The sequence below is a fragment of the Staphylococcus sp. FSL K6-0223 genome (genome assembly GCF_038008285.1).
The window spans coordinates 749,730-807,400 of the sequence record NZ_JBBOYX010000002.1 but is presented as its reverse complement, the minus strand read 5'-3'; the positions used below and the strand labels follow the sequence as shown (position 1 = coordinate 807,400).

53 protein-coding genes, 2 tRNA genes, 1 pseudogene and 1 riboswitch (1 of these 57 only partly in view) are annotated in these 57,671 nt (G+C 32.1%); of the genes and pseudogenes, 30 read left to right on the top strand and 26 right to left on the bottom strand.

Features of this window, described 5'->3' with window-relative positions; genetic code table 11:
- A protein-coding gene (locus tag MHI13_RS14790) for a bifunctional metallophosphatase/5'-nucleotidase (protein WP_064210334.1) crosses the window boundary here: on the top strand, nucleotides 1-1,390 show its 3' portion. It extends 119 nt beyond the left edge of the window; 1,390 of the gene's 1,509 nt are visible here — the last part of the coding sequence; its start codon lies off the left edge, out of view; it ends in the stop codon at nucleotides 1,388-1,390.
- A gap of 96 nt (nucleotides 1,391-1,486) precedes the next feature.
- Here MHI13_RS14790 and MHI13_RS14785 read toward each other — a convergent pair whose 3' ends face one another.
- Together MHI13_RS14785 and MHI13_RS14780 are read right to left on the bottom strand one after the other, a co-directional pair.
- The gene (locus MHI13_RS14785) at nucleotides 1,487-2,089 is read right to left on the bottom strand and encodes a CPBP family glutamic-type intramembrane protease (protein WP_064210333.1); all 603 of its coding nucleotides are present in this window, start codon (nucleotides 2,087-2,089) and stop codon (nucleotides 1,487-1,489) included.
- Between the two features lie 5 nt (nucleotides 2,090-2,094).
- A complete protein-coding gene (locus MHI13_RS14780) occupies nucleotides 2,095-2,280 on the bottom strand; it encodes a YkvS family protein (protein ID WP_002433441.1) in 186 nt (61 codons plus the stop codon).
- A gap of 204 nt (nucleotides 2,281-2,484) precedes the next feature.
- Here MHI13_RS14780 and MHI13_RS14775 point away from each other — a divergent pair, with 204 nt between their 5' ends.
- The gene (locus MHI13_RS14775; RefSeq protein ID WP_064210332.1) at nucleotides 2,485-3,471 is read left to right on the top strand and encodes a lipoate--protein ligase; all 987 of its coding nucleotides are present in this window, start codon (nucleotides 2,485-2,487) and stop codon (nucleotides 3,469-3,471) included.
- An 80-nt stretch (nucleotides 3,472-3,551) separates the two neighbouring features.
- On the opposite strand, the gene MHI13_RS14770 is transcribed toward MHI13_RS14775, so the two are convergent.
- Nucleotides 3,552-3,770, bottom strand: a complete 219-nt coding sequence (locus MHI13_RS14770; RefSeq protein ID WP_030065132.1) for an IDEAL domain-containing protein — start codon at nucleotides 3,768-3,770, stop codon at nucleotides 3,552-3,554.
- A 219-nt stretch (nucleotides 3,771-3,989) separates the two neighbouring features.
- On the opposite strand from MHI13_RS14770, the gene MHI13_RS14765 reads away from it, so the two are divergent.
- From MHI13_RS14765 to MHI13_RS14740, 5 genes are all read left to right on the top strand, one after another.
- Entirely contained in the window at nucleotides 3,990-4,565 is a 576-nt protein-coding gene (locus MHI13_RS14765) for a competence protein ComK (RefSeq protein ID WP_002433165.1), read from the top strand.
- Nucleotides 4,566-4,749: 184 nt separating this feature from the next.
- Nucleotides 4,750-4,824 (top strand) — tRNA-Asn (locus MHI13_RS14760).
- Between the two features lie 3 nt (nucleotides 4,825-4,827).
- Nucleotides 4,828-4,916: transfer RNA gene (locus tag MHI13_RS14755), tRNA-Ser, on the top strand.
- Between the two features lie 632 nt (nucleotides 4,917-5,548).
- Nucleotides 5,549-5,737, top strand: coding sequence for a hypothetical protein (locus MHI13_RS14745; RefSeq protein ID WP_241497407.1), 189 nt, complete (start codon nucleotides 5,549-5,551; stop codon nucleotides 5,735-5,737).
- A 519-nt stretch (nucleotides 5,738-6,256) separates the two neighbouring features.
- Complete coding sequence (locus tag MHI13_RS14740) at nucleotides 6,257-6,427, top strand: hypothetical protein (protein ID WP_241497408.1); 171 nt, start codon at nucleotides 6,257-6,259, stop codon at nucleotides 6,425-6,427.
- Nucleotides 6,428-6,584: 157 nt separating this feature from the next.
- Here MHI13_RS14740 and MHI13_RS14735 read toward each other — a convergent pair whose 3' ends face one another.
- Both MHI13_RS14735 and MHI13_RS14730 read right to left on the bottom strand, forming a co-directional pair.
- Nucleotides 6,585-7,256 (bottom strand): Ltp family lipoprotein, encoded by a 672-nt coding sequence (locus MHI13_RS14735; protein ID WP_064210279.1) that lies wholly within the window; start codon nucleotides 7,254-7,256, stop codon nucleotides 6,585-6,587.
- 12 nt (nucleotides 7,257-7,268) lie between these two features.
- Complete coding sequence (locus tag MHI13_RS14730) at nucleotides 7,269-7,643, bottom strand: hypothetical protein (RefSeq protein WP_064210278.1); 375 nt, start codon at nucleotides 7,641-7,643, stop codon at nucleotides 7,269-7,271.
- Between the two features lie 1,072 nt (nucleotides 7,644-8,715).
- Here MHI13_RS14730 and MHI13_RS14725 point away from each other — a divergent pair.
- The 3 genes from MHI13_RS14725 (at nucleotide 8,716) to MHI13_RS14715 (ending at nucleotide 13,165) form a co-directional block, all read left to right on the top strand.
- A complete protein-coding gene (locus tag MHI13_RS14725) occupies nucleotides 8,716-8,850 on the top strand; it encodes a gallidermin family lantibiotic (RefSeq protein ID WP_002469996.1) in 135 nt (44 codons plus the stop codon).
- Nucleotides 8,851-8,946: 96 nt separating this feature from the next.
- Nucleotides 8,947-11,928, top strand: coding sequence for a lantibiotic dehydratase (locus tag MHI13_RS14720; protein ID WP_064210277.1), 2,982 nt, complete (start codon nucleotides 8,947-8,949; stop codon nucleotides 11,926-11,928).
- Nucleotides 11,921-13,165, top strand: coding sequence for a lanthionine synthetase C family protein (locus MHI13_RS14715; protein ID WP_064210276.1), 1,245 nt, complete (start codon nucleotides 11,921-11,923; stop codon nucleotides 13,163-13,165). The genes MHI13_RS14720 and MHI13_RS14715 overlap by 8 nt, the downstream gene beginning before the upstream one ends.
- Nucleotides 13,166-13,301: 136 nt before the next feature.
- Here MHI13_RS14715 and MHI13_RS14710 read toward each other — a convergent pair whose 3' ends face one another.
- Nucleotides 13,302-13,916: a winged helix-turn-helix domain-containing protein gene (locus tag MHI13_RS14710; protein ID WP_047796102.1), complete on the bottom strand. Its 615-nt coding sequence runs from the start codon at nucleotides 13,914-13,916 to the stop codon at nucleotides 13,302-13,304.
- Nucleotides 13,917-14,386: 470 nt separating this feature from the next.
- Entirely contained in the window at nucleotides 14,387-14,515 is a 129-nt protein-coding gene (locus tag MHI13_RS14705) for an SAR1012 family small protein (RefSeq protein ID WP_002435341.1), read from the bottom strand.
- Nucleotides 14,516-14,711: 196 nt separating this feature from the next.
- Here MHI13_RS14705 and MHI13_RS14700 point away from each other — a divergent pair, with 196 nt between their 5' ends.
- Nucleotides 14,712-15,263 carry a GNAT family N-acetyltransferase gene (locus MHI13_RS14700; RefSeq protein WP_064210275.1) on the top strand — a complete coding sequence of 184 codons (552 nt, stop codon included), beginning with the start codon at nucleotides 14,712-14,714 and terminating at the stop codon, nucleotides 15,261-15,263.
- Nucleotides 15,264-15,318: 55 nt separating this feature from the next.
- On the opposite strand, the gene MHI13_RS14695 is transcribed toward MHI13_RS14700, so the two are convergent.
- Nucleotides 15,319-16,257 (bottom strand): 1,4-dihydroxy-2-naphthoate polyprenyltransferase, encoded by a 939-nt coding sequence (locus MHI13_RS14695; protein WP_023350491.1) that lies wholly within the window; start codon nucleotides 16,255-16,257, stop codon nucleotides 15,319-15,321.
- Nucleotides 16,258-16,435: 178 nt separating this feature from the next.
- On the opposite strand from MHI13_RS14695, the gene MHI13_RS14690 reads away from it, so the two are divergent.
- Genes MHI13_RS14690 through menB form a run of 4 tightly spaced genes read left to right on the top strand, consistent with a single transcriptional unit; the run spans nucleotide 16,436 to nucleotide 21,058 of the window.
- A complete protein-coding gene (locus MHI13_RS14690) occupies nucleotides 16,436-17,797 on the top strand; it encodes an isochorismate synthase (RefSeq protein ID WP_030065153.1) in 1,362 nt (453 codons plus the stop codon).
- Nucleotides 17,784-19,457, top strand: coding sequence for a 2-succinyl-5-enolpyruvyl-6-hydroxy-3-cyclohexene-1-carboxylic-acid synthase (gene menD, locus MHI13_RS14685; protein ID WP_064210274.1), 1,674 nt, complete (start codon nucleotides 17,784-17,786; stop codon nucleotides 19,455-19,457). Before MHI13_RS14690 ends, menD begins: the two co-directional genes overlap by 14 nt.
- Nucleotides 19,444-20,247 carry a 2-succinyl-6-hydroxy-2,4-cyclohexadiene-1-carboxylate synthase gene (gene menH, locus MHI13_RS14680; protein ID WP_064210273.1) on the top strand — a complete coding sequence of 268 codons (804 nt, stop codon included), beginning with the start codon at nucleotides 19,444-19,446 and terminating at the stop codon, nucleotides 20,245-20,247. Before menD ends, menH begins: the two co-directional genes overlap by 14 nt.
- Nucleotides 20,240-21,058: a 1,4-dihydroxy-2-naphthoyl-CoA synthase gene (gene menB, locus MHI13_RS14675; RefSeq protein ID WP_002435362.1), complete on the top strand. Its 819-nt coding sequence runs from the start codon at nucleotides 20,240-20,242 to the stop codon at nucleotides 21,056-21,058. The genes menH and menB overlap by 8 nt, the downstream gene beginning before the upstream one ends.
- A 111-nt stretch (nucleotides 21,059-21,169) precedes the next feature.
- Here the strand turns inward: menB and MHI13_RS14670 are convergent, their stop codons facing one another.
- Complete coding sequence (locus MHI13_RS14670; RefSeq protein ID WP_064210272.1) at nucleotides 21,170-22,342, bottom strand: aminotransferase class I/II-fold pyridoxal phosphate-dependent enzyme; 1,173 nt, start codon at nucleotides 22,340-22,342, stop codon at nucleotides 21,170-21,172.
- Between the two features lie 148 nt (nucleotides 22,343-22,490).
- Complete coding sequence (locus MHI13_RS14665) at nucleotides 22,491-23,498, bottom strand: acyltransferase family protein (protein ID WP_064210271.1); 1,008 nt, start codon at nucleotides 23,496-23,498, stop codon at nucleotides 22,491-22,493.
- Between the two features lie 155 nt (nucleotides 23,499-23,653).
- On the opposite strand from MHI13_RS14665, the gene MHI13_RS14660 reads away from it, so the two are divergent.
- Complete coding sequence (locus tag MHI13_RS14660; protein ID WP_002435477.1) at nucleotides 23,654-24,073, top strand: MarR family transcriptional regulator; 420 nt, start codon at nucleotides 23,654-23,656, stop codon at nucleotides 24,071-24,073.
- Between the two features lie 216 nt (nucleotides 24,074-24,289).
- Here the strand turns inward: MHI13_RS14660 and MHI13_RS14655 are convergent, their stop codons facing one another.
- The 5 genes and pseudogenes from MHI13_RS14655 to MHI13_RS14640 form a co-directional block, all read right to left on the bottom strand.
- Complete coding sequence (locus MHI13_RS14655; protein ID WP_422785082.1) at nucleotides 24,290-28,150, bottom strand: glucosaminidase domain-containing protein; 3,861 nt, start codon at nucleotides 28,148-28,150, stop codon at nucleotides 24,290-24,292.
- 245 nt (nucleotides 28,151-28,395) lie between these two features.
- Nucleotides 28,396-28,684: pseudogene (locus MHI13_RS23495) on the bottom strand (hypothetical protein); the annotation flags it as partial.
- Nucleotides 28,685-28,929: 245 nt separating this feature from the next.
- Complete coding sequence (locus tag MHI13_RS14650; RefSeq protein WP_064210269.1) at nucleotides 28,930-29,355, bottom strand: GNAT family N-acetyltransferase; 426 nt, start codon at nucleotides 29,353-29,355, stop codon at nucleotides 28,930-28,932.
- 200 nt (nucleotides 29,356-29,555) lie between these two features.
- Nucleotides 29,556-30,026 (bottom strand): DUF2538 family protein, encoded by a 471-nt coding sequence (locus MHI13_RS14645; RefSeq protein WP_002435360.1) that lies wholly within the window; start codon nucleotides 30,024-30,026, stop codon nucleotides 29,556-29,558.
- A 56-nt stretch (nucleotides 30,027-30,082) separates the two neighbouring features.
- On the bottom strand, nucleotides 30,083-31,348 hold the full coding sequence (locus MHI13_RS14640) for an LCP family protein (RefSeq protein ID WP_064210268.1): 1,266 nt from the start codon (nucleotides 31,346-31,348) through the stop codon (nucleotides 30,083-30,085).
- 442 nt (nucleotides 31,349-31,790) lie between these two features.
- Between MHI13_RS14640 and MHI13_RS14635 the strand changes: the two genes are divergently transcribed.
- Both MHI13_RS14635 and MHI13_RS14630 read left to right on the top strand, forming a co-directional pair.
- Nucleotides 31,791-33,443 (top strand): phospho-sugar mutase, encoded by a 1,653-nt coding sequence (locus MHI13_RS14635; RefSeq protein WP_064210267.1) that lies wholly within the window; start codon nucleotides 31,791-31,793, stop codon nucleotides 33,441-33,443.
- A gap of 31 nt (nucleotides 33,444-33,474) precedes the next feature.
- Nucleotides 33,475-34,698, top strand: coding sequence for a serine hydrolase domain-containing protein (locus MHI13_RS14630; protein ID WP_064210266.1), 1,224 nt, complete (start codon nucleotides 33,475-33,477; stop codon nucleotides 34,696-34,698).
- Between the two features lie 142 nt (nucleotides 34,699-34,840).
- Here the strand turns inward: MHI13_RS14630 and rihC are convergent, their stop codons facing one another.
- The 6 genes from rihC to MHI13_RS14600 all read right to left on the bottom strand — a co-directional run bounded on the left by rihC (nucleotide 34,841) and on the right by MHI13_RS14600 (nucleotide 40,516).
- Nucleotides 34,841-35,749: a ribonucleoside hydrolase RihC gene (gene rihC / locus MHI13_RS14625; RefSeq protein WP_064210265.1), complete on the bottom strand. Its 909-nt coding sequence runs from the start codon at nucleotides 35,747-35,749 to the stop codon at nucleotides 34,841-34,843.
- A 150-nt stretch (nucleotides 35,750-35,899) separates the two neighbouring features.
- Nucleotides 35,900-36,190 (bottom strand): cytochrome aa3 quinol oxidase subunit IV, encoded by a 291-nt coding sequence (gene qoxD / locus MHI13_RS14620; protein ID WP_002435478.1) that lies wholly within the window; start codon nucleotides 36,188-36,190, stop codon nucleotides 35,900-35,902.
- A complete protein-coding gene (gene qoxC / locus MHI13_RS14615) occupies nucleotides 36,187-36,792 on the bottom strand; it encodes a cytochrome aa3 quinol oxidase subunit III (protein ID WP_002435471.1) in 606 nt (201 codons plus the stop codon). Before qoxC ends, qoxD begins: the two co-directional genes overlap by 4 nt.
- Entirely contained in the window at nucleotides 36,782-38,770 is a 1,989-nt protein-coding gene (qoxB, locus tag MHI13_RS14610; RefSeq protein ID WP_002435303.1) for a cytochrome aa3 quinol oxidase subunit I, read from the bottom strand. The genes qoxC and qoxB overlap by 11 nt, the downstream gene beginning before the upstream one ends.
- Nucleotides 38,770-39,894, bottom strand: coding sequence for a cytochrome aa3 quinol oxidase subunit II (gene qoxA, locus MHI13_RS14605; protein WP_064210264.1), 1,125 nt, complete (start codon nucleotides 39,892-39,894; stop codon nucleotides 38,770-38,772). Before qoxA ends, qoxB begins: the two co-directional genes overlap by 1 nt.
- Before the next feature lie 304 nt (nucleotides 39,895-40,198).
- On the bottom strand, nucleotides 40,199-40,516 hold the full coding sequence (locus MHI13_RS14600; protein WP_002435347.1) for a DUF5011 domain-containing protein: 318 nt from the start codon (nucleotides 40,514-40,516) through the stop codon (nucleotides 40,199-40,201).
- 261 nt (nucleotides 40,517-40,777) lie between these two features.
- Between MHI13_RS14600 and MHI13_RS14595 the strand changes: the two genes are divergently transcribed.
- Nucleotides 40,778-41,923, top strand: coding sequence for a globin domain-containing protein (locus MHI13_RS14595; RefSeq protein ID WP_064210263.1), 1,146 nt, complete (start codon nucleotides 40,778-40,780; stop codon nucleotides 41,921-41,923).
- Between the two features lie 90 nt (nucleotides 41,924-42,013).
- On the opposite strand, the gene folD is transcribed toward MHI13_RS14595, so the two are convergent.
- Nucleotides 42,014-42,871, bottom strand: a complete 858-nt coding sequence (folD, locus tag MHI13_RS14590) for a bifunctional methylenetetrahydrofolate dehydrogenase/methenyltetrahydrofolate cyclohydrolase FolD (protein WP_064210262.1) — start codon at nucleotides 42,869-42,871, stop codon at nucleotides 42,014-42,016.
- Between the two features lie 203 nt (nucleotides 42,872-43,074).
- Here folD and purE point away from each other — a divergent pair, with 203 nt between their 5' ends.
- Genes purE through purD form a run of 11 tightly spaced genes read left to right on the top strand, consistent with a single transcriptional unit; the run spans nucleotide 43,075 to nucleotide 54,304 of the window.
- A complete protein-coding gene (gene purE / locus MHI13_RS14585) occupies nucleotides 43,075-43,557 on the top strand; it encodes a 5-(carboxyamino)imidazole ribonucleotide mutase (protein WP_037548660.1) in 483 nt (160 codons plus the stop codon).
- A complete protein-coding gene (purK, locus tag MHI13_RS14580; protein WP_064210261.1) occupies nucleotides 43,544-44,671 on the top strand; it encodes a 5-(carboxyamino)imidazole ribonucleotide synthase in 1,128 nt (375 codons plus the stop codon). The genes purE and purK overlap by 14 nt, the downstream gene beginning before the upstream one ends.
- Nucleotides 44,672-45,376, top strand: coding sequence for a phosphoribosylaminoimidazolesuccinocarboxamide synthase (purC, locus tag MHI13_RS14575; RefSeq protein ID WP_058121802.1), 705 nt, complete (start codon nucleotides 44,672-44,674; stop codon nucleotides 45,374-45,376).
- Entirely contained in the window at nucleotides 45,376-45,636 is a 261-nt protein-coding gene (gene purS / locus MHI13_RS14570; RefSeq protein ID WP_002435433.1) for a phosphoribosylformylglycinamidine synthase subunit PurS, read from the top strand. The genes purC and purS overlap by 1 nt, the downstream gene beginning before the upstream one ends.
- 1 nt (nucleotide 45,637) lies before the next feature.
- A complete protein-coding gene (gene purQ, locus MHI13_RS14565; RefSeq protein WP_064210260.1) occupies nucleotides 45,638-46,309 on the top strand; it encodes a phosphoribosylformylglycinamidine synthase subunit PurQ in 672 nt (223 codons plus the stop codon).
- The gene (gene purL, locus MHI13_RS14560; protein ID WP_064210259.1) at nucleotides 46,302-48,491 is read left to right on the top strand and encodes a phosphoribosylformylglycinamidine synthase subunit PurL; all 2,190 of its coding nucleotides are present in this window, start codon (nucleotides 46,302-46,304) and stop codon (nucleotides 48,489-48,491) included. Before purQ ends, purL begins: the two co-directional genes overlap by 8 nt.
- Complete coding sequence (gene purF / locus MHI13_RS14555; RefSeq protein WP_064210258.1) at nucleotides 48,470-49,954, top strand: amidophosphoribosyltransferase; 1,485 nt, start codon at nucleotides 48,470-48,472, stop codon at nucleotides 49,952-49,954. Before purL ends, purF begins: the two co-directional genes overlap by 22 nt.
- The gene (gene purM / locus MHI13_RS14550) at nucleotides 49,947-50,981 is read left to right on the top strand and encodes a phosphoribosylformylglycinamidine cyclo-ligase (protein WP_037548668.1); all 1,035 of its coding nucleotides are present in this window, start codon (nucleotides 49,947-49,949) and stop codon (nucleotides 50,979-50,981) included. Before purF ends, purM begins: the two co-directional genes overlap by 8 nt.
- Nucleotides 50,978-51,544, top strand: a complete 567-nt coding sequence (gene purN / locus MHI13_RS14545) for a phosphoribosylglycinamide formyltransferase (RefSeq protein ID WP_023350476.1) — start codon at nucleotides 50,978-50,980, stop codon at nucleotides 51,542-51,544. Before purM ends, purN begins: the two co-directional genes overlap by 4 nt.
- A 15-nt stretch (nucleotides 51,545-51,559) precedes the next feature.
- On the top strand, nucleotides 51,560-53,038 hold the full coding sequence (gene purH, locus MHI13_RS14540) for a bifunctional phosphoribosylaminoimidazolecarboxamide formyltransferase/IMP cyclohydrolase (protein WP_047796119.1): 1,479 nt from the start codon (nucleotides 51,560-51,562) through the stop codon (nucleotides 53,036-53,038).
- Between the two features lie 27 nt (nucleotides 53,039-53,065).
- Nucleotides 53,066-54,304 carry a phosphoribosylamine--glycine ligase gene (gene purD / locus MHI13_RS14535; protein ID WP_064210257.1) on the top strand — a complete coding sequence of 413 codons (1,239 nt, stop codon included), beginning with the start codon at nucleotides 53,066-53,068 and terminating at the stop codon, nucleotides 54,302-54,304.
- 88 nt (nucleotides 54,305-54,392) lie between these two features.
- On the opposite strand, the gene MHI13_RS14530 is transcribed toward purD, so the two are convergent.
- The 4 genes from MHI13_RS14530 to graF form a co-directional block, all read right to left on the bottom strand.
- Nucleotides 54,393-55,199, bottom strand: coding sequence for an energy-coupling factor transporter transmembrane component T family protein (locus MHI13_RS14530; RefSeq protein ID WP_002435305.1), 807 nt, complete (start codon nucleotides 55,197-55,199; stop codon nucleotides 54,393-54,395).
- Entirely contained in the window at nucleotides 55,192-56,595 is a 1,404-nt protein-coding gene (locus MHI13_RS14525) for an ABC transporter ATP-binding protein (protein ID WP_064210256.1), read from the bottom strand. Before MHI13_RS14525 ends, MHI13_RS14530 begins: the two co-directional genes overlap by 8 nt.
- Nucleotides 56,596-56,608: 13 nt before the next feature.
- The gene (locus MHI13_RS14520; RefSeq protein WP_002435415.1) at nucleotides 56,609-57,184 is read right to left on the bottom strand and encodes an ECF transporter S component; all 576 of its coding nucleotides are present in this window, start codon (nucleotides 57,182-57,184) and stop codon (nucleotides 56,609-56,611) included.
- A gap of 87 nt (nucleotides 57,185-57,271) precedes the next feature.
- Nucleotides 57,272-57,373, bottom strand: a riboswitch (TPP riboswitch).
- 147 nt (nucleotides 57,374-57,520) lie between these two features.
- Nucleotides 57,521-57,655 (bottom strand): glycopeptide resistance-associated protein GraF, encoded by a 135-nt coding sequence (gene graF, locus MHI13_RS14515; RefSeq protein ID WP_002435469.1) that lies wholly within the window; start codon nucleotides 57,653-57,655, stop codon nucleotides 57,521-57,523.
- Between the last annotated feature and the right edge of the window lie 16 nt (nucleotides 57,656-57,671).

Sequence of the window (57,671 nt, the reverse complement as noted above, 5' to 3'; positions counted from 1 at the left end):
TCGTAAACAAAATAAGCATGTTATTTTACTTGATAGTGGAGGTAGCTTAGCAGGGTCATTAGCAGCATTTTATTATGCGGTAGTAGCTCCTTATAAGCGTCACCCTATGATTAAATTAATGAATGCTATGCAATACGATGCTAGTGGGATAAGCCCTAATGAATTTAAATTTGGTTTGTCATTCTTAACGCGTTCAGTTGCGTTAGCCCGTTTTCCTTGGTTATCAGCAAATATAGAGTACACAGTGACGCGTGAGCCATATTTTTCAACACCATATACAATTAAAAACTATGATGATTTAAAGATAGCTATTGTCGGATTAACAGCTGATGGTTTAATGAAAAATGAATATGCTGAAATGGAAGATGATGTCAGTATTGAAAAGACGCTTCTCTCAGCTAAGCGTTGGATTAGATATATTCATGAAGTTGAGGAGCCAGATTTTCTTATAGTTATTTATCATGGTGGTCTTAATAAAATAAGTAATAAGAGTAAACGAAACGAAAGAAATGCGAACGAAGCTGAAAAAATTATGGAAGAATTGGGTGTTATAGACTTAATTATTACAGCTCATCAACATCAAACTATTGTTGGTAAAGATCATGAAACAGTTTATGTACAAGCAGGTCAAAATGCTGAAGAGTTAGTACATTTATCAATTCATTTTAAAAAGCGAACGAGTTCATATGAAATAGAGAATATCAAATCAAAAGTGATAGATTTAAATGACTATAATGAAGATCAAGATTTACTAAATGAGACGCATTATGATCGTAAAGCTGTCGAGTACTGGGCAGATGAAATTATATCTAATAACAAATTTAATCTAACTATTGATAGTATTGAAGACATTATTTGTCAGCCACATCCATTTGCTCAATTACTTCATGATGGTATCAAAGCTGCGTATGATTATAAAATCTCATGTGTGCACCTACCTACAAACGGAGAGGAAGGACTAGGTGGAGTTATTCGCAATAGGGATTTATATGAGGCATATCCACATCCAGACAAACCTGTTGATCTAACGGTAAGAGGGAAAAACATAAAAGATATTCTAGAGTATAGCTATTCCCATATAGAATTCGAACAAGGAAAATTAAGTTTAACAATTATTGATGAAACGTTGTTTACATTCTGGCAAGGTATTAATTATACAGTCGATATGAAACAACAACCATACCACAGAGTCAAAATAGATAATATAGATGAGAATCAAATGTATCGAATCACCATGACAGATTATTGTTATAGAAATTACAAAGATTACTTGAAAGATGCGATTGTTCATGAAACTCATGATGAAACAATGGGGGGACTGATTAGAAATAATCTGAAAAATGCAGATTACAATGTTAAAGTAATGAATAATTTTAAAGTTAATCTCTAATTTGTCTCTCAATATATAACAACGTTATGATTAATAAAATTACTTCAACAAAAAAAGCATTTCTTAACCCGCAAGAGAAGGGTTAAGAAATGCTTTTTATCCATGAAATATTAATAACAATATTATAGCAACAATTTGTGCTATTGAAGTAGTTGCTATTCGTCTAGTATATTCATAACTTAATGATAAAATGATTTGAGTTACAAAGATAAAGAATACAATCCACCAATTATCAAGGTAGATAAATAGTGAACTTGAACAGATTGCAACTATTAATATGCTTACCCATTTAGGTAAGTTGAAACGAATTAATTCTTTTTGTAAAACAGTTCTCATATATAACTCATGACACGGAATTACGAATATTAACGTAATGAGCATTTGCCATTTGAAATAAACGCCTGTTCTTGATAATTCTTTGATTAATGATGCGTACGATAATTCTGATGAAATAAGTGATAAAATGAGTTGTACGATTATAAGTACAATACTTGTAATTATACCAATTCCAATTGAAGTTAATAATCGTTTAGATGCAATGTCTCTTTGATAAAAAACATAACTTATTCCTGCTATTAGCATAATGCCAGTGTATAAGTACCAGTACTCTTGGTGTTCACCCCACATCACAAATAAAATTGCGTGAAAGACGATGAAGCTTATAATAAACCAAATTAAAGCTTTAGAAACATTTTTCATTATAATTAACCTTCTTGTTCAACGATTTTATATCGCTTATGATTAATGACAGTTTTCTCAGGTAAATCTAATTCATTAAAGTTTTCCATAATTGTTAAGTCTACAATAACAGAATTGTCATTAATTTTCTCTACACGGCCTCTTAAACCGTCATAAAATTCTACAATATTACCTACTTCTGCAACAGTCATAATGACTCCTCCCTTAAATCATAGCTAGATAATATTGTACTAAAATTTACATAACAAATAAACTAATATCCTTAAAAAACTAAGATTGTTATATATAAATATGAAAAGTAAGACATAAATGAGTAAATAATTGGAATTTTTAATATAAATCATTCATAACTAGGGTAAGGGCATATAGAAAGATACTTTAAGGAGAGGAATGTTATGAAGTTTATTAGTAATAATAATATTACTGATCCCACGCTCAATTTAGCAATGGAGGAGTACGTTCTTAAAAATCTTCCAGCTGAAGAAAGTTACTTTTTATTTTATATTAACAGACCTTCAATCATTGTAGGCAAGAATCAGAATACAATTGAGGAAGTTAATAAAGAATATATTGATAAGAACAGTATTGATGTTGTGCGTCGTATATCTGGAGGTGGTGCGGTGTATCACGATACAGGTAATTTGAACTTTAGCTTTATTACTGATGATGATGGCAATAGTTTTCACAACTTTAAAAAGTTTACAATGCCGATTGTGCAAGCTTTACAATCTTTAGGAGTTAATGCTGAAATGACGGGCCGTAATGATATCCAAGTTGGTGAAGTTAAAATTTCAGGGAATGCAATGGTAAAGGTTAAAAATAGAATGTTTAGTCACGGCACTCTGATGTTAAATTGTGAACTTGATGAAGTTCAAAATGCGTTAAAAGTTAATCCTGCTAAAATTAAATCTAAAGGCGTTAAATCTGTAAGAAAACGTGTGGCTAACATTGATGAATTTTTAGAAGAACCACTAAATATTAATGAATTTAAGCAAATTATTCTAAAGACTATTTTTGGGGAAAATGAAGTAGAAGAATATGTATTAACTGATGACGATTGGACTAAAATCAAACAGTTAAGCAACGAAAAATACCGTACTTGGGAATGGAATTATGGTAAAAATCCTAAATATAATTTTGAGCGTGAAGAAAAATTTGAAAAGGGATTTATACAAATTAAATTTGATGTTAAAAAAGGACGTATTGAACATGCGAAAATATTTGGAGACTTCTTTGGAGAAGGCGATGTAACCGAACTTGAATATGCACTTGAAGGTTGTTTACATGACTTCGAGCATATTGAGGAAGCATTATCCAATTATGATCTATACCATTATTTTGGTGATATTGATAAATATGAAATTATAAGATTAATGTCTTAAATAAAATAAAAAAGGTCTATTCTCTAAACTTAAATTAAAGTAGGGAATAGACCTTTTATAATGAGTGACTCGAATCTAATTTATTCACTGAGAAAAGCCTCCAATTTTTTATATTCATCTGTGTACTGTTTGAAATCTTTCTCATTCTTATTAACAAGTGCTTCGTCGATAAGAGTCTCAAGTTTTTTCTTCCTAGCTTCTCTTAATGCTTCATCAATTACAAGTTCTACACCTAAATCATTAACTGTTGTTACAAAGTCTTCAAGTGTAGTGTATTTTACATTTGTATTATGATTCATGAAAATCACTACCTTTCCTATTTATTGATATATGAGTATTATACAGTTTTTAATTTTTGAAATCAATGAATATTCTGACATTTTAAAAGAAATATGTGTAAAAAGAAAATAAAAGTAGAACTTGACTTAATTTAAGGCTCGTATAAAATAAAATTAAGTTATTATTATTAAAAGAAAATAGTAACAATAATTTATTTTTTTGTGAAGTGAGGTAATCGAATGACTAATTTTAGTGAATCAATCTATGTTATTAGAAAAGGTGACATGTTAATTCGACCAAGGTATGATGAATATCAGCAAACTTCAGGTGCAGAAATTATAAGATTTGATAAATCACGAAAGGAGAGTCCATTTAAAGTTCAAAGAATTATCGAGAGGTCCTGCAAATTCTATGGTAATAGCTACCTTAGTAAAAAATCTGAAACTAATAGAATTACAGGTATCTCTAGTAAACCACCTATTTTACTTACCCCTTTATTTCCAACTTATTTTTTTCCAACACATTCTGATCGACAAGACGAAAACATCTGGATAAACATGCATTATATCGACAGCATCAAAGAACTTAAAAATCGTAAAAGTAAAGTGATATTTGCTAATGGTGAATCATTTATATTAAACGTTTCATATCATAGCTTATGGCATCAATATACAAATGCGATTATTTATTATTATATGGTAGATAAACATGCACGTATGAAATCAAATAATCCAGAACAACCCATTGATTATAATCAATCATCGTTAAATATATTTGAAGCTCTCTCAAGGTATTCTCTTTTAGATGATAAGTAGACACCATTTTAATATTTTTAACTACACAAATTAAGATTAAAATTGTTTGTTTAATTTTAAAATATGCGGGGCGTTAATATTAAATTAGTGTAAATGTTCCGTATATTTTTTTAAGATTTCTCTTGAAAAACTGAACAGGATTGATATAATAATATTTGTGCTTGATAGAGATAAATTAAATTAATCCGCAGTAGCTCAGTGGTAGAGCTATCGGCTGTTAACCGATCGGTCGTAGGTTCGAATCCTACCTGCGGAGCCATATGGAAACGTACTCAAGTTGGCTGAAGAGGCGCCCCTGCTAAGGGTGTAGGTCGCGAGAGCGGCGCGAGGGTTCGAATCCCTCCGTTTCCGTACAGACGCTTATAATGGTATAAATCCATTATAAGCGTTATTTTTTTGCCTTCTTATAAATCCTTTTGTATCAATGGTTTGAATGTGTTTTGTTAAATTTATACTTCTTAATAGTTTTTATCCGTTTAAAAATTTTTAGTCAAATTGTGACTATGAGTATGATAATTAAGCTTTATTTTAGTCACAACATTTTCTGATTTAGTCACAAGAAAATCTCATTTAAATATTTAACTACTTCTTTATCTTCTTTGTTCTCAAATTCTTTAATTAAATTTGAATATATCTTGAGTGTTGTATGTATATTAGCATGACCAAATCTTTTTGAAATATATTGGATTGAAACGCCTTTAGTTAATAGGTAACCACAATGTGTAATCTCATTAAAGATAAATTATTAATAAGGCTTTAGTGAGGGATGAGTAATACTGAAAGTGAAAATTTGTCCAAGGTTAGACAATTAATCTTGAATCAAAATGATCTAACCACTGAAGAAAAAGAAACATTATTAAACGAATTAGAAAACATGTATGAACTAAAAAAATGTCAAATTATGAGTTGATGCAGAGTAATGTAAATTTGTTAAAAATTTCCAAGGATTAATTTCAAATCGCTCAGGTAAAGAAATTAATATTGTGTCTGAACAACCCCAAAGTGAAGATTGTAAAGATTGGAACGATGTATTAGTTGAAAACCATTTTAATAATAAAGAAAGACTTCAAACTAAAGCCTATTCAAATGTAATTGTTTCTGAGAAAAATGAATATACAGAATCATCTAAGCCTAAAAAGAATAAAAAAGATTTACAAACAATGGAATTATAAATTTATTTATAATACAAAAATGTTATAATATTTTTATAGGTCGACGACAATGCGTGGAACTTATAAAACAAAATACATTGAATACAGTAGCCAGCCTACTATGAGGCTAGGCGATAATTGAATATCATAGTATAAGGAGCCATGCCATAAAAGGTCACGGCTCTTTTAATTTTATTTGAACAAAATCGAGGCACACCATGAAGTTTTACATCCTAAACAATAATTTTTATAATAAAAAATTTAAAGAAATTTTGAACTTAAAAGATTACGAAATTATTAGAAAAAATGAAGGTTCAAGACCTTATTTTTATTCAATTGATATTAATAATAAAATCATTTTACTCCCTTTAAGGTCTAATTCTTCTAAAATTATTAAGGAAAATGAAAAACATTTACAAAAAAAATTAATAACTATATATTGAGATATATAAAAGATAAGGCGTTATTGATAGATACCAAAACCACAGATAGAAGTTCTCTTAAATACTTTCATAAAAATTGAATCTTGATGAAAAAATTATGAATAAAAGAAAATCTATTTTAATAAATGAACTAGAAAAAAATGGGGAGAGTAAGTTTTTTAAAAAACTAGCTAATACTGTTGAAAACACTGAGAAAATCACAAAACTATATAACTATAAATCTCTTTTGGAAATTGATGGTCGTTTAGACCCGAAAAGCAATTTTTAGTTTTGCAACCTCTTTTACGGTATCTCTTATTTTGACATCTAAAATCATAAGACCATAATCCGTTAACTTTTTATATAATCATTTTTAATTGTTCCTCTCTCGTTGTTTATTTTTCATGTTGTTAAAAATAGGGCGGATATTTAACCGCCCTCAATACTTAATTATCTAAATGATCAATAGCATATTTTGCTTCAGAGTCGGTAAACTTCTCACCATATTCGGATACTAATATATCGTAAATTGCATCATCAGACATGTGCATATCTTTAGCATAAGATTTTGCTTTTTCTAGTGCGTTTTTTTCATAATTGGCATCAAGATGATCTATAGCAAATTGTGCATCTTCTTTATTAAACTTTTCTCCATATTCCGATGTTAATTGATCATATATTCCTTGTTTTGACATATGCAAATCTTTAGAATATGTTTTTGCTTTTTCTAGTGCAGCTTTTTCTAAACGTGTACCTTCAACAGATGTGGCATCGTTTTCTTTATTTGTTGTATTGTCATCCTTTTGATACTTATCGTTTATTTCTTTATCTGTACTACTATCATCATAATTTATGTTTTCTGTATTATTGGCTGTATCTTCTGTTTCATTATCTGTCTTTACGGTAGGTTGTTTTTCATAATTATTTGTTTTGAGGTTACCAACATAAGTTATACTAGATAACGCTATAACTACTATTGCCACTGTTATGATTGATTTTGTAATAGAAGGCCATTTACTATATCGCCACATTACAAATAAACCAAGTGGGAAAATAAATATTAAAGTTAAAACAATAAACCATTCTTGTTTATACCATGATGTTGATTCTTGTTGCATTAAAATATCCTCCTATGTATCTATTTGATGAGTTGTTAAAATTTTGATTTGTAATATATTGAGAAAAGGTAAATTAGAATATTTAATAGAGTAGAAATAAAGGTTTAGAAAAATAAAAGTAGTAGGAAGTTTAAAAAACTTACTAAGTTTAAGAAGGGTAGTGCAGTTGTGTGTAGTAACTGCATGTTCTATTTGATTTAAAGGGATTAATGAAGTTAATTCATTGCTTTTTAAATAATAAGAATCAGATGTTTCTCTAATGTTAGCAGATGATGATAAGCGTTCATTAATGTATAAATCATTACCCGAGATTAAACATTCTAATTTATTAGGCATCTCTATATATTTAACATTAATATCATCAATCAGCTCCTTATATTGATGCATAATTCTCACTCCTTATTTAGTTTTAGAAATTGTATATCTGTTATTTGTTTTTAAACATCAACTCCTATTAAAAGTTTAAATTATGCATAATTTTTATATAAAAAAGAGAACGCACTTATACTAATGGTTAATTTATTAGTAAGTTAGCGTTCTCTTTATTTATCGCTATTTCATTTGCTTTTTAATCTATGAAATTTTATCGCTTTAAAAACATCATATAGTCAATTATATATGTAGCAATAAATTCATGAGTAGCATTTTATAGTTGATCACTAATGTTAATTCTTATTTTAAAACCTACTTAAAGCCTATAAGCATATTATATATAATATTAAACAAAAGTTCGATAATAAAATTCTAAAATATTGAATTAAAGTATTGCGTAAAATTTGTTTAATAGTGAATTGAAATATAATTCAAAGTGTACGAATAATACTTAAAATAAAGTAGATTTAAACAAGTTTTGGTTTTGAGTTTTAGTATAGAGGGGTAGAGTTGCTAATAGTAATTAAAAATATATAATAGTAAACAATTCAAACTAGTTAAGCTTGCTAATTAATTCAATCTGTTAGCTGGATTGTTTACAAGGCATAAAAATGCTTTTATTTTTGTATATAAAGAAGATAAAGCTAATTTGTATAATAAATTTATTCTTATTAAGAAGTCATCATTATTTATTAATTATATTTGTTTTTGTTAAATGTCACTGTTTTATTAGTGACTACTATGAGGTTAAAGAATATGGTATTTCCTAAAAAAGTGTGTATTTTTTATAAAAATTATAGTATTCGTTTACTATAAGACTAGGAAGTATAATTGAATAACTTAGATTTAAGTGGAGCTATGACTATACAGTCATGGCTTTTTAATATGTAAATTTTACTTTAGAGTGTAAGTATATGTGATAACACTGTATTCTCATTATTTAATAAAGTTAGTACTAATTTAAACTATTATATTATTACACATATGTAATAATAATGATAAAATATAGAAATATTTTTAAACTCGTATTAATATGTAATTGAAAAGAATTTAAATATTCTTTTAAAAAAATTAAGGAGTGATTCGAATGAAAGTTGTTAAAGAAAAGAAAGAACTTTTTGATCTTGACGTTAAAGTAAATGCGAGAGACATGAATAATTCAGAATCAGGTCCACCTAATACAAGTTTAATATGGTGTACGGATGGATGCGCTAAACGGTAAAAACTTGTAATTCTCTAGTAAAAAGTGTTGATTTAAGTGCAATGTTTGAGCAGAGTTCCTTATAAAGGGCTCTGCTTTATTTTTAGAGGTGAATAAATGAAAAGTATTTTTAATACGTCTAGCTATTACATTATTAGAGCTCCTTTACTTCCTGTTTCTATTTATAATACTTATTTAAAAAATGATGAAATAGATTATTCCTCTTTTTTTCAAAACAAAATTATTGAAGAAACCATTTTGACTACGACATATCATTTATATCAAAGCTTAACTAATATCTCATTTGATAGTGAGAAGAAGAAAGCGCGTAATGCTAAAGAGAGCTTTTTAAAATATCTTATTAGAATGAGTACGAGGGGCACGCCATATGGATTGTTAAGTGGCGTATCATTGGGACAACTTGCTGAAAAAACAAATATACAAATACAAGAAGATGTTAATTACTATTATAAAAGCGTAAAAATAGATGGGTCTTGGTTAAGCAAATTAATTCATTTTTTAGAAAGTAATTATGATTATTATCAAGATAGTTATGTTATTTGGAATGAAAGAAATTACATTACCGACCAGCGTATATATTTGGATAATCAAACATGTCTCATTCAGGAAAATAATAAAGAACTAGTCTCAATCAAAAATAATGATTTGCTTAAATTCATTAAACAAAGCTTGCAAGAGGATTTAACATTTAAAGATCTAATAAAATTAATTTCAGAAAAATTTTTAATTAATGACGAGCAGGAAATAAAAAGTTTTATACAAAATCTATTAGACAAAGAAATAATATTTACTAGCTTAAGAACTGCTTTAAAAAAAGAAAACCCGTTAGATTATTTATTATGCTTTTATAGAGACTTTGATAATGATTTTATTAGATCACTTCAACTTATACATTTTGAAATGATGAAGTACCAAATTATGGAAATTGGAAAAGGTAAGAAAACCTTTTTAAGAATTCGAGAGTTGATGAGTAATTTATTTAAAGCTAAAGAGTATATTCAAATTGATACTAAAATTCAAACTAAAAATAATTATTTAAGTAAGAAAATTGCTAGAAATATTAGTGAAGCTGCATATCTACTATGGTTACTTTCTCCAGATGATTTGGGTATTAGCACTAATCATGATTTTCATTATAGTTTTTTAGAAAAATATGGTTTAGAACAAATTGTAAATTTAAAGGAATTACTTTCTGATATCAATGGTATGGGTTATTGCGCTAAAGAAGATAAATCTATAAAAAATAATAGTCCTTTTTTGAAAGAAAAATATTATTACGCACTTTCTCATAATGAAGAGATAGAAATCACTGAAAATGATTTCTTAGACTTAGAAAAGAAAGACACTATTCCTATCGAGAGAGCGCCTTTATCTTCAGAAATATATAGTGAGTTTTATTATGGAAATATTATAAATGGATATGATGAATTTTTGGTGATTAGTCCTATTGTATCTTCTTTCAATGCTGGCGCGACGATGGGGCGATTTTCTCAGGAAATTGATAGAGACATACGTAAGCAATTAGATAACGAAATATATGAACAATATATTGAATATAGTAATGAAAATAGCACTGAAGTTATTCATATAAATGAAATTCCTATATATGCCAGAAATTTAAATATTAATCATTCTGGTACTACAAAATTTAAAGAACTTGACCTAGATATGCCATGTAGTTCAATTACATTAGACGATTTATATGTTGGAAGTACTTTTGATAAATTATATTTATTTTCTAAAACTTTAAATTCAAGAATCTTATTTATTACTCATTCTATGTTGAATTATGTTTTATGTTCTAATTTATATAGGTTTCTCAGAGAGGTGTCCTTAGGTAATACAAAATTTATCCAACCTATTAAAGACGATGGAATTGAAGGATTTAATTATTGTCCTAGAATTAGATATAAAAATGTAATTTTAAAGCCCGCAACATGGAAATTAAATAATGATATGTTTTCTAGTAGTGAAAAAGAAAATTGGATTGAACAATTTCATAAGATCCAACAATTTTATAATATCCCTAATGATGTCAATATGGCTTTTGGCGATAATAGGTTAACGATTAATTTGTCTAATGATGCGCATATATCTATATTAAAAAAAGAAATTGAAAAGCAAGGTAGAGTTTGTCTTTTAGAGGATTTTATATCTAAGTCTAACAATGATAGAGTGATAGAAATTGTGACGCCAATATATAGAAAAGCTAAATCTAATGAAAAAAGAATAACGATTCCTAAAAACATTTATAAGCGATTGGAAACTAAAAGGGAATGGCTTTCAATACATTTGTATATTGATGAAAGCTATCAAAATGAATTTTTAATTCAATATATATTACCGTGTTTAAGAGAACTTTTTGATAATAGTCACTTAGAAAGTTTCTTTTTCATTAAATATAGAGAAAATGATCATTTCATTAAGCTTCGTTTATTAAGTAAATCAAATGATTCAATACATTTATATCATGAGATAATGCAACTTAAACAAAAGTGGCTTAAAGAATCTGAATTATCTACTTATGCTATTGTAGAATATCAACCTGAAATCAACAGATATGGTGGTATTGAAACAATTGAGATCATTGAGGATTATTTTATGTATGATAGTTGGTTGGCAATTCATATCATTGATCAAACATTTAATTATCCTAAGGAATTTATTGTAGCAATAACTATTATTTTTTTAATAAATGAATTAGATATAAGCCAAGAAGAAATTGATGAAATTAGACATAACAATGTTGAAAATTTATATCGTAATAATGAGATAAGAGAATATAAAAATGAGATGTTTAAACTTACTAACCCTAGAGATAATTATTGCTATTTACATGAAAAGCTACCCAAACTTCATCAAATTTTATATAACAATTATAAAGAAATTGAAAAATTAAAAGTCGCTTTAAGTAAAGGTTTATCTACTCCTAGAGCACATATTATTGGCAGTTTGATTCATATGAGATGTAATAGAGTATTTGGCGTTAATCGAGATAAAGAGAAATTTGTACTTTCTATTTTTAATGAAATAGAGAAGACAAAGAAATACTGGTGTGGTGATATTATCAATGAATAAAGTCGAAGCAATGATGAAAAAAGAAGTTGAATTTTTATCACACTATGAAAATGCTACAGCAATAATTGAGAATAAGAGTGATTGTTGGAGTTCTTATACATTGTCCCATGGTTATCCTGGAGTGATATTGTTTTTAAATGAATTTCAAAATTTATACCACGTTAACTTTGATGAATTAATACATAAATATGTGTTGAGGATAGGCAAAGAATTAGAAAGAGGAATAGAAGGTTATTCTTTGTTTAGTGGTATATCAGGTATAGCATTTTCAATTGATGTGGTATCTGATGGTCATTTACATTATCGAAATATTTTGCAGACACTAGATGATTATTTAATCGAGTTTATCAATAGAAAAATGACGTGTATAAATACAGAAGCTAATCCTAGAGAATATGATGTGGTAAGAGGTTTAGCGGGTATTGGTAGGTATTTGTTAAACAGAGTAGATGCAAATCCCAAGGTTATTTCTAGTTTGTTAGAAATAATGAATCATTTTAAAGATATACATTATTCAAAAAGACACTGGATTGTTTCTAAGGATAATCAATTTTTAAATTTAGATAAAGAAAGGTTTTCTTTAGGAAATATAAATTTAGGTTTAGCACATGGCATATTAGGTCCATTCTCGTTGTTAGCGCTTAGTAAAATAAAAGGAGTGGAAATTGATAATCATTCAAGTTTACTTTCGGATATTACGGAATATTTATTTAAGACTGAATTTCAATATAATCAAAGTTGGCTTGATCGCTATGATTTAGCAGAAAAGTATTATCCTTCATACTCTATCAGAAATGGCTGGTGTTACGGGGATACTGGGATAATGAATACAATTTGGCTATTAGGTTTAGCTTTAAATAATGAAGATCTCATTGAGAAAGCTAAAAATTTAATAATTAAAATTATTAGATTGAATAATGATAATTTATTGAGTCCAACGTTTTGTCATGGTCTATCTTCTCATTTAACTATTCTAAATAATGTAAATAGATACTTTAATATACAAGAAGTTAATAGTTATCTAGAATTAATCCAGGAAAAGATATTGTCACATTATTCTTCTGAAAATCAGTTTATGTTTTATGATATCGAATTAGAAAATAATCAAACACGTTATAAAAATAAGGTGGGGTTATTAGAAGGACAGATAGGTATTCTTTTATCATTATTAGATTATCAAGCCACTCATAGTAATTATTTAGAAAAAAGTTGGAAAAATATGTTTTTAATTAGCTAATAATTTCGTCTCGTTAGAGCGTTAACCAATAGTAAACAATTAAGATTTTAATCGTAGTATAATATTAAATCCTCAAAGTAATAGAATTTATAATACTTTGAGGATTGTTTCGTGTTTGTACTGACTATGAATTTAATTATCTATCTTTGATAACTAATTTGTAGCCTGTAGATCTTTTATTTATAATTTCCAAATTATCGCAATTTTGAAGATGGTATCTTAATCTGTGAATGTAAACATTTATAGTATTAGAATCTACATATTCTAAGGTATCCCAAACTTGAATTTTTAGATCTTTGCTGGAGACGTATTGGTTCACATTTTGGTATAGATAATTTAGAATTTGCAATTCAATGTGGGAGAGTGCATATTTTTTGTCCTTAAAAATAAATAATTGCTTTTCAAAATCGATGAGCAGCTGAGGTCGAAGGTAGTGTAAGTGCTTTTTTATTTCGTTAATAATGAGACACTCTATGAAATAATGGTCTTCGTCATTGAGGATGACATATAAAGCTACACCTTTTTCATAAAAGTAATACTTTCGGTCTTTGTTATTATTTTTAGTGATTACTATGATAGGTATTGAACTCACTTTATTTTCTATCATCTGATTATATTCGTTACTAGTTTCCCAAATGATAAGCAAATCGGGTTTGGACTTCTTTGAATTAATAACAATGCAGTCATTAATGTCTAGTATTTTTTCTTTTTCTATTTCATTTATAGAAGGTAAAATTTGGATATTAAACACTTATAACTACTCACTCCTTTAATATATTGTAAAATATTTAATATGACTCTATAGCACTTACTTTCTCTATCTTTTTCTTTTAGCATATATTTCACCTCAATCATTTAAAGTAATTTTAATCATTCTTGCTATAAAAAGGAGATAAAACATTATATTTAGAAAATTCTGATTATTAATCATAATGACTACTTTTTAGAATTATTAATTTGATTTTATGGATTATTTTACCTTAGTTTTTTATCTGAATTTCACATTATATATTGTAAGGGTTTTCACTACAATATTCCATAAAATTTTAAATAAAGATTTCGACATTTTTATTACATTACTATAATGAATATCTTTTAATTATTAATAGAAGTTTTTATTTAATAAAAAGTCGAACTAACCGTACGTGATTAGTTCGACATATTTAAAATATAGTGTTTCTCAAACAAATGTAATGTTCCCATTAATAAACTTCTTAGTATTTATTTTTCTTTATTCTCATTGTCATTGCCATTGTTAGATTTTCCTGATTTTCCAGATATGAGGTTTCTAATGGCTTTAACAATATAGCCTGTGATTAAAATTCTAAAAACTCTTCTAATGATATCCATAATTATTCTCCCTTTATGATTGATTTATTATACGTATTTACCCTTGATTATAGCTTATTAAAAGTAATTTTAAGAATTTTTAAACATCCAACATTGAATTTACTCATCAACTTGATGCCCAGTTAGTAATAATTTTATTAAATCACAGAGATTATATATAATAATATTGCAACCTATTTAAAAAGGGGAATGAATGATGATTAGAAGAGCGCGTCCAAGTGATAATAGGCAAATTGCTAAATTATGCTATATCATATGGCAAGATATGGAGTTAGAGCTGACTCAAACGTTTACTAAAAAACGTGTAATTGAGGCGATAGAATTAAGCATTGTAAATGTTAAATATCGTACGTATTATGAGCATATTTGGGTATATGAAAAAGAAGGTGTCGTGGCTGGTTGTATTATAGCTTATCCAGGTGAAAAGGAGCTAGATTTAGAGCGACAATGGTTGAATTTACCGCTTGAAGAGGATATTCGTGAACTAGGTACACCATTACCTCAACAAGAAGCTTACAATGATGAATTCTATATTGAAGCGGTGGCTACTTTTCCTGAATACAGAGGTCAAGGCATCGCTACGCAATTGTTAAAACATTTAATTGAGACTGATAAAAATGCGAAATGGAGTTTGAATTGTGATTATGAGAATGAGGGCGCTTTAAAACTCTATACTAAATTAGGATTTAAACAAAATGGAGATATTGATTTGTATGGGCATCAGTATCATCATATGACATTAAATTAAAAACTCGACATTGAAATGTAATTTCATTGCCGAGTTCATTTTCAAAAGTATTAAATTAAAGCCCACCTAAAAGTGCGCTAATATATATTCCTAATGCATATAAAAGACCAAATATTGTGTTGGTCTTACCTGTAGCTGCCATAGCTGGCATCATAGTAGCTGGTGTATCGTTCTTATTAAAACGTCTTACAGCTTTAATTGGCATAGGGAATGATAATAACACTAATAAGTAAAATAGTGATCCTGGTGCTTTGAATAATGCTGTGAAAATAACGAATACATAAGCAACTATATACATGGCTGCCATGAAAATCACAGAGGCACGTTTACCTAGTAAAATAGGTAAAGTTTTTCTGCCACTTTCTTTATCTTTAACACGGTCACGGATATTGTTTGCCATATTAATAAGTCCAATTGTAATAACGATTGGAATACTAATCCAGAAAGCATAACCTTGAACATTTCCTGTTTGAATAAAGAATGATAACACTATAATAATCATTCCCATGAATAAGCCGGAAAATAGTTCGCCAAATGGTGTCCATGAGATTGGAATAGGTCCACCAGTGTAAAGATAACCAATTGCCATACAAACGATGCCGACTGGAATAATCCAGAATGAACTTTGTATAGCTAAAAAGATACCTAATAATGCTGCGATAATATAAAATGCAATCGCTATGTTCATGACAAGTTTTGGACTCATACCATTACGCACGATAGCGCCACCAATACCTACAGAGTTATGATCATCAAGACCTTTTTTGAAATCATAATATTCATTAAACATGTTTGTTGCAGCTTGTATTAATAAACATGCAAGAAGCATGGCTAGGAATAAACTGAATTTCAAATGGTCTTCACTACCTAGTAGATAAAGCTTTGCAGTAGCTGTTCCGACTAAAACTGGGATGACTGCTGCGGTTAAAGTATGAGGTCTCATCAATTGCCAGTATTTCTTAACAGTTGAATATTGTTGATATTGATCTGCCATAATATGCATAACCTCTTATTTATATAGTTTTAACATAAACATTTTAAAGGAATCGTAGATAAAGGTCAATTGACGTGAAAAATTGCATGTTTAGTTTAAGCAAGAATGATAACACATGAATTCAAAAATGATACAATATACTAATGAGTAAAATTCGAAGGAGAAAGAAGTGAAAAGAATGGCTGTGAATGTTAAAGAAGAAGACATTGTCGATAAATTGTATGCGAGCACCAAGGACTGGGTGTCTGTTGAAACTGAATTAAATAGAACAATTGATCCAAGTACTTTATTTTATTTAACAGAACAGGATGCTGGCGATCGCTTTTATATGCGCTTAAATGACAATCATTCTTCATATTTTGGATATCATGCAGTTCAAAGGTTTAAAAATAACTTTGAAAATAAGCAGTCTATCTTTAAGGAATGGGAAAATTTAAAAAATGAGATCGAATTAATACATCCTAATACAAGTCAACATCACCTAAGATTATGTGGTGGATTTCAATTTTCAAGTCATAAATCAGACGATGAGTGGCGAGAGTACGGGTTAAATCACTTTGTATTACCTAAAGTATTGATATCTATTGAAGGGGACCGCACATTCATCACTTATACTACTGAACGCCAAGATTTTAATATTGAAACTTTTAAAGAAGTAGTTTCATATTTTGAAAATACAGAAGTTAATGAAACAGAAGATAGTCTTGGAGATGTTACACGTGTGGAAGACATCTACAAAGACGATTGGCGAGAACTCGTTGAAGAAGCGATAGAAACAATTGATGAAACTAAAAAAATTGTACTCGCGCGTAGACGTTTAATAAAATTTAATAAAGATATTAATATTCCTTACGTTTTAAATCAAGCTTTAAAAAATGAAAAGAATAGCTATATGTTCTTATTAGAATCTAATCAATCTATATTCTTTTCACAAACGCCTGAACAACTCATTAAAGTTCAGGATGGTGTACTATCGACAAAGGCTGTCGCGGGAACAATTAAACGTTCTCACAACGAAGTAGAAGACGAAGCGAATATTAAAGCTTTCTTAAAAGATAAGAAAAACTTAGGTGAACATCAATTTGTAGTGGAAAGTATCTTGAATGATATTAAGCCTTTCGTACAAGATGTAGAGTACAATGAAACACCTAATATTTTAAAAAACGATCATTTATATCATTTATATACAGAGATCAAAGGGCATTTAAACGAAAAATCATACATTGGTTTAATTGATTGCTTACATCCTACACCAGCTCTAGGTGGTTATCCAAAGGATGAGGCATTAGAATTTATTGAGAATAAAGAATTTGGAACTCGAGGACTTTATGGTTCTCCAGTAGGTTTCATTGACGTTTATGATGATTGCGAATTTATTGTTGCGATTCGTTCGATGTTAATCAAAGGAGACCAAGCTACATTATTCGCAGGTTGCGGTATAGTTAAGAATTCTGATCCTGATAGCGAAGTCGCTGAAACAGCAGTCAAATTTTCACCAATGATGAATGCATTAGGAGTAGATAATTATGACAAATCATAGCGATGCATTGACGCAACAAGTTTTCACGTTCGCATCTGAATTATATGCATATGGCGTACGTGAAGTGGTAATTAGTCCAGGATCACGATCAACGCCGCTAGCCCTTGCATTAGAGGCACATCCGAAAATTAAAACCTGGATACATCCTGATGAACGAAGCGCAGCATTCTTCGCATTAGGACTTATTAAAGGAAGTAAAAAACCAGTTGCGATATTGTGTACATCAGGAACAGCAGCAGCGAACTATACACCAGCAATCGCTGAAAGCCAAATTAGTAGATTGCCTTTAATCGTATTGACGAGCGATAGACCACATGAATTACGTAGTGTAGGCGCACCTCAAGCGATTAATCAAGTGAATATGTTTAGTAATTATGTCAATTTCCAATTTGATTTACCTATCGCAGATGGTAGTGAGCAATTGCTAGATACGATACATTATCAGATGCAAATTGCGAGCCAATATCTATATGGGCCGCATCGTGGTCCGATTCATTTCAACATGCCATTTAGAGAGCCATTGACACCTGATATGGATCGTGTTGATTTACTCACATCTGAGAATAAAACATTACCGCATTACCAGAAGAGTATTGCTGTTCATGATATTAGTGCAACATTACAGAAGAAAAAAGGCCTTATTATCGTAGGTGACTTGCAACATCAAGAGGTCGACCAAATTCTGACGTATTCTACAATTTATGACTTGCCTATTTTGGCTGATCCACTAAGCCAATTACGTAAATATAATCATCCTAATGTGATTACCACGTATGATTTACTTTATCGTGCAGGTTTAGATTTAGATGTAGATTTTGTTATTCGAGTGGGCAAGCCCGTCATTTCTAAAAAGTTAAATCAATGGCTTAAACGCACACCAGCTTATCAAATATTAGTACAAAATAACGACAAAATTGATGTCTTTCCAACACCACCGGATATTTCTTATGAAATTTCAGCGAACGATTTCTTTAGATCTTTAATAGAGGAAGAGAATGTTCAACGTAAAGATTGGCTAGAATTGTGGCAATCATTAGAAAGACAATCCCGCATTGAAATTAAAGATTACTTGAACCATGCATCTGACGAAGCTGCTTATGTGGGCGAACTTATTCATAAATTATCAAATGAAGATGCGCTTTTCGTTGGAAATAGCATGCCTATTCGAGATGTTGATAATTTAATGTTTGAAACCGAAGCGGAAGTTTTTGCTAATCGTGGTGCAAACGGTATAGATGGAGTGGTATCAACTGCGATAGGTATGGCAGTTCATAAAAATGTGACACTTTTAATTGGAGATTTATCTTTTTATCATGATATGAATGGTTTATTAATGGCGAAGTTAAATGATATTCATATTAATATTGTGCTTGTGAATAATGATGGTGGTGGCATCTTTTCTTATTTACCTCAAAAAGATTCAGCTAGTGAATATTTCGAAAGACTATTCGGTACACCAACAGGTTTAGATTTCGAGCACACTGCATTATTATATGATTTTACTTTTGAACGCTTTGAAAACTTAACAGACTTTAAATATATGGAATTATCAGCGATGGGTTCTCATATATATGAAGTTTTAACGAGTCGAGAGGATAATTTGCAACAACATCAAATTTTATATAAGAAGTTGAGTGATATCGTTAATGTTACATTATAATTTTTTTAAATCTCAAAATGATAGCAAACAATTGCTTGTGATGTTGCATGGCTTTATTAGTGATTCGACAACGTATGACAGTCATATTGAGCAACTTCGTCAACATGTAAATGTATTAACCATTGATTTACCCGGACATGGTGAGGATACTTCGGACATGAGTGATACTTGGGATTTCCCGTATATTGCTCATGCGCTTGATGAGGTACTGAGTCAATATAGCATGTATGACGTGTACCTTCTTGGTTATTCTATGGGCGGCCGCGTAGCGCTATACTATGCTTTAAATGGCAGTGTAGCGCTGCGTGGGTTGCTCTTAGAAAGTACTTCAGCGGGGATTCAATCGGAAGCGGATAAAGTGGAACGTGTTCAAGTGGATGCGGCTCGTGCGAAGGTGCTTGAAATTGCTGGATTGGAAATCTTCGTGAATGATTGGGAGAAGTTGCCGCTTTTCCGGTCGCAGTATGAATTGGATGCTGAGGTACGGAAGGCTATTAGGGCGAATCGAATGAGCCAGAATCCTGTGAGGTTGGCTAAAGCGCTTCGGGATTATGGTACGGGCAATATGCCGAATCTTTGGCCACAAGTGTCGTCGCTTCGTGTTCGTACGTTAATTTTGACAGGTGAAAAAGATGAAAAGTTTGTTCAAATAGGACAGAAATTAAAAGAAGAGATACCTAATAGTCGAACTGTACAAGTTTCAGATGTTGGGCATACAATTCATGTGGAAGATAGTACGGAATTTGATACAATAATATTAGGTTTTTTAAAGGAGGAGCAAAATGACTAGACAGTGGGAAACACTTAGAGAATATGATGAAATAAAATATGAATTTTTCGAAGGGATTGCTAAGGTAACGATTAATCGTCCTGAAGTACGTAATGCGTTTACACCTAAAACAGTAGCTGAAATGATTGATGCATTTTCACGTGCGCGTGATGATCAAAATATTTCAGTTATTATCTTAACTGGTGAAGGCGACAAAGCGTTCTGTTCAGGCGGAGATCAAAAGAAACGTGGTCACGGTGGTTACGTAGGTGACGATGAGATTCCTCGTTTAAATGTGCTAGATTTACAACGTTTAATTCGCGTTATTCCAAAACCTGTTATCGCAATGGTTAGAGGCTATGCCATTGGTGGCGGTAACGTATTAAATGTAGTTTGTGATTTAACAATCGCTGCAGACAATGCAATCTTTGGTCAAACTGGACCTAAAGTAGGTTCATTCGATGCTGGTTATGGTTCTGGTTACTTAGCACGTATCGTTGGTCATAAAAAAGCGAGAGAAATTTGGTACTTATGTCGTCAATACAATGCTCAAGAAGCTCTAGATATGGGCTTAGTTAATACGGTAGTACCTTTAGATAAAGTTGAAGACGAAACAGTTCAATGGTGTAAAGACATGATGAAACATTCTCCAACTGCTTTACGTTTCTTAAAAGCAGCAATGAATGCCGATACAGATGGCTTAGCTGGTTTACAACAAATGGCTGGAGACGCAACACTACTTTACTACACAACTGATGAAGCGAAAGAAGGACGCGATGCTTTCAAGGAAAAACGTGATCCTGACTTCGACCAATTCCCTAAATTCCCATAAGCGTTTAGTGAGAATATAGATAAATCCACTTGATTGATTGATGTCGATCAAGTGGATTTTTATATTCATAGTTATCTTTTTTAGTTGAGAAATGATTACCCTACAAGTATTTTATTTCATCTTATCAGGATAATTTTGGTTTAAATAGTTCTCTAGACGACGCATTCCTTCTTTGAGCATATCCATCTCATAAGCATATGAAATTCTAATATATCCTTTACCCATATCTGTGAACGATGAGCCAGGAACCATTGCGACATGTGCTTGTTCAAGTACATCTACGCAAAAATCGAAATCATTTTCGGTGAATTTCTTTATACTTGGAAAAATATAAAATGCGCCTTCCGGTTGAGCTGTTAATTCAAAACCAAGTGATTCAAGTTTATTTTTTAAATAATCACGACGTTTAATGTAAGCATCGTTCATATATTGTGGTGCCTCTAATCCTTCATTTAAAGCAGCGATACAAGCAATTTGAGCGGGAACATTGGCACAAATACAATTATATGCGTGCATAAACGTTAACTTTTCAATTAAGTATTCTGGACCAATGAGGAAACCTATACGAATACCTGTAGCTGAATGCGATTTACTTAGGCCTCCAATGAGTAACAATTGATCTCGAATTTCTTCGAATTCCGCGAAGGATGTATGAGCGCCTTTAAATGTATTTTCAGCGTAGATTTCATCGCTAATAATAAAAAGGTTTTTATCTACAAGTGTATTTACTATGGCTTTTACCTCTGAGCGTTCAAGTATAACGCCTGTAGGGTTAGTAGGGTAGTTAAGTAGAATAGCTTTGGTATTCTCTGTGATATGTTTATTAATGAGTTCCGGTGTCACTTTAAATTCTGATTGTGTGGTATCCATGTAAATAGGAATGCCACCCAATGTTTCAATAAGTGGTATATATCCTGCGTATACTGGCCCTGGAATTAAAATTTCATCGCCGGGTTCAATAATACTTCTCAATGATGTATCTAGCGCTTCACTAGCTCCATTAGTAATAATAATTTCTTCTTCACTATATTCGAACCCATATTTATTCTTGAAATAGTTACTTATTGCTTGTCGTGTTTCAGGTAGGCCTTTATTGTGCGAATAACTTGTCTTATCTTCTCTAATTGCACTGATGTAAGCTTCTTTAACAACGTCAGGCATTGGAAAATCTGGTTGTCCAATAGTTAAGTTCACACAATCATCAATGTGTTTCATTCTGTTTGAAAATTGACGTATACTTGGCGCTCTTAAAAATTTTGAATTTGTATTTAATGATAACTTCATTTTCGAAAAACACCTCTAAAAAAATACCAAAATGTAGTATTTGAATTGTTAAAATAGTCTCATAATTCTTTCAAATTATTACTATCATAACATATTTTAAGTACTACATTTCGGTATAAAAATACATCTATGAATTATAATGAAATTGTTAGTCTTTGAAATCCGCTGGTTTGCGCAAGTTGATGACTGGATTAGTCCATTTACACACAAATCTTGATGATAATACGAACACGATAATCAGTGAAGTAACGATTAAGAATAAATATGTGAATATCGAAACTGTATCTTTAAATGGATAAATAGCAAAGCCTCTTAATATACCAATGACAATACCATGTAACAAATATACAAACATCGTTCTACGTCCAATATATGTGTAGAAACGCTTCTTCTGTGATGTCAGATTTAAGAATGCACTCATAGTTATTAGAATAATGATGTAGTGTATTAATCGTTTAAATGGACTATACATATCACCACCATGGTTTTCAAGTGATATATAAGGTGAACTGCCAAGTAACCAATCGCCATTAATAGGGTGCAGAACATACCCTATAAAGAAACCAATAAGTATAATGATTGATAAGGGTACCCATTTTTTATTTCTTAATTTCATTGTTTGTTCTTTAGTGACTAAATGTCCTATATAGAAGATAGGAAAGAAGACGATTGTTCTAGAAATACTCATATAACTATCTATATTACCCGAAAATCCTGCAAGCACAGAAACTAATATAGCAACAGATAAAACAATATATGGATTGTATCTACGCACGATAACTAATACAACATGGAAGAAGAATAGCGTGAGTAAGAACCATAGGGCAAAGACCGGGTTAAATGGATCTAACTGTATAGCGTCTTCCTTGCCAGTTAAGTAATAATATATTGAAAAGAATGCGAAAAAAATGATATAAGGTACTAGTAATTTTTTAGCGATCTTCTCTAGGTAGTGTGGTTTATCAAGATTTTTCGCAAAATATCCCGAAATAAATAAGAATGTAGGCATATGAAAACTATAAATGAGTAGGTATAATGCTGATAAAAATTTATCTTCGGAAGTATAAGGTTGTAAAAGATGTCCAAAGACAACTAGAAATATTAAAAATGCACGGGCATTATCGAAAAAATAATCCCTATCTTTGATAGCTGTCATAAAGCGTCTCCTTTTTCTCTCTGAATAGACTTATTATAATTTAGTATACTTTTAGGTAGATATGCAACGAATTTGTGCAAAGTGTATAATAGTATTGTATATTTTATAAATAAAGCATATAATATTAACAACCTTAAATAGTGGAGTAGAACAACATGTATAAACAACTTGAAAAACTTATCACACTCACAAATAATGATTTAAATTTAGTAAACAGACGTTTCGGTCAACGTACAGATATAACCGCTGAACAGTTAGAATTATTACGTATTTTATATAATTATGATCGCTTATCACAGTATGATTTAACTATGAAGATCAGCCGAGAGCAATCTATCGTCTCAAGATGGATTAAAAAGCTAGTGCTCAAAGGTTATATTACAAGCCAACAGTCTCATGAAGACTTACGTTGTAAAGAGTTAATATTGACTGATGAGGCTCGCGCACTTATTCAACAAATTAATACAGCAAGATGTGAATTAATCGAAGCGAGATGCCAATGTTTAACACCTAAAGAAATAGAAAGTCTTAATCAATTATTAGATAAACTGAACAGTAGACATATTTATATTTAGTTTAGTAATTATTTTAATTTTTGCTTTAAAGTGCAATATACATCTAAACAAATATTTGACTAAAAAGGTAAGTAACTTATAAGTAATATTTTATTACTGATATAAGTTGCTTATTTTTTTAGTCATAACGAAACGTAAGTTCAAAATGAGTTGAAAATGGAAAAAGGGCACCTCTAAGTTATTTTACTTAAGAGATGCCCTAATTTGAATTACTGATTATTTATTGTATTGTGGGATTTCAAAGTATTTACCAACTTCACCCATTTTATCGTAGAAACCTTTGATAACTTGAGCGTTTAAATTAGCCCAGTTAATATCTGTAGCGTATTGATGTGTACCTGGATGTGCAGGATTCCAACGCATTTTATAAAGCGTATTTTGTCCTGCTTTGACATAAGATTGGCCGATAAATTTAGCTCCGCCAACAATAGCTTTGGAAACTGAATCCCAACCAGCTTCTTTAGCATATTTAATGCCTTCTATTAAAGGATTATCATCATATGCGCCTATACCAAATACATTGTGATATTTTTTAGTTGATTTATCAGTGAATTTACCGTTAACAATGTCTCCACCTTTAGCTAAAACAGAAGTACCATTACCAGTTTCTATTAAAGCGTGAGATATTAAATAAATCTCATTAATACCATACTTTTTAGCAGCTTGGCTAAATGACGCGCCTTGTCCTTCTAGAACACCTTTACCTTCTAGCAATTTATTAAGTGCTGAAACTGGTAAATATTGTGGTTGGTCTAAAAGTAAGAATTGATATTTATACTCATCGTCTTTAGCTAATCTAATCGGATCCATAGCGTTTTTAATTTCATCATAATTAGCATCTTCCCATTTTCCTGCTGTTCTTTGAACTTGAGGGTTATAGTATGAATTATTTTGAATATTTGCTGCTTTTGTTAAAGTCATACCAGTTTTAACGTATCTGATTGACTCTTTAGACAAGTCAGTTGATTTAATCCATACATATTTACCATTTGTTAATTGACCATAATACCAAGTTACACCGTCGACTTTCATTTGTTTCGATACAAAGAATGGTTGATTGTAATAAGAGTTGAGTGAATAATGGGCGTTATTTGCAACATCATTATAGTAGTAACCCTTATTATTATTTACAACAAACGTGTAATGATATGGAGTAGCTTGAGCATCAGTACTATTTTGAGTTAAGTCTTTAGCTGCTATCCAACCCGTTCTGTTATCAACCGTTCCATATAAGAATAATTCTTTTCCAACATATACCGATTTAGAAGCTTTAAACGCTTTATTAGAAATCATTTTTGATGAAAGAAGTTGTTGGTTCTTCGTGCCCCAAGCAATAGAATATAATCCGTTGTTTTCTGAATTAACTTTATATTTACCAGTAGATTTTGTTTGTTTACCTAAGTTTTGGCTTGTAACATCTTTAATGTTTACCCAACCTAATGGTGTATTTTGAGTACTGTCTTGAAGTAAAACATAAGTGTTGTTACCTTCAGTACGTTGTTTGCTAATAACAAAGGTACGGTTAGCATATTTAGCGCCGCTTTTAGCTGTTTTATCATAAACAGATGTTCTGATACCTGAATTATTAGCTTTAATCTGTGCTACTTTATTTATAGTTTGAGTTGTTGCACTTTGAGTTGCTTTAGATGTTGATTGAGTTGAAGCAGCTCTATTCGCAGTTGTGACTTTACTGCTCGTTGCAACTTTAGATTGAGTTGGTGCAGTTAAATAATATTTACTTACCCAACCAGATTTACCATTGACCGTTCCATATAAATAAGTAGCTTTGTCGATTTGTTGTTGTTTCGTAGCTTTGAATGTTTGGTTGCCAGAACCTGAAACTTTACTAGCTTCTTGATTAAATGTACCCCAAGGTACCGTATATAATTTAACGCCAGGTTTAATAGTATAAGTTGCGTTCACTTTAACAGGTGATTTCGCTGTGTTATACACTACATCACTTTGTTTAACCCAACCATATTTTTTACCAGTGTTATAGTCTTCAACTAGGTAGAATTTATCATTACCTAAAGTAGCTGATTTTGTAACAGCTAAAGTACGTTGTACTTGGTCTGTTTTTTTACCTTTACTATCATAAACAGTTGTATAAACGCCATTATTTTTAGATTTAATTTGAGCAACACCGCTATTTGCAGATACAGTTAATTTATTATTACTAGTTGATGAAGAACTTGAACCACTTGATGGTTTAGTTGAATTGCTACTTGATGATGGAGTAGTTAAATAATACTTACTAATCCAACCAGATTTACCATTTACTGTACCGTATAAATAAATAGCTTTATCAATTTGTTGTTGTTTTGTAGCTTTAAATGTTTGGTTACCAGAACCTGAAACTTTACTAGCTACTTGGCTTGGTGTACCCCATGGTACAGTGTAAAGTGTTGAACCTGCTTTCACATTGAAAGTTTGGTTTACTTTAACAGGTGATTTCGCTGTGTTGTAAACGACATCGCTTTGTTTAACCCAACCATACTTTTTACCGCTATTATAATCTTCAACAAGATAAAATTTATTATTACCTAAAGTTGCAGATTTAGTTACAGATAAAGTTTTTTGAGCTTGATCAGTAGAATGTCCTTTAGAATCGTAGACTGTAGTATATAATCCACTGTTGCTAGGTTTGATTTGAGCAACACCGCTATTTGCAGATACAGTTAATTTATCGCTACTTGATGAACTTGAACCACCTGATGGTTTAGTTGAACTTGAAGAAGTAGTACCCCAAGGTGCAACTTGTCCAGTTTTAATTAAGTATTTTTCATTAATTAGATCATAAAGTTCAGCATAACTGTAATTATGATTACTGAAATATTGATGAGGGTCTGCATGGTCTGTACCACCTAACCATCGGCTAATTGCATAGTGAGTCCATACTGTACCTTGACCATCATTCTCAGCGCTATCTGGTTTTAAACCATAATAAACAAGTTGAGTTGCAGCATAGTCTGCGTAGTTATTCATAGAGCGCGCAAATGAAGCGTAATCATGTGTATGAACAATTTCAACATTAATAAAACGCTCGTTACCAGCTGGACCTGCGCCCCAAGATAAATAATCAGTTGGCGCAGTTTCAACAATTCTATTGCCGTCAACAAATGCATGTACAAATGCTGATTCATAATTATTCTTCATAAAATTAATTTCGCCATCAATTGTAGAGTTCTCATTTGCAGTGTCATGTACTACGATTCCCTCAGGACGACCTACACCATATCTATAACCATATTTAGGGAAATATGAAGTATAGTTTTCTTCAATTTGAGGTGCTTTAAAATTGTTCTTACGAATATAATCATTGATTGAAGAATTAACTTGAGGTGTGTATTTAGGTAAAGAAGAAGTGGCTTTAGATGTCGTTTTCTTATTTACTGAATACATCATTCTAGGTTTAGCTACTGAACTAAATGTAGTCACTTTTTTATCATTATTAGAAGTAGCTTTTTCATTAGTTGATTTGTTTGAACTAGTAGTAGCGGTACTGTTAGTTGATTTCACACTAGTTGTTGTAGCTTTATTAGTTGATTCATTATTTTTAGATTTATTAGATTCAGCTTTAGGCTCTGAACTATTGTCCTCTTTAGCTTGAGCAGTTAATGACGCGATTTGAGGCTGCTTATCATTATTAGTTCGAGTTGTATGAGAATCTGCTTCATTAGATGTTGAAGCTTGAACATTAGATGCATCTGTATCTTCAGTCTCATCATCTTCGTCATAGTCAAAATTATACCCTGATTGATTAGTGCTACTTACTTTAGCGCTTGATTGATTAGTTTCTTCATCAGTTGGTTGTTGACTATTAGAATTTTTAGTTGTTTGATGATTAGAATGACTTGAATTAGAAATAGAAGTCTCACTATTTTCCTGTTCATTAGTTTTGTTTAATGATGATTGAGTAGTATCTAACTCTTTATTGTCATTACTTTGTGTTTGAGATGCATATTGCTCGTTTGTAGATGGGTTGTCTACTTGTTGACTCTCATTTGATTTTGAATCTTCAGTATTTGATGGGTGAGCTACTTCTTCAGATTGTGAAGTAACTTCATTTTTGTCCAAGCTAGATTCATGATTTTGTTGTTCAGGTTGTGAAACATCTTCATTATTATCTGATTTTAAATCTTCTTTAGTAGAAGGACTAGTTGCATCTTGTTCATGTTGTTCAGATTGTGAAGCTTCCTTATCATCATCTTGTGTGCTAGCATCTTCTTTATTTGAAGTTGTTACGCTAGCATCTTGAGTTTGTTGGTCAGTTTGAGCTGAATTGTTCGATTGATCTTGAGAAGTTTTACTTGAAGAACCGTTTAATTCATCTAGTGAGGCATCGTATGTATTTGAAGTGGTATCATCATTTGATTGAACTTTCGTAGGATCTTGATAAGTTTGAGTTCCTGAAACATTTTGTGCTGGTTGAGAGACTTTCTCTTTAACTTGTTCAGCTTGTTTAAGAGTAGCTTGGTCATCCAATACGTTTTTATTGTTTGTTTGATCTTGAGTGTTTTCTGCGGCGAGTGCGTGGTGAGCAGTGAAGGCAGTTCCAAATAACATTAATGCAACCATTGACGGTAATTTGTAATTGAATTTCTTCGTCATATTTTTATTTACTCCTCATAATATATTTTATTTTGTACCAATTATAATATTAGTTGTAATATCTGTATTACTTTTAACAGTTTTGTAATCAAACTTTAACCTATGACTAACTGATAATTATTTTAGTATTTATACAGTTAAAGCATTAATTACGCGTTTTCTATTTATTTTCATTAGTGTAAAATGCATATTAAATATTACATTTTTAAGTTTGTGCAAAGTTGAAAATTGAATATAAAAAGTTGTTATATTGCTTTATTCATTCTGATGTGTTCAATATTTTCTTCAATAAAAGTATTCCCGAATGCTTTATAACCGATTTTTTCGTAAAAAGTTTGCGCATGTGTTTGTGCATGCATAGTTAATTCGTCAAAGTTTAAATCATTAGCTAATTCTTCAATAGAGTTCATTAATAGTTTACCGTAACCCAATCCTCTATGTTCTTTAATGATAGCTACACGTTCCACTTTTCCTAACTTTTCTTTAATAGGTCTAATTCTAGCGGTAGCAAATGGATCACCATCTTTTGTATAACCAATTATGTGATATGATATTTCTTCATAATTATCTATTTCATTCTCCTCAGGGACATGTTGTTCTTTGACGAAAACTTTTTTTCTTATCATAAAACAATCATTCAACATTTCTTCATTAATAACTTTCTTAAACATTTAAAACCTCCAGTATCTCTAATAATTCCCAAAATCATGTAATTAAATCACAAATTGAACAGATTTTTATTAAAATTTTCATTCTAGTAGAGATGGTACATCTATGAATCGAAAAATTATTTATAAAAAAACCGCTAACATAGTTAAAAGCAATGTTAGCGGAAAGTTAGAGTTATATTAAAACACTCTGAATGTTTCATTTATAGAGCTTCTTTTCGTACAATGGCGCAATATTGCCAAAAAATTCTTAATTGCGCTATATTCCAGTTATTCATGCCCATCGTAAAGCCAGATGGTTTAAACAAGTTAACGTCTGTCACTTCAAGTGCAGCAGCGATTAGGTATTGTAAAGGTACGCTAATACTTTTCATAGTTTCAGTTATACCATTTTCATCATAAACCCATGTGAAAGGTAAGTCAGATTCGAATACATCTACTTTATTGAAAATCTCAGGAAGGGCGACAATATAACAAGCGCCGTCGACGACTGGATTATCGAAACTGTTTTTATAGTAAACAAGTAATGCTTCGTAGTTTTCTCTATGCTCATGATTGACATAGAAGAATTCATTACGAAATAGGGCCATGTCTTTACTATGAACAATTTGTTGTTCCAACATATTAAACATGCCATTAATATTAGCGACCTTTTCATATGTTTTGCGACTCATTGTATAAGCTCCTCTCCTAATTAAATAACTGCGATGTAAACATGATTAATAAATAGTTATTGAACATTCATATTAGCATCATCATTTAATGTGTTATTTTGCTCATTATTTTGTTGATATTGATTTTGGTAATTGTTGTCATCAGTTGTTTGATTATTATTACCTGTATCTTCTTGACCATCATTTTGATCGTTATTGTTGAATGTTGCTTCGTTATTTGAGTTATCATTCATTGTATCGTTGTTATTATTGTCATCATCGTTTGTTGTGTCTTTTTGATTTTGACGTAATAAACTATCACTTAACTCTGTTAATGGGACGAGTGAACCATAATGTTTGATAACTCTATGATCTAAAAAGTCGTCTTTATCTGTTATTTTAGATAAGCCTAAATCAGAGCGCAAGATATTTGAATATTTCATTATACTTTTAACACTTGGATTATAGTAATAAATACCATCTAAATAATCGTCTTTACCTTCAAGTTGGGATGTTTTTATATCTGTGTTGCCTGTAAGATACATCTTAGCTAATGATTGAATTTCCTTTTTAGTAAGATTATGTTTAGCATTTTTACCGACGATTTCAACTACATTATCTAATTTATCAATTGAATCTAAACTTTGGGCTTTTTGGAAAAGAATTTTTATTAAGTCCATTTGTCTTTGACCACGTTTTAAATCTGAATCATGATGTCTTGTTCGAGCTACAGCTAAAGCTTGGTCACCATTTAATTTTTGATAGCCTTTTTTAATTTTTATTCTGCCGGTATCGTCACTATTTGGTTCATTTAAATTATAAGGCACATCATAATAAATACCGCCTAATTCATCAACAGCTTCAACAAATGCTTTCATATTAATTCGAACATAGTAATCTACTGGTACATTCATTGTCGCTTCAACAGAGTCCATAGCAGCTATAGGACCACCGTAAGCATGAGCGTGAGTGATTTTATCATAATAGCCTACTTTTGGTATATAACTAATTGTATCGCGTGGAATACTTAACATTCTAATTTGATGTTTCTTTTGATTAAATGTTGATAAAATCATTGCATCTGATCTAGAGTGTTCAATACTTTGTCCGTTCTTTTCTCTGCCTTCATTATCATCTATTCCTAAAAATAAAATAGAAATAGGTTGCTTTTCAGGATTTACTTTTGAATCTCTTAAAGTGGATTGACGTTGCGCATTATGTTGATCTTGAGACTTTTCAAAAGCAGATTCTGAACTTTTATATAATTGAGTAGCAAATATGATTGGAACGACGACAAGAACGAATGTTAATAATATTAAAAAATACTTTAAAAATTTGTTCATCGTAAGTGCTCCTATTTTATTATTAAAATTTATATTTATGTGCTGAAATTTGTATATAGTTATGAGATACGTTTTTACTTTTGTATTTATGCACTATAGCCTTAAATTGTATTACTTTATAAGCAAAATTACAACTCATATCTTCACATTAATTTTACAATCTTAAAACTAAATTTACATTAATTTTTTTCTATAAGTTTGGAAATAAATTTCTGTTAAACCCTTTATGGTACTAAAGTACTATAGAATTATTTTTAAATAAGCGTATTATCTAATTAAAGTGATTTATCTATGTCAGTAAGTTATAATAATGCATAGCTAATCAAATATATAAAATTTGTTAAAACAATTATCAAATACAATTTCAATTATCAAATTTTCACCATAGATTCGACGTGCTACTTTCCTTTACATTGATTGTTTATAAGAAAGGAGATTACTAATGAAACAAGAATGGATAAAACGTTTGGATGAAAGTTTAATTCAATCGTTTTATGAGCAACAGAACGAAAGAGAAATAGAAGAAGGGTTAACAACACAGTTATCTTTTGGGACTGCTGGAATTAGAGGGAAGTTTGGCATTGGTCCTGGTAGAATGAACGCTTTCACGGTAAGAAAAGTAGCTTTAGGCTTAGCAAAATTTATAAAAGCAAATTCTAATGAAGCAACTATTGTTGTCTTTTACGATTCTAGATTACTTTCAGAAGCTTTCTCTAAAGAATTATCTACAATATTAGCTGATAACGGAGTTAAAGTTATCACTGCAGAAAGCTATAAATCTACACCTGAACTCTCTCATGCTATAAGATATTACGGGGCAGATGGTGGGGTAATGATAACAGCAAGCCACAATCCCAAAAATTATAATGGTATTAAAGTTTATAATGAATATGGTGGGCAACTATTACCTAATGACTCTGAAATTTTAAGTAGTTATATAGACGAAATTGAAAATCCATTAGATATAGAAATCGGTAGCTTTGATAAGTTAGTAACTAAAGATCAAATTAATTTTGCAAGCAAAGATGTTAGAAATAATTACATAAATGAAGTTATTAGGGCTACGGGAAACATTGAAAAAAAGAATGCTAAAACAGTACTAACTAGTCTACATGGAACAAGTTTGCCTATAGTTTCTGACATTTTGGACAAACTCAATTATGATAATTATGTTATTGCTCAATCACAATCTATTCCAGACGGAACATTTCCTACACTAAATAGTCCTAACCCTGAGGACGAATCCGCATTTGAAGTAGGGAAGAAGCTAGCTGAAGAAAGTGATGCACAACTCATTATTGCTACTGATCCTGACGCAGATAGATTAGGGATAGTAGAACGTTTAGATAATGGAGAATATAAATTTTTCAATGGTAATGAATTAGGACTTATATTAATGAAATTAAGGTATCAAGACCTAATTGATGCTTCATATGAAGATTTATATATTGTTAAGTCCATAGTAACTAGTGAACTAAGTGAAAAATTGGCGGATGTTTTAAATGTTAATGTTTATAATGTGCTTACAGGATTTAAGTATATTTCGGAAATTTTAAATGATAAGAGCCATACTAATGAAAAACTATTGTTAGCATTTGAAGAAAGTAATGGCTATATGGTTGAACCATTTGTAAGAGATAAAGATGCTCTTCAAATCGTACCTTTAATCATCAAATTTAAAAATCTACTTTACGAAAATAATATTACTTTAAAAGATACACTTGATGATATATATCGTACAGTCGGTCATTATCAAAATGTTAATTTAAGTCCTGTATTTGAAGGTGCGGATGGACAGCGTAAAATAGAAACAATTATAAATTCATTTAGAAATAAAGAAATACATCAAGTGTGTGGGTTAGATGTAAAAGCAATTGAGGATTATCAATTAGGAACAATTAAGTATATAGAAAGTGGGAAAGAAAAAGCCACTTACTTACCTAATGCAAACTTAATACGTCTAATATTTGATGAAGGTTTTATAGCTATTAGGCCATCGGGTACAGAGCCTAAAATTAAGATATATTTTTCACTAAACGTAAATAACATTGATAGTTTAATTAAAGAATTCCAAGAGACTTATATTGAATATTAAAGACATGAATGTGTGAGGCTAACAAGAAAAAATGAAACTTAATAAATTTAAAATAATCTTTTTTATAATCGTACTAGTTACACTGATTGTATTAGTTGGAGTATTAGGATTTAAATGGAGTAAACATCATGAAGTAGAAACGCAAGTATTAAAGAATCAAAGCGATAACACTAATTATATTGAAAAAAGAGATAAGTCAGTTAAAGCGCCTGAGAAGTTAAAAACAATAGTTGATAAAAAAGAACCAATGTATGGCCAAATTGATAAGTATTTAAAAGAAACACATTTCAATGGTACAGTAGCTATATTTGATAATGGTAAATTGAAAATGAATAAAGGATATGGTTATAAAGACATTGAAAAAGGTAAGAAAAATACTGCTAATACAATGTATCTTATTGGTTCTTCTCAAAAATTCACAACGGGATTAATGCTTAAACAATTAGAGCTAGAACATAAGGTGGATTTAAATGCACCTGTAACGAAATATTTACCTTGGTTTAAAACAGATAAAGAAATAACAATTAAAGATTTAATGTTACATAAAAGTGGATTATACAAATACGAAGCTTCAACAAACATTAAAAACTTAGATCAAGCAGTATTATCTATTCAGAAACGTGGAATTGATGATAAAGTTTATCATAAACATAGTTATAATGATGCAAACTATTTAGTCCTAGCTAAAGTGATTGAGAAGGTAACAGGGAAACCATACGTACAAAATTATTACGAACGTCTTGGTAATAAATTTCATCTAAAGCATTCTGCTTTTTACGATGAGAAGCCATTACAAAATGAAATGGCTAAAGGTTATAAATTTAAGAATGATTCATTTTCGTTCTTACGTCCTAATGTACTAGATCAATATTTTGGTGCAGGGAACCTATATATGGCACCTTACGATATGGGTAAACTTATTAATAAGTTACAACAAGATAAATTATTTAGCTCTAATGTGACAAATCCAATGTTACATGAATTAGGTACTGAAGAGTATCCTGAAGAATATCGATATGGCTTCTATGTTACGCCATATCTTAATAGAGTGAATGGCGTGTTCTTCGGTCAAACATTTACTGTATACTTTAATGACCGTTATGTTGCTATATTAGGTACTAATATTAAAAATACTAACGGCTTCGTGCCTAATGAAGATAAAATGAGACATATTTTCTATAATATTCTTAATCAAAAGAAACCTTATAATACACCAGGTGTTAAAGTTCAAGATAAACAGCATACAATTCATTAGATATTCACCTTAAAGGATGATTAGAATAAAAACCACGCATATTCAATAAAGATATTTTTAGCCAATATATTAAATCAGACTGAGAAATTAAATATTATCTCAGTCTGATTTTTTTAATATATAGTTCAATATAAATACCTTACTATTTACAATAGCTCAGTGCGTTAAGGAATAAATCTTCGTAATCTTTATCTACAGGTGAGAGTACAACTGTACAATTAGGATATTGAGATTCGAAATCTACAACAGTTGCTCCTTTAGTGTGATGACCAGCTAATTCTATTTGAACATCTGCTTCTTTGACATTAAATGCTTGAGGTTGCAATAAATATAAAATAGTAAACACATCATAAATTTTAACGCCATATTCGAAGTCTTCGCTTCGATAGTGTTGAAATAAATCATGTAACATTTGTCCTGTTTCATTTTGATTTTTAAAGCTTTTAACGTAATCATGCGTAAATATGGCTTCTCTAGCTAAGTCTAATCCTATCATTGTCAGAGGCAATCCAGAGTTAAATACCACTTGCGCAGCTTCAGGATCACAATAAATATTAAATTCTGCTAAAGGCGTGACGTTTCCTCTTCCTGTACTACCACCCATAAGAACAATTTCTTTAATGTAATCAGTTACTTCAGGATATGTAGAAAGGAGTATTGCTATATTAGTCAATGGACCAATTGCAATGATAGTCATAGGATTCTCGCTCTTTAAAATTGTTTCTTTCATAGCTTCAACAGCGTGGGTAGATGCCAAATCCTTTTGCGCAATTGGGGGAAAGTCATAGCCATCCATACCAGATTCTCCATGAACTGGTGCAGCGTCGACAATTTCGTTTAATAAGGGTTTTGATGCACCTCTATGAACAGGCACATCACTATTAAAGAAATGTTTAAGCTTTAAAGCATTTGCGGTAGTCTTCTCAATACCTACATTCCCATTCACAGTAGTAATCATTTTTACATCAAATTCTGGATGACATAAACCCAAACTGATTGCTGCAGCATCATCTATACCAGGATCAGTATCAATAATTATTGGGGTTACCATTATATTAATTCGCCTCCTAAAAATGAACTTCCCATTAAGCGTATCATTGTATCATCATAATTTCGACAATAAAAAAAGCAAGCTAACATATATATGCTAGCTTGCGTGTTGATTAACTAAGCCATGAGCTTGATAATCTTTACCTCAGTTTTATAAGTGGTGAGAGTGACCACCTTGCATTACCCAATACGTACCAATAACGATAGCTAGGGTAATGATGATTGCGAAGATAACTTTGAATGATTGAACTCGACCATCTTTACCTTCAGTTAAGTGCATGAACATTAATAATTGAACTGCAGCTTGGATAAAAGCAAAACCAAAGATAATTGTTACCTTAGCATGGAATGTCATTGATGTGTATAGTGTTACGAAAACTGCTAAAAGCGTTAAAACGATTGAAGCAATGAAACCGACAGTATGTTTTACGATTGTATTCATCCGCTATACACCATCCCTATCATATATACGGCAGTGAAGATGAAGATCCAAACAACATCTAAGAAGTGCCAGTATAAACTTACTATAAATAATTTAGGAGCATTGTATGAATCTAAACCGCGAGTTCCGATTTGGATTAATAAACAAATGATCCAAACAATACCTACTGATACGTGACATCCGTGCGTACCTAATAGGATGAAGAAACTAGACCAGAAGGAACCGATAGTAGGATTTACTCCTTCTTGTGCATAGTGTGCGAATTCGTAAATTTCAAAACCTACGAATACAAGCCCTAATAATACAGTGATAATCATCCAAATCATCATTAAGTTCTGTTTCTCTTTACGCATGTAGTAAATTGCAATACCACAAGTGTAAGAACTTAATAATAATGAGAATGTCATAATTAGTACAAGAGGCAATTCAAATAACTCTGTAGTCATTTTGTGAGCGTAATCGCCACCGTGTTGCAAAGTTAATAACGTTGCGAATAGGGTACCGAATAACGCGAATTCAGCTGTAAGGAAAATCCAGAAGCCAAGTTTATTTAATTCGCCTTCATGACTACGTGAATCGATTGTATTAGTATCATGACTCATGACTTACAGCCTCCCTTTCTTTAATACGAGCTTCTCTTAAACGTTTTTCAGTTTCTGCAACTTCAGAAGCATGGATGTGGTAACCATGATCAATTTGGAAACTTCTCCAAATCATAGTTCCAAAGATACCTGCTAAGCAGATAATTGCAGGAACGAGTGTTTCAAAGATTAAGAAGAAACCACCGATTGTAAAGAAGATACCCATCCAGAAACCTACTGGAGTATCGTTAGGCATATGAATATCTTTGTAATTATGGTTGTCTAAGTAATGACGACCATGTTCTTTCATATCAACAAAAGTATCGTAGTCATTCCAATCTGGAGTGATTGCAAAGTTGTATTTAGGTGGAATAGCTGAAGCTGTTGACCACTCTAAAGTACGACCAAGTCCATCCCAGTTATCACCAGTTGCTTCACGTGGTGCTTTGATATGAGCATAGACGATACTTGCAACTAAGAATAGGAAACCAATTCCCATTAATAATGCACCGATAGTTGAGATGAAGTTTAATAACCACCAACCATCAGAAGGCATGTAAGTGTATAAACGACGTGGCATACCATCTAATCCGAGTACGAATTGAGGTAAGAAACAAACGTTAAATCCGATCATGAATAACCAGAAGCACCATTTGTTTAATGTTTCGTTTAATTTGTAACCCATCATTTTTGGATACCAGAAGATTAAACCAGCTAAGCAGGCAAATACTACACCAGTAACCAATGTATAGTGGAAGTGGGCTACTAAGAAATAAGTGTTGTGATATTGATAGTCAGCAGATGCCATCGCTAACATTACACCTGTAACCCCACCTAATAGGAAGTTAGGTATGAATGCTAGTGAGAATAACATAGGTGACTCGAATGTAATTCTACCTTTATACAATGTTAGTAACCAGTTAAATAATTTAACTCCGGTAGGCACACCGATTAACATTGTTGAAATTGAGAAGAATGAGTTGATTAACGCACCATTACCCATTGTGAAGAAATGGTGAACCCAAACTAAGAAACTTAAGAACGCGATACCTGCAGTCGCCCAAACCATGCTTTGGTGACCGAATAGGCGTTTACGTGCGAAAGTTGGGATAATTTCTGAATAAATACCGAATGCTGGCAAGATAACGATGTATACCTCAGGGTGCCCCCATACCCAGAAGAAGTTTGCCCATAACATCGGCATACCGCCATCTGCTACTGTAAAGAAGTGTGTACCGAACACTCTATCTGTAGTCATTAATGCTAACGCAACTGTTAAAACAGGGAAAGCTAAAATGACGATAAGCGTAGTAATAAATGTTGTTACAGTAAACATTGGCATTTGCATGAACTTCATTGTAGGAGTTTTACATCTAAGTATTGTTACAAAGAAGTTAATACCAGTCATTAATGTACCAAGACCAGAAATTTGTATTGCAACTAAATAGTAGTTGACTCCTGGTCCAGGACTAAATTCACCAGCAAGTGGTGCATAGTTAGTCCAACCTGCAGCTGGAGATCCACCTACGATAAATGATAGGTTGAATAAAATCATACCAGCAAAGAATAGCCAGAAACTAACGTTGTTCATTACAGGGAAGGCAACATCACGTGCACCGATTTGTAATGGAACGACGATATTCCATAAACCAAAGATGAAAGGCATCGCCATGAAAATAATCATGATTACACCGTGCGTACTGAAAATTTCATCATAGTGGTTTGCTTCCAAGAATTTATTATCTGGAATAGTTAATTGAGTACGAATTAATAACGCGTCAATACCACCACGTACGAACATTAATACGGCACAGATTAAATACATTACACCGATTTTTTTATGGTCTACGGATGTGAACCATTCTTTGTATAGATATTTCCATAATTTAAAATAGCTAATTACTGCGATAAGTCCGATAACTAAGAATGGGGCAGCAATTTGCGCCATGATAATCATCCAGTTACCTTTAACGAGTAATTCATCCCATGGAAAATTCATTAATGTCCACCTCCATGATCATCATGTTCTTTTTTTTGAAGTTTAGACGCATTTTCGTCTTTTGCTCCTTTAGAAATTTTTTCCATTTCTTTAGAGTTATGGTCCTCTTCTTTTTTGAACTCACTGTCATATTTTTCATTGTTGCCGAGAATAATAGGTTTCATACCATGACGTTCATAGTTCGCGTTTGTCACTTTGACCTTACGAGCTGGTTTAACAGGTTTATCTTTTACATCTTTATAAAGATCTTTTTCTTCAGTGAAGTTAGGATCTTTCTGAACGAAATTATAACGTTTATAAGCGTAGAAGATATATTCTGGATCAGCTGCTGGGTCAACAAACGCCATATGAGTACCATTGAATGTTAATTCTTTATTAGGTGTGCTTGGTAAGATTTGTTTATCAAATGTATCTTGATTTAATGTTTTCTTACCTTTAGCTTCTTTAACCCATTTATCGAAATCATTTTGGCTTACAGAGTGAACTTTAAATGTTTGACGAGCAAATCCGTCACCATTGAAGTTAGAGTTACGACCTCTGAAGGTACCTAATTGATCTGCTGTTAAAGTCCAATTCATTGTCATACCAGTCATAGCATATTTCTGACCACCTAATTGTGGAATCCAGAAACTTGTCATAGTATCCATAGCTTGAAGCTTGAATACGACTGGACGATCTTTAGGAATTGTTAATGTATTAACAGTCTCGATGTGTTGATCTGGGTAAGCAAAGAACCATTTGTAACCAGCGCTTACTGCGTAAACCACAAGTGGGTCTTTGTCTTTTTGAGGTGGTTTCTCATAATCATATAATGTTTTAACTGTTGGTACAGCTAAAGCAATAACGATTAGGATAGGTACCACAAACCAAATTGTTTCTATTAAAGAATTGTGGTGCATCTTGCCTGATACTTCATTCTTATTATAACTGTACTTATAAATAAAGAATGCAAACATGGCAAGCACAACGACAACAATAACAAGCATGAAGATGATTGAGTAGATGATCAAGAACTTCTGACTACTTGCTACTGGCCCTTTTGCATTAAAAACTTCTATATTTGAACAGCCACTAAGTAAAATTAGTGTGCCAAATAATAGAAGCAAAGACTTAAATTTTGACACTTTTTTTGACCTCCTAATACTACAAATGTAGGGCTTACCACTAATTTTAGTTTATTACACAATATTTACAAGTACCTGTAAAAAAAAATTTGTTGTTATATGTAAAGAATAAGCATTGATATAAGGTATGACGGGGATTTTAAGATTTGTTAAAATTATGTGTACATTTTGTGAAATTAGACAAATTTAACAAAATTGCATGTAATACAACTTATGTATTGAGAAGTGTTATCAATTGAAGGGTTGAGGGGGATTTTGCAAATAAAAAAGTTGAGAAAATTCTCAACTTTAAATAGGAAAGATTCTATTTTACTTCAATATATCTCGTAGATGTTTTTTCTGCTCCATCAGAGTCAGTTACTATATATTTAACTTCATATTTTCCAACTTTAGATGTATCTACCTGACCGTCGACTTTGATTTTATGAGTTAAGTCACCATCTTCTTTATCATATGCGCTTATACCATTTAATAAATTATAATCTTGGCCTTTTTCAATTACAATGTCATTGACCCCTCGTAGTTGAGGTTCGGTATTAGTAGTCGCTTCTGCATTTAAATTAGGCGTTACTAAGGTAGCTGAAACACCAAGCGCTGATAATGACTGTAGTAATTTATTCATAACTTAACCTCCGTCTGATAGTCATCTATGATTTAAATCTAATATACTTTATATTTAAGATTTATACATCATACTATGGTCTTAATATACCCCAGTTTTAATAAAAATTAAATATATTTTAAGTAAATTTCATTAAAGATTATGTAAATTGAAAGTTTTGTGAAGGTTTTAGCATTTTATTTATTTTTTAGAAAAATAGGAATAGAATTAATTTGCAATAAATCAATAGGCCTTTTGAGACCTTATGTGGGAGTGGAAATAATGTTAACGGAAAAAGAAAAAAGTATCATTAAAGAAACTGTTCCTGTATTACAGGATAAAGGTGAAATAATTACATCACATTTCTATAAAAGAATGTTTAAACAACATCCTGAATTAAAAAATATGTTTAATCAAACGAACCAACAAAAAGGTCTTCAATCAACTGCACTTGCACAAAGTGTTTTAGCTGCGGCAGTTAACATTGAGCATTTGGAAAATATTATGCCAGTAGTTAAAGAAATCGCTTATAAACACTGTGCATTACAAGTACCACCTGCTGGATATGATATTGTTGGTGAAAATCTGATTGCAGCTATAAAAGAAGTAGTGGGATTAGATGATGATCATGAAATTATTAAAACATGGAAGAAAGCCTATCAAGATATCGCTGATGTATTTATTTCAGTTGAAAAGGATATTTATAGTCAAATGGCTTGGGACGGTTTCCAACCATTTAAAATAGAAGAAATTAAACATATTTCTTCAGATATTAAGTCTTTCACAGTTGTTTCAGATAAACATGATTTAAGTCAATTTGTTCCAGGTCAATACATTACCGTAGATGTAAGTAGCGAAAAGATGCCGTATCGTGCAAAACGTCATTATTCAATAGTAAAAGGTGACAAACAACATTTAACATTTGCAGTTAAACGAGATGTGACAACTGAGCATGAAGGAGAGGTATCTACTATATTACATGATGAGTTAGTAGAAGGTGATTCAATTAATTTATCTGCACCAGTAGGTCCATTTAAAGTAGAAAACTTGAATAACGAACAATTATTCTTAGGATCTGGAATAGGAGTTACCCCGTTAGTACCAATGTTTAATGAAGCAGTTACAAATGGGTCTAAAGCTCAATTTATTCAGGTTACTAATGATGTTAACGATGCACCGTTTGAAACATTAATTAATGAAATTGCAACCACTAAAGAATCTGTTGATTATCACCTACATGATAAAAACTCAGAAGGCTATCTAGATGAAGATAAACTTAAAGACTATATTAATGAAGAAACAGAAATTTATATTTGTGGAGGTACTCACTTCTTACAATCAATTATAAAAGCATTAAAAGAAATGAATGTAGATACAAATAAAATTCATTACGAAACATTCATTCCTAAATTAAGTGTAACTGTATAATATAATGAAGAAACCATCTCAGTATTTAAATGATTACTAAGATGGTTAATTTTTTTATTTAAAGAATGGAAAGTTATAGAGCGTAGAGCTTTATTCAATTCCTCTGCGCATTTTTTCTGCTATAAGTGTATTATTTAGTACCATAGTAATTGTTAATGGTCCTACACCACCTGGAACAGGTGTAATTGCTCCGGCGATTTCTTTTACTTCTTCATATTCTACATCGCCTTTTAATTTGCCATTTTCATCAGGTGTATTACCAACATCAATAATTACTGCACCTTCTTTAACCACGTCTTTAGTTACAAGGCCAGGTTTACCTACTGCACTGACGATAACGTCTGCATCTTTTAAGTGTTTACTCATATCTTTTGATCGTGAATGTAAAATAGTTACAGTTGCATTCTTTTGTAATAATAGTTTTGAAACAGGTTGACCAACAATATGACTTCTGCCTATTACAACAGCATGTTTACCTTCTAGATTAATATCCGCATGTTTTAAAATTTCCATAATTCCTAATGGTGTACAAGGTACAAATGTTTGCTCATCAATATAGAGTTTACCAATATTTGAAGGATGGAAACCATCTACGTCTTTATCAGGATTAATAGATTCTAAAACTTTTTGTTCACTCACTTGTTCCGGTAGAGGAACTTGAACAAGAATTCCACTCACAGAATCATCGTTGTTAAGTCTTTCTAACTCTTTTAGAACGTCTTCTTCTGATGTTGATTCATCTAAATGTACAATTTCGGAAATCATTCCTATTTTTTCAGCAGCTTTCTTTTTAGATTTTACATAACTTTGACTTGCGCCATCATTACCAACTAGAATAACTGATAATTTTGGAGTGAAACCACGTTCTTTTAAAGATTCAACTTGTTCTTGTAATCCTTGACGATATTCCTTAGCTATTTGTTTTCCATCTAATACTTTAGCAACCACTTAAAACTCCTCCTTTAATTTCTTTAATATCTTAACTTTAACATTAATTATAAAGTAATTGATAGTCAAAAGACGTAAATTAAATTTAAAAATATAATTAAAGTTCGATTTTTGATTGAAAAACTATCCTATGATTGTTATGCTATATCTGTAATATACAACTAATTCTTATCACAATCCAAACTTTTGAAAGGGTGTAAAACGTGAGAGTAGCAGTCATTATGGGTAGTTCTTCAGACTGGGAGATTATGAAAGAGAGTTGCTTGATGTTAGATGAATTTAATATTCCGTACGATAAAAAAGTGGTTTCTGCTCATCGTACGCCACAACTTATGTTTGAATTCGCTAGTCAAGCAAAGCAAAATGGCTATGACATTATTATTGCTGGAGCCGGTGGAGCAGCACATTTACCTGGTATGGTAGCGTCAATGACTACTTTACCTGTCATAGGTGTGCCAATAGAGTCAAAAAGTTTAAAAGGGTTAGATTCTTTATTATCTATAGTACAAATGCCTGGTGGAATACCGGTAGCAACTACGGCTATAGGTAAATCAGGTGCAAAAAACGCTGGAATATTAGCAGCTAGAATGATTGGTATGACTGATAACACAGTTCATAAGAATTTGGAAAATTATGAAAAAACATTAGTGAATAAAGTGGAGGCAATGCAAAATGAGCTTCAATAAACTGAAATTCGGTTCAACAATCGGAATTATTGGTGGAGGACAATTAGGGAAAATGATGGCACAGTCCGCACAAAAAATGGGCTATAAGGTTATTGTCCTTGATCCAAACGAAGACAGTCCATGTCGCTATGTTGCACATCAATTTATTCATGCTAATTATGACGATGAACAAGCATTAAAAGAACTAGGTGAAAGTTCAGACGTCATCACTTATGAATTTGAAAATATTTCTTCTCAACAACTTAAACAACTTACAGAAAACTACAATATACCTCAAGGCTATCAAGCAATTCAGTTACTTCAAGATCGTCTTACTGAAAAGCAAACATTAAAAGATGCTGGAACTCAAATCGTTCCTTTTCTACAAATAAAAAATAAACAAGATTTATATCAAGCTTCTAAGGAACTAGGGTATCCATTCATCGTTAAAACTCGCTTTGGTGGATATGATGGGAAAGGACAAATCCTAGTCAAAAGTGAGTCAAATTTAGATGAAGCGATTGATTTAATTTCTAATCAAGAGTGTGTAGCGGAACAATACCTTGATATTGATAAGGAAGTTTCTCTTACAGTAACTATCGGAAATGAGCAACAAACAACTTATTTTCCATTACAAGAAAATGAACATAGAAATCAAATCTTATTTAAAACAGTCGTACCTGCTAGATCCAATAAAGAAAATGAAGCGCGTAAAGAAGTGGATAAGATAACCAATGCAATTCATTTTGTAGGTACATTTACTGTTGAATTTTTTATAGATAAAGAAAATAATCTTTACGTTAATGAAATAGCACCACGCCCTCATAATTCTGGACATTATTCAATAGAAGCATGTGACTTTTCTCAATTTGATACCCATATTTTAGCAGTAACAGGACAGAGACTCCCACAACAAATTGAAGTCTTGAAACCAGCAGTAATGATGAATTTACTCGGACGCGACTTAGATTTGCTTGAAAATGAATTTGCAAATCATCCTGAATGGCACGTTCATATCTATGGTAAATCACAACGCAAACCTGATAGAAAAATGGGGCATATGACATTACTTACTGATGATGTGAATCAAACTGAACAATACATGTTAATGAAGTTCGAAGGGAGAGACAAATAAGTGTCATTATTATATGAAGGAAAAGCAAAACGCGTTTATACAACCGATACAGAATATCAATTGCGAGTAGAATACAAAGATGAAGTAACCGCAGGCAACGGAGCCAAAAAAGACACAATGGCCGGCAAAGGAAAGTTAAATAATCAAATCACATCAATTATATTTGATTATTTAACTCGTAACGACATCAATAACCACTTCATTAAGCAACTTTCAGAGACAGAACAATTAGTACAACAAGTAGACATTATCCCATTAGAAGTCGTAGTGAGAAACATCGCCACTGGTTCTATTACTAAGCGATTAGGATTTGAAAAAGGGCACGTGTTTGAAGAACCATTAGTCGAATTTTTCTATAAGAATGATGACCTTAACGATCCTTTAATTACTGATGATCATGTAAAACTACTTCATATTGCTAAAGATGATGAGATAGACAAGTTAAAACATATGGCAAAAGAAATTAATAAAGTATTGGTTCAACTTATGGAAGAAATGGAGCTAAGACTTGTCGATTTTAAAGTTGAATTTGGTAAAACACATGATGGCGAAATTTTACTAGCTGATGAAATTTCTCCTGATACATGTCGTATATGGGACAAATTTTCAGATACAAACTTTGATAAAGACGTTTATAGAAATGATACTGGCTCACTCATTGAGACGTATCAAACATTCTTGAATAAATTGGAGGATCTTAAATAATGAAAACAATCGAATTGCACATCACTTTACAACCACAAGTATTAGATACTCAAGGACAAGCTTTAAACAGAGCTGTACATGATTTAGGTTATACACAAGTGAATGACATACGCGTAGGTAAAGTTCTATACATGACGGTTGATGAAGCAACAGATGAAGCGGTTGATAATATCATTACGACATTAAGTGAAAAGTTATTCGCTAACACAGTGATAGAAGAATATAGCTATAAAGTGATTGAAGAAAAGGAGAATGCATAAGATGAAATTCGCAGTTCTCGTATTCCCTGGCTCTAACTGTGATAGAGACATGTTTAATGCCGCAATTAAATCTGGCGTTGATGCTGCTTACGTCGATTATCGTGAAACGAGCCTCGAAGGATTTGATGGGGTTCTGATCCCTGGTGGCTTTTCATTTGGTGATTATTTAAGATCTGGAGCAATGGCAAGTGTGGCTCCTATTATTAATGAGGTTAAACGTCTTGCAAAAGAAGGAAAACCAGTACTTGGAGTATGTAATGGTTTCCAAATATTAACAGAAATTGGATTACTTCCTGGTGCGTTGCTTCATAATGATTCTCATCTTTTCATAAGTAGAAATGAAACTTTAAAAATTGTTAATAATCAAACTCCATTTACTCATTTATATGAAGCTAATCAAGAAGTCGTTTATCCTGTTGCTCATGGTGAGGGGCATTACTATTGTACAGAAGATATCTTTAATGAACTTGAACAAAATAATCAAATTATCCTTAAGTATATTGATAATCCTAATGGTTCTTATGAAGATATCGCAGGCATTGTTAATAGAGAAGGAAATGTATGTGGAATGATGCCCCATCCTGAACGCGCATTAGAAACACTACTAGGCACTGACAGTGGAGTGAAATTGTTTGAATCAATGGTTAAAAGTTGGAGGGAACAACATGTCTAAATTTATCGAACCAAGTGTTGAAGAAATTAAACTTGAAAAGCTTTATCAAGATATGGGACTTAGTGATAAAGAATACGATAAAGTAGTTGAAATTCTTGGTAGAGAACCCAACTTTACTGAGGTAGGAATCTTTTCGGTAATGTGGAGTGAACATTGTTCATATAAACATTCTAAACCATTCTTGAAACAGTTTCCGACTACTGGTGAGCATGTCTTAATGGGCCCTGGTGAAGGGGCAGGTGTAGTGGATATTGGAGATAATCAAGCAGTCGTATTTAAGGTGGAATCACACAATCATCCATCAGCTATAGAACCTTATCAAGGCGCTGCAACAGGTGTAGGTGGAATTATTAGAGATATCGTCTCAATAGGAGCGAGACCTATTAACTTGTTAAATAGTCTACGTTTCGGTGAACTATCAGTCAAACAAAATCAACGACTTTTAAAAGGAGTTGTGAGCGGGATTGGTGGTTACGGAAATTGTATCGGTATTCCGACTACAGCTGGTGAAATTGAATTTGATGATCGATATGATGGCAATCCACTTGTAAATGCAATGTGTGTAGGTGTCATCGACCATGACATGGTCCAAAAAGGTACTGCTAAAGGCGTTGGTAACTCAGTTATTTATGTTGGTCTGAAAACTGGTCGCGATGGTATTCACGGTGCCACATTCGCTTCTGAAGAACTAACTGAAGAAAGTGAAAGTAAACGACCTTCAGTTCAAATCGGTGATCCATTTGTAGGTAAGAAGCTCATGGAAGCAACACTTGAAGCTATTACGTTCGATGAACTGGTAGGAATTCAAGATATGGGGGCAGCAGGTTTAACATCTTCTTCATCTGAAATGGCTGCTAAAGGTGGAAGTGGTCTTCATTTAAAACTTGACCAAGTTCCTACTCGAGAACCTAATATTTCACCATATGAAATGATGCTTTCTGAAACACAAGAAAGAATGCTACTTGTAGTTGAGAAAGGTACTGAACAAAAATTCTTAGACTTATTTGATAAACATGAACTTGATAGTGCAGTGATTGGTGAAGTTACTGATACAGATCGATTCGTATTAACTTATGAAGATGAGATATTTGCAGATATCCCAGTTCAACCACTTTCTGACGAAGCACCAGTTTATATACTTGAAGGTGAAGACAAAGAATACAATACGTCTAAAAATGATTATAGCAACATTGATGTAGAAGATGTATTTTCAAAATTATTAAAGCATCCAACGATTGCTTCAAAACGTTATTTATATGAGCAATACGATCAACAAGTTGGAGCAAACACGATAGTGAAGCCGGGTCTTCAATCTTCAGTTGTACGAGTAGAAGGAACTAATAAGGCAATCGCTTCAACAATTGATGGTGAAGCACGTTATGTTTTTAATCAACCATATGAGGGTGGAAAGATGGTTGTTGCAGAGGCATATCGTAATTTAATTGCGGTTGGTGCGACGCCACTTGCAATGACAGATTGCTTAAATTATGGTTCACCGGAAAAGAAAGAAATTTACCAACAATTAATTGATTCAACTAAAGGCATGTCTGAAGCGTGTGAAGTTTTAAATACACCTGTTGTATCAGGTAACGTTTCGCTTTATAACGAAACGCGTGGTACGTCTATTTTCCCAACGCCAGTTGTAGGAATGGTCGGTCTTATTGAAGATATTAATTATTTAAACGATTTCCATCCCAAAGCTGGAGAAAAACTTTATTTAGTTGGCGATACGCGTAATGATTTCGGTGGAAGTCAAATCGAAAAGTTATTATACGGTTCTGTGAACCATGAATTTGAAGAGATTGATTTAAGCGATGAAGTTGAGAAGGGTGAATCCATTAAACAGGCAATTCGTAACGGCGTGGCTTCTCATGTTCAAACAGTAGGTAAAGGTGGTTTACTTCTTACCCTAGCTAAAATAAGTGCATACTATAATCTTGGACTTCATGCACAACTTGATATGACTAATGCACAATTATTTAGTGAAACTCAAGGTCGTTATATTATCTCAGTTAAAGACGGTCAGACTCTAAATATGAATCAAGCTATAGAGATTGGTCAATTAACAAGTGATGGCACATTTAAGGTCTCTAATTCAGAAGTTACAATTTCGGAAAAGGTTTCAGACATTAAACATACATGGGAAGGAGCAATCGCTCAATGTTTAGCAACTCAGGATTAAATGAGGAATGTGGCGTATTTGGAATCTGGAATCATCCTGAAGCAGCACAATTAACTTACATGGGTCTTCATAGTTTACAACATCGTGGTCAAGAAGGTGCAGGGATTGTAGTTTCGGATGATCAAACACTTAAAGGAGAAAGAGGACTAGGTTTACTGACTGAAGCAATTAAAGATACTAATATGGAAAATTTAAAAGGGTATCCACATGCAATTGGTCATGTACGATATGCAACATCTGGTAATAAAGGGATTGAAAATATACAACCCTTTTTATATCACTTTTATGACATGAGTGTCGGTATTTGTCATAACGGTAATTTAATTAATGCTGAATCTTTACGTCAAAATTTAGAAAAGCATGGTGCAATATTCCATTCATCATCTGATACTGAAGTCATCATGCACTTAATTCGTCGCAGTAAAGCACCAACCTTTGAAGAAGCACTTAAAGAAAGCTTACGCCAAATTAAAGGTGGTTTCACATTTGCGATACTTACTGAAGATGCACTCTATGGTGCAGTTGACCCTAATGCGATTCGTCCACTTGTAGTCGGTAGAATGGAAAATGGTGCATATATCTTAGCTAGCGAGACTTGCGCTATTGATGTTCTGGGTGCAGAGTTTGTACAAGATATCCATGCTGGAGAGTATGTCATTATCAACGATGATGGAATTGTTGTCAAAAATTATACACGTCATGTAAATACAGCTATTTCGGCTATGGAATATATTTATTTTGCAAGACCAGATTCTACAATAGCTGGAAAAAATGTTCACGCTGTGAGAAAAGCATCTGGTAAAAGACTCGCTGAAGAAAGCCCTGCAAAAGCTGATATGGTTATTGGAGTACCTAATTCTTCACTGTCTGCAGCGAGTGGTTATGCTGAACAAATTGGCCTTCCTTATGAGATGGGTCTCGTTAAAAACCAATATGTTGCACGTACATTTATTCAACCGACACAAGAATTACGTGAACAGGGCGTACGTGTTAAATTATCGGCAGTTAAAGATATTGTCGAAGGTAAGAAAATTATTCTTGTAGATGATTCAATCGTGCGTGGCACTACGTGTAAAAGAATTGTGAAAATGCTTAAAGATTCAGGAGCTGATGAAGTGCATGTGAGAATCGCTTCTCCAGAGTTCATGTTCCCTAGTTTCTATGGTATTGATGTGTCGACTACTGCAGAGTTAATTTCAGCAAGTAAATCACCAGAAGAAATTAAAGATTACATTGGTGCTGATTCACTAGCATATCTAAGTGTTGATGGACTTATTGACTCAATTGGTTTGAATTATGATGCACCGTATCGTGGATTATGTGTTGAAAGTTTCACAGGAGATTATCCAGCAGGTCTTTACGATTATGAAAAGAATTACAAATCACATTTAAGCGATCGTCAGAAAGCTTATATAGCTAATAATAAACATTATTTTGATAGTGAGGGAAACTTACATGTCTAAAGCGTATGAACAATCAGGTGTAAATATTCATGCAGGTTATGAAGCGGTAGAGAGAATATCAAGTCATGTTGAACGTACAATGCGTAAAGAAGTCTTAGGTGGACTTGGAGGTTTTGGTGCTACTTTTGATTTATCTCAACTTAATATGAAAGCACCCGTACTCGTTTCTGGTACAGATGGTGTAGGTACGAAATTAAAACTTGCTATTGATCATGGCAAGCACGATACGATTGGTATTGATGCTGTAGCGATGTGTGTGAATGATATTTTAACGACTGGAGCAGAACCTCTATATTTCTTAGACTACATTGCTACAAATAAGGTAGTTCCATCAATTATTGAACAAATCGTCAAAGGTGTGAGTGATGGGTGTGAGCAAACGAATACCGCATTAATTGGTGGAGAAACTGCTGAGATGGGTGAAATGTATCACGAAGGTGAGTACGATATTGCAGGTTTTGCAGTGGGCGCTGTTGAAAAAGATGAGTACATAGATGGTTCTAAAGTAGAAGCAGGACAAGCAATTATAGGTTTAGCATCGAATGGTATTCATTCTAATGGCTATAGTTTAGTTAGAAAGCTTATTAAAGAATCTGGCATCAATTTACATGATAACTTTAATGGAAAGACTTACTTAGAAACATTTTTAGCACCCACTGAATTATATGTAAAACCAATTCTAGAATTGAAAAAACATGTGGATATTAAAGCAATGAATCATATTACTGGTGGCGGATTCTATGAAAATATACCAAGAGCTTTACCTAAAGGGTTGTCGGCTAGAATAGATACAACTTCGTTCCCAACATTAGACGTTTTTAATTGGTTACAGCAACAAGGGAACATTAGTACAGATGAAATGTATAATATCTTCAATATGGGTATAGGCTATACCGTTATAGTAGATAAAAAAGATGTATCAACAGCTTTAGCGGCTTTACAAGAGCTTGATGTGAAAGCTTATGAAATTGGTGAAGTGATTGAAGACGCTGATACGCCACTTCATTTAATGGGGGTAGAATCGTGATTAAAATAGCGATTTTCGCCTCAGGTTCAGGTAGTAACTTTGAAAATATCGTTAAACGTGTTAAAGATGGCGATTTGCAGAACATAGAAGTGACTGCACTATATACTGATAAAGCTAATGCTCAGTGTATAGAACGAGCTAGAAAATTAAATATACCTGTTCATGTTAACCAACCTAAAGACTTTGCTTCAAAGTCATCTTATGAACAACAGTTGCTTAAACATTTATCCGATGAAGGGGTTCAATGGATAGTTTTAGCAGGTTACATGAGATTGGTTGGTCAAGATTTACTTCAAGCCTTTGAAGGACGAATGTTAAATATACATCCTTCACTATTGCCTAAATATAAGGGGTTAGATGCAATAGGCCAAGCATTTGATAGTGGAGATACAGTAACAGGTTCAACCGTGCATTATGTAGATAGTGGCATGGATACGGGAGAAATTATTGAACAACAACAATGTGATATTAGAACGGACGACACGAAAGAAGATTTAGAAGAGAGAGTCAAAAATTTAGAATATGAACTTTATCCTAGAGTTATCGCTAAAATCATTAAATAGAGGAGTATCTAAGCAATGAAAAAAGCAATTTTAAGTGTTTCAAATAAAAGTGGAATTGTAGAATTCGCTAAATCATTAACTTCATTAGATTATGAATTATATTCTACAGGTGGCACTAAACGTGCGCTAGAAGATGCGGGTATAGCTGTAAAGTCAGTATCTGAATTAACTCAATTTCCTGAAATAATGGATGGTCGAGTAAAAACATTACATCCAGCTGTTCATGGGGGTATCCTAGCAGATCGTGATAAACAAGAACATCTCGATCAATTGAATGAACAACATATCGACCTTATCGATATGGTTGTCGTCAACTTATATCCTTTCCAAAAAACAGTAGAAAATCCAGATGTTACTGAAGCAGATGCTATTGAAAATATTGATATTGGCGGACCAACGATGTTGCGTGCTGCAGCTAAAAACTTTAAACATGTAACAACAATAGTACATCCTTCAGATTACAATGAAGTCATTGATAGAATTAAAAATAATCAATTAGATGAAGATTATAAAAAATCCTTAATGATTAAAGTATTTGAACATACAAATCAATATGATCATGCCATTGTAAGTTTCTTTAAAGGTGATAAAGAAACACTTAGATATGGTGAGAACCCTCAACAATCTGCATACTTTGTAAGAACATCAAATAGTAAACACACAATTGCTGGTGCAAAACAATTACATGGTAAACAGTTAAGCTTTAATAACATTAAAGATGCGGATGCGGCTTTAAGTTTGGTTAAAAAATTTGAAGAACCTACAGCAGTAGCAGTTAAACATATGAATCCTTGTGGCGTAGGTGTTGGAGAAACTATTGAAGATGCATTTAAAAATGCATATGATGCTGATAATCAATCCATTTTCGGTGGAATTATTGCATTGAACCGTACTGTAGATGCTAAATTAGCAGAAACATTACATTCAATCTTTTTAGAAGTAGTTATTGCTCCTAAATTTACTGAAGAAGCACTTGAAATTTTAACTCAAAAGAAAAATATACGTTTACTTGAAATAGATATGACCATTGATAACGCTGAACAAGAATTTGTTTCTGTTTCTGGTGGTTATTTAGTGCAAGATAAAGATAATAAGGATGTCACTCGTGAAGACATGACTGTTGCTACTGAAGTACGTCCAACTGAATCACAGTGGGAAGCAATGTTATTAGGATGGAAAGTTGTAAGTTCTGTAAAGAGTAACGCTGTGATTCTAAGTAATGATAAACAAACTGTTGGTATAGGTGCAGGGCAAATGAATCGCGTAGGTTCAGCTAAAATTGCTATCGAGAGAGCAATTGAAATTAATGATAATGTTGCGCTAATTTCTGATGGTTTCTTCCCAATGGGGGATACAGTAGAATATGCGGCAGAACATGGTATTAAAGCCATTATTCAACCTGGTGGCTCTATTAAAGATCAAGAATCTATTGATATGGCTAATAAATATGGTATCACAATGGTTATGACTGGAATGCGTCACTTTAAGCACTAAGTTTTACTTAAAGAAAGGAGTAAACTTATGAAAGTTTTAGTTATCGGAGCAGGTGGACGTGAACACGTGTTAGCTTCTAAAATTAATCAATCCTCACTCGTTGAAAAGGTCTATGCTATACCAGGTAATGAAGCAATGGTTAACGTTGCGGAAATTCATAATGAAATAGCCGAGTCAAGTCATCAAGAGATAATAGATTTCGCTATAAATAATAACATTGACTGGGTGGTCATTGGTCCTGAACAACCATTAATTGATGGCCTAGGAGATTTACTTAGACAACAAGGAATAAAAGTGTTTGGCCCAGGGCAAGCTGCTGCTCAAATTGAGGGTTCGAAGCTCTTTGCGAAACAACTTATGGAGAAGTATGACATTCCTACTGCAGATTATAAAGAAGTAACGAATCGATCTGACGCGCTAACGTATGTTAAAACGTGTGAATTGCCGGTAGTTATTAAGAAGGATGGTTTAGCAGCTGGGAAGGGAGTAATAATTGCCAAAACCCGAGATGAAGCTATCGAAGGTGTAGAAACGCTTTACACTAAAGAGCAAGGGCAAGTGGTTTTTGAAAGCTTTTTAGAGGGTGAAGAGTTTTCATTAATGACATTTGTTAATGGTGATTATGCAGTTCCTTTTGATTGTATCGCTCAGGATCATAAACGTGCTTATGATAATGATGAAGGCCCTAATACTGGAGGCATGGGGGCATATTGTCCTGTTCCGCATATTAGTGAGGATGTATTTCATCAAACCAATGAGCGCATTGCTCAACCTATTGCTCAAGCGATGAGTAAAGAAGGGTATCATTTCTTTGGCTTGCTCTATATTGGTGCTATTTTAACAAAAGAGGGTCCTAAAGTGATAGAGTTCAATGCAAGATTTGGTGATCCAGAAGCACAGGTGTTACTCACGCGTTTAGAAAGTGATTTAATGCAACATATTATTGATTTAGAACAACATCAACCAATTCATTTTAAATGGAAAGATGAAGCAGTTGTAGGAGTCATGTTAGCATCTAAAGGGTATCCAGGATCATATGATAAAGGATATAAAGTTAGTGGTTTCGACCCAGATTCTCATTATTTTGTTAGTGGTTTAAAGAAAGAGGGAGACCATTTTGTTAATGTTGGTGGTCGTGTGATCCTAGCCATTGGTGAAGGATCTACGGTTAAGGATGCACAAGCTGCTGCATATAACAACGCTGAAAAAATCAAAAGCGATAATCTTTTCTATCGTAATGATATAGGCAATAAAGCAATAAAATAGTAAAAAAGGAGATGCACAATAAATGTTGCATCTCCTTTTTTATGTCTATCATTTAATTGATTAAACTTTAATAAATCTAGTAACATTTTTATCCTAATTTTCCAAAACGTACATCATGAATGCCAGTTAATGGTAAATAGCCTGATAGTATGAAAGATAGACCAATAATCATTAACACACACACAATAAATACTACATCTTTATATGAGAAAGGTGTCTCGTAGTAATACGTTCTAGGGCCATCTTTAAAACCTTTAGATTCCATAGCAACTGAGAGTTGATGTGCACGTCGTATGTTTTGACTCAATAATGGAATAACTAAATGATTTAATCTTTTTAGTCCTTTATAATTTGAGGCATCAATCATTTGGTATCTCATTTTTAATGAGCGTCTCAATTGGATTAATGAACTTATAATTAAAGGAACCATTCGTATTGCTGCCATAAAGGCATAGGCAATTTTGGGTTTAATTTTTAGATGTTGCATTAAACTATAAAAAATCATAACTATTTGAGATGTTAATGCTATAAGAATCCCGAACATTGATACTGTGATTGTTCTTAAAGAGAGATGTAAGCCTCGTACTATACTTTCTTCACTAATTTGAACGATTCCAAATTTAACTAACATATGCTCACCATCACCATAAAGTATCATAAATAATGAGGATAGTAAGGCGAATAGGGTGGTAACTAGTATGAATATACCTGTAATTTTAAATTCTGTACCATTAAATAATAGTAAGAAAATAAACATGAGTAACACGATATAAATCATAAAATCGAAATTATGAATGAAGATAATAAAGAAAAAAAGTGCGATTCCTAGTATTAATTTCGTTATAATATTTACATCATCAACAAAGGTGTGACGTTTCTTCCATCTTTCAAACAACGTGCTCACCTTCAATCTCTTTAAGTATTCCATCTTCAACATGTAAACGACGTGTTGGATATCGACGAATGATTTCCGAATCATGTGTGACCATAACTATTGTTTGCCCTTGTTTAACGCGTTCTTGAAAAAGTTTAATGAGTTGGAACGTATTATGACTATCTAAACCAAATGTAGGTTCATCTAACAATACAATTTCTGCCTTTGAACTAAGGGCAGTTGCTACGCTTAATCGGCGTTTTTGTCCCGTTGATATTTCAAAAGGGTGATGATTTTTCACTTGATCTAGATGAAGTAATTTAAGCAATTGAATAGTTTCTTGTTCAGCATTTTCAGGGTCTAAATGGTTATAATGAATGTAAACTTCATCATAAACTGAATTCGTAATAAATTGTAATTCTGGATTTTGATACACGAGATACATGTGTTTTGCTGCTTGTTTAATCTTTTTCAGTTCTTCATTATTATAAGTCATTCGACCTTTATATTTTATTAATTGAAGTATTGATTCGAGCAAAGATGTTTTACCAGCACCATTTTTTCCTGTTATAGTTAGCCATTCTCCTTTATGTAATTCAAAGTCATCAACAGAGAAGAGCGTTTGTCTACCACGTACGATTTGGCCTTGTTGAAATTCAAATAAACTATTGGAAGGTTGAATATCTAGTTTAATAGGACGTGGCGCATAATTCCAGGCTTTAGGATGCCACACGCCATACTCAGTTAATAAATGTTCGTAGTCATTAAGAATGTGTTGAGGAGTATCATCAGCTATGATTTTTCCTTCATAATTCATTAATAGTACGCGATCGACATGTTGCCAAATATGTTCAACCTTATGTTCGACGATTAATACTGTTTGTTCATCCCACAATTCTATTAATTTCTTCCATAAATCCTCAGTTGCTTGAACATCTAACATAGCAGTTGGTTCATCTAAGAATAAGGTTTCCGCTCTTTGTAAAATGGTTTCTACGATAGCTAACTTCTGCTTCATACCTCCGCTTAGTTGATTTACATAAGTTTGGTCAGAAACGTTAAGATTTACAGATTCAAGTGCTTTTTTAATTTCATTATCCATTTCACTACGAGGGATTTTGCGGTTCTCTAACACAAAAGCTAACTCTTCATATACTTTAGGCATACAGAATTGTGTATCAGGATTTTGGAAAATGACACCACTTTGTTGATCGACATGTAATTCATCATATTTCATTGGTAGTTCAATTAAATTAGGAACAATACCACTTAGTACATTAAGTAATGTGCTTTTACCCGACCCTGATGGGCCGAGTAAAAGCACTTTTTCCTTATCATTAATCTCTATATTTAAGTTATCAAAAATTTTTCTATCCCCGTTAGGGTATTTCAAACGTAAATTTTTTACTTTTAACAATTAAAAAATCCCCTTATAGGTTATCGTAGTCATGTTTAGAAGCTGGTCTAAAGAGTTTAGTAACTCCCGTTTTATCAAGTGCTCTAACAAGCCAATAGGACACTAATCCTGTGATAACAATTCCGCTAATTGATCGGAATAGAATGAATAAGAATAAGTTCCATCCCGCGACTTCATTTAAGTAACCGTAAAAATAATCTACTGGGAAAGTGGCGAGTGCAGTGACCAAACCAGCAAGCATTGCTACTGCCGCAGAACGAGATTGATATTTAAAAATTGCGAAGATAATTTCGCATGCTACACCTTGTAATAAAGCATAGATAATTGTAGGTATATCAAATTTACCCATGACAATTGTTTCGCCAGCCCCTGCAGCTAGTTCAGCTAAGATTGCGATACCTGGTTTTGGAATTATTAAGTAGCAAACTACTGCTGCCATAAACCAAACACCATATGTAAGCTGCTCTAGGTGAATACCTGCAACTTGTGTAATATTGTAGAAGAACCACCATAAGTTATAGATGATTGCGAAGACTACAGATATTAATACAGTTACAAGTATTTCTGATAGTTTTAAACCTTTTGACATTGTGTCTCCTCCTAAAAAAACGCACAACCCTCCCTAGGAAAGTTGTGCGTCAGAAGATATATCTTAATGAAGTAAGTTCATCAGATTCTATAGTTAACTACACTTTCCTACGCTAGTATCTAGCTAGATCAGGTTCGAAGGGTTTGAGGATTTCCTCATCTCAGTAAATATACACCCCTAGTGCGTCGATATTTTAATTTAAATTAAATGTATGATTTTTCTATTGTATTGTCAAGGTTGTTTAAAGATATGGATAAATAAGTTAATAAAGTTCTTTATAAAAAACTCTCAAAGTATAAACTTTGAGAGCTTTTCAATGGCAAATATTTATAGTAATTAATCTAATGTATCTTGTACATCTTTTTTCGTTTGTTCAATATCATCAGTTTTTTCTTCATTTTGTTCTTTTAGTTTTTCTTCTGCCTCTTTAGCTTTTTCAGCAGATTTCTTTTCGAATTCTTCTTTTCCCATAGTATTTCCACCCCTT

What these genes read in the sequence shown, in the direction of transcription:
- MHI13_RS14785 (WP_064210333.1), bottom strand. Translation starts at nt 2,089, where the DNA reads ATGAAAAATGTTTCTAAAGCTTTAATTTGGTTTATTATAAGCTTCATC.
- MHI13_RS14780 (WP_002433441.1), bottom strand. Translation starts at nt 2,280, where the DNA reads ATGACTGTTGCAGAAGTAGGTAATATTGTAGAATTTTATGACGGTTTA.
- MHI13_RS14775 (WP_064210332.1), top strand. Translation starts at nt 2,485, where the DNA reads ATGAAGTTTATTAGTAATAATAATATTACTGATCCCACGCTCAATTTA.
- MHI13_RS14770 (WP_030065132.1), bottom strand. Translation starts at nt 3,770, where the DNA reads ATGAATCATAATACAAATGTAAAATACACTACACTTGAAGACTTTGTA.
- MHI13_RS14765 (WP_002433165.1), top strand. Translation starts at nt 3,990, where the DNA reads ATGACTAATTTTAGTGAATCAATCTATGTTATTAGAAAAGGTGACATG.
- MHI13_RS14740 (WP_241497408.1), top strand. Translation starts at nt 6,257, where the DNA reads ATGAATAAAAGAAAATCTATTTTAATAAATGAACTAGAAAAAAATGGG.
- MHI13_RS14735 (WP_064210279.1), bottom strand. Translation starts at nt 7,256, where the DNA reads ATGCAACAAGAATCAACATCATGGTATAAACAAGAATGGTTTATTGTT.
- MHI13_RS14730 (WP_064210278.1), bottom strand. Translation starts at nt 7,643, where the DNA reads ATGCATCAATATAAGGAGCTGATTGATGATATTAATGTTAAATATATA.
- MHI13_RS14725 (WP_002469996.1), top strand. Translation starts at nt 8,716, where the DNA reads ATGAAAGTTGTTAAAGAAAAGAAAGAACTTTTTGATCTTGACGTTAAA.
- MHI13_RS14720 (WP_064210277.1), top strand. Translation starts at nt 8,947, where the DNA reads ATGAAAAGTATTTTTAATACGTCTAGCTATTACATTATTAGAGCTCCT.
- MHI13_RS14715 (WP_064210276.1), top strand. Translation starts at nt 11,921, where the DNA reads ATGAATAAAGTCGAAGCAATGATGAAAAAAGAAGTTGAATTTTTATCA.
- MHI13_RS14705 (WP_002435341.1), bottom strand. Translation starts at nt 14,515, where the DNA reads ATGGATATCATTAGAAGAGTTTTTAGAATTTTAATCACAGGCTATATT.
- MHI13_RS14700 (WP_064210275.1), top strand. Translation starts at nt 14,712, where the DNA reads ATGATTAGAAGAGCGCGTCCAAGTGATAATAGGCAAATTGCTAAATTA.
- MHI13_RS14695 (WP_023350491.1), bottom strand. Translation starts at nt 16,257, where the DNA reads ATGGCAGATCAATATCAACAATATTCAACTGTTAAGAAATACTGGCAA.
- MHI13_RS14690 (WP_030065153.1), top strand. Translation starts at nt 16,436, where the DNA reads ATGGCTGTGAATGTTAAAGAAGAAGACATTGTCGATAAATTGTATGCG.
- menD (WP_064210274.1), top strand. Translation starts at nt 17,784, where the DNA reads ATGACAAATCATAGCGATGCATTGACGCAACAAGTTTTCACGTTCGCA.
- menH (WP_064210273.1), top strand. Translation starts at nt 19,444, where the DNA reads ATGTTACATTATAATTTTTTTAAATCTCAAAATGATAGCAAACAATTG.
- menB (WP_002435362.1), top strand. Translation starts at nt 20,240, where the DNA reads ATGACTAGACAGTGGGAAACACTTAGAGAATATGATGAAATAAAATAT.
- MHI13_RS14670 (WP_064210272.1), bottom strand. Translation starts at nt 22,342, where the DNA reads ATGAAGTTATCATTAAATACAAATTCAAAATTTTTAAGAGCGCCAAGT.
- MHI13_RS14665 (WP_064210271.1), bottom strand. Translation starts at nt 23,498, where the DNA reads ATGACAGCTATCAAAGATAGGGATTATTTTTTCGATAATGCCCGTGCA.
- MHI13_RS14660 (WP_002435477.1), top strand. Translation starts at nt 23,654, where the DNA reads ATGTATAAACAACTTGAAAAACTTATCACACTCACAAATAATGATTTA.
- MHI13_RS14650 (WP_064210269.1), bottom strand. Translation starts at nt 29,355, where the DNA reads ATGTTTAAGAAAGTTATTAATGAAGAAATGTTGAATGATTGTTTTATG.
- MHI13_RS14645 (WP_002435360.1), bottom strand. Translation starts at nt 30,026, where the DNA reads ATGAGTCGCAAAACATATGAAAAGGTCGCTAATATTAATGGCATGTTT.
- MHI13_RS14640 (WP_064210268.1), bottom strand. Translation starts at nt 31,348, where the DNA reads ATGAACAAATTTTTAAAGTATTTTTTAATATTATTAACATTCGTTCTT.
- MHI13_RS14635 (WP_064210267.1), top strand. Translation starts at nt 31,791, where the DNA reads ATGAAACAAGAATGGATAAAACGTTTGGATGAAAGTTTAATTCAATCG.
- MHI13_RS14630 (WP_064210266.1), top strand. Translation starts at nt 33,475, where the DNA reads ATGAAACTTAATAAATTTAAAATAATCTTTTTTATAATCGTACTAGTT.
- rihC (WP_064210265.1), bottom strand. Translation starts at nt 35,749, where the DNA reads ATGGTAACCCCAATAATTATTGATACTGATCCTGGTATAGATGATGCT.
- qoxD (WP_002435478.1), bottom strand. Translation starts at nt 36,190, where the DNA reads ATGAATACAATCGTAAAACATACTGTCGGTTTCATTGCTTCAATCGTT.
- qoxC (WP_002435471.1), bottom strand. Translation starts at nt 36,792, where the DNA reads ATGAGTCATGATACTAATACAATCGATTCACGTAGTCATGAAGGCGAA.
- qoxB (WP_002435303.1), bottom strand. Translation starts at nt 38,770, where the DNA reads ATGAATTTTCCATGGGATGAATTACTCGTTAAAGGTAACTGGATGATT.
- MHI13_RS14600 (WP_002435347.1), bottom strand. Translation starts at nt 40,516, where the DNA reads ATGAATAAATTACTACAGTCATTATCAGCGCTTGGTGTTTCAGCTACC.
- MHI13_RS14595 (WP_064210263.1), top strand. Translation starts at nt 40,778, where the DNA reads ATGTTAACGGAAAAAGAAAAAAGTATCATTAAAGAAACTGTTCCTGTA.
- purK (WP_064210261.1), top strand. Translation starts at nt 43,544, where the DNA reads ATGAGCTTCAATAAACTGAAATTCGGTTCAACAATCGGAATTATTGGT.
- purS (WP_002435433.1), top strand. Translation starts at nt 45,376, where the DNA reads ATGAAAACAATCGAATTGCACATCACTTTACAACCACAAGTATTAGAT.
- purQ (WP_064210260.1), top strand. Translation starts at nt 45,638, where the DNA reads ATGAAATTCGCAGTTCTCGTATTCCCTGGCTCTAACTGTGATAGAGAC.
- purL (WP_064210259.1), top strand. Translation starts at nt 46,302, where the DNA reads ATGTCTAAATTTATCGAACCAAGTGTTGAAGAAATTAAACTTGAAAAG.
- purF (WP_064210258.1), top strand. Translation starts at nt 48,470, where the DNA reads ATGTTTAGCAACTCAGGATTAAATGAGGAATGTGGCGTATTTGGAATC.
- purM (WP_037548668.1), top strand. Translation starts at nt 49,947, where the DNA reads ATGTCTAAAGCGTATGAACAATCAGGTGTAAATATTCATGCAGGTTAT.
- purH (WP_047796119.1), top strand. Translation starts at nt 51,560, where the DNA reads ATGAAAAAAGCAATTTTAAGTGTTTCAAATAAAAGTGGAATTGTAGAA.
- purD (WP_064210257.1), top strand. Translation starts at nt 53,066, where the DNA reads ATGAAAGTTTTAGTTATCGGAGCAGGTGGACGTGAACACGTGTTAGCT.
- MHI13_RS14520 (WP_002435415.1), bottom strand. Translation starts at nt 57,184, where the DNA reads ATGTCAAAAGGTTTAAAACTATCAGAAATACTTGTAACTGTATTAATA.
- graF (WP_002435469.1), bottom strand. Translation starts at nt 57,655, where the DNA reads ATGGGAAAAGAAGAATTCGAAAAGAAATCTGCTGAAAAAGCTAAAGAG.